Genomic DNA, 57,671 nt, shown 5'->3' with positions numbered 1-57,671 from the left:
ACGTCCTGGGCTTTGTAGTTGCCGGTCTCCCACACGCCCCCGTAGAAGGCGCCGGAGCCGCCGGTGGCGAACTCGGAGATGGCGGTACCGCCATCGTGGCTGGGATTTCCCACCTCGCCGTCGATGAGCGAGAGGATGAATTCGACCGCCTCGATGACCAGATCTTCCTGGTACTGCATCTCCCCACCGATGGGAAGTTCGATCGTGCCACCGAGCTGGTCGTAGTACGTAGAGAACATGCGCCACTGGTTGGAGCCGTCGCCGAGGTACCCGAAGGACAATCCGTACCCGCTGGGGGCATTCGCGCCGAGTTCGAGGGCGAGCTCGCGGAACTCCTCGGGGGTCTCCGTCTCCATCAGCAGCCCGTCGCTGTCGAGCACCCCGGCCGCCTCCGCGATGTCGGTGTTGAAGTAGAGGACGAAGGGATGGGAGTCCAGCGCGATCGCGGTGAGCTTGCCGTCGACCACCATCTTGTCCCAGATCAGTTCGGGGAAATCCTCCTGCACCACACCGAACTCGCCCAGCAGGTCGATGTCCCACTCGTCCAGCAGGCCGCCCGGCGCATAGCCAGGCACGCGCGCCGCATGCATCACGGCGAGGTCCGGGGCGCGGCCGCCGGACGAAGCCATGGCGAGCTTCGTGTAGTACGGCGATCCCCAGGCCAGCACGGTCTGGGTGACGTCGGCGGCCCCCTCCGTGTCCATGTAGCCGGCGAGCATCTCGCCCATGGTGACGCCGTCCGGCCCCGAGAGCAGGTGCCAGAAGGCGATGTCGTCCGACGCCCGGGCATTTGCCCCTCCACAGCCGGAGAGCGCTCCGAGACCGCCGAGCGCGCCTAATGCGCCGGCCCCCTGCAGCAGTGAGCGGCGGCCGATGGTACGGGCTCCGGACGGGCCACCACCCGGGGGCATCACCTGGCCGGACCTTGGAGGAGCGTGCGTGGAAGCAGGCCGGGGCGTCGGAGTCCCGGCGCGGGAAGAACTATGCATCATCCTGTCCACCTCTGCGTGGTTGGGTGCGGTCGCCGCGGTCGCCGTCGCAACCGGCCGACGGCCCGAGGGCCCTCGTCGATGAGGTCTCGTGCGCGTGAAGTAAACTTACATCGTTGTAAAGTGACCGTCAACACTTTCCGCGACCGTTGTGCGGTCGTGACCTGCGCGAGCGAGCCGCCTCTCGGGACGGCGAGCAGATGAGCGGAGACGGAGAGGAGGGCCGGCGGGGACGAAGAAGATGCCGACGGGGACGGGGAGAAGACCGCCGGGGCGACGAACACGGCCCGACGGGGCGCACTCCGTGCACACGCCGATTCCCCCGATACGTCTCCGGGGTGGAACGTATCGGGGGGATCGGTGCGCGTTTCAGTGCGAGCGGGCCTGCCCGAGAGGCCTTGCAGGCGGGGCCTACGCCGCGCTCAGCCCTTCAGGCCGGACCCCGTCACGCCTTCGACGATCTGGCGCTGGAAGAACATGTACAGCACCACCAGCGGGAGCGCAGCCAGGATCGCGCCCGCCTGGATGTCGGCGTAGCGCAGGCCGAAGCTGCCCTGGACCGTCGCCAGTCCGACCGGGATGGTCATCAGCGCCGGGTTGGACATCACGAACAGCGGCAGCAGCAGGTTGTTCCAGGTCCACACGAAGGTGAGGATCGCGACGGCCGCGGTGACCGGGCGCGACAGCGGCATGATCACGCCCCAGTAGATCCGCCACAGTCCGGCGCCGTCGACGCGGGCGGCCTCCTCGAGCTCCTTGGGGATGCCGTCGAAGAACTGCTTGAAGATGAACACGGCGATGACGGAGGGAACCTGCGGCAGGATCACCGCCCAGTAGGTGTTCAGCAGCTGCACGATCCTCAACTGCTCGAAGATCGGCACGATCAGCACCTGGCTGGGGATCATGAGGCCGACGATGATCAGCAGGTAGACCAGCGCGCGCCCTCGGAACCGGAGCCGTGAGAGGGCGAATGCGGCCATCGAGGCGAACAGCAGCGTCAGCACGGCCGTGACGACCGAGGTGACACCGCTGGCGAGGTACCAGTTCCAGATGTCGCCCTGCTGCATCAGCGTCACGTAGGACTCGAGCGTCGGCGTCCAGTTTGTGAGGATCTCCTGGGCGCCGAGCGCCGCGACGCCATTGGGTGACAACGACGTCTTCAGGGCGAACAGGCTGGGGATGAGCCAGAGGATCGCGAAGACGACGAGGATCACGGTGGTGACCACGGTGAACGAGCGTCCGCTGCCGCCGGGGCGGTCCCGGCGAGGGGCTGGCGCTGCGGCGGAGACGCCCGAGCTGCCGCTGCGGCGGGTGTCGGTGGCGGTCATGTCAGGAAGCCCCCTTGCGCTCGGCACCAGCACGTTCGACGACCTGCTGGATGATGGCGATCACGATGATGATGAGGAACAGCAGCACCGACGCGGCCGAGGCGGCGCCGATCCGGTTGTCGGTGAAGGCCGTCTCGGTGATGAGCCCCAGCGCGACCTGGGTCGAGATGCCGGGGCCGCCGGACGTCATCAGGTAGACCTGGTCGAAGATCTTCAGGCTGGCGATGATCTGCAGAAGGATCACCAGCGCGGTGGTCCGGCGCAGCAGCGGGATCGTGACGCTGCGGATCTGCTGCCAGGGCGAGGCCCCGTCGACGGCGGCGGCCTCGTACAGCTCTCGCGGGATCTCCTGAAGCCCGGCGAGGTAGAGCACGAAGTTGAACCCGATGGTCCACCACACCGTGGCGATCGCGATTCCGATCATCGCGGTGGCCGGATCGGCGAGCATCCCTGCCCCGGCCTCGAGGCCGAGGAGCTGACCGGGCAGTGACCACAGACCGGTGGACGGCGTGAAGATGAAGACCCAGATCAGGGAGATCGTCGCCGAGGGCAGGATGAACGGCAGGAAGAAGGCCAGGCGGAAGAACCACTGGCCGCGGGAGGCCCGGTTGGTCAGCACCGCGAGCACGAACGAGAGGATCACCAGCGGCGGCACCGTGTACAGCGTGAACTGCAGGGTGTGCCACAGCGAGGACCAGAAGTCGTCGCGGGCGAACATCTCGGCGTAGTTGGCCAGGCCCGCGAACGACCCGAGCCCGGTGTGGACGGTCGAGGTGTTGAAGAAGCTGGCGATGAACATCCAGACCGCCGGCCCGATCATGAAGGCCAGGTAGAACAGCCCGAACGGGGCGATGAAGAGCCAGGCCTGCGGGCGATTGCGCTTCGCGTCGACCTGACGGGCAGGCCGTTCGCTCACCCCGGCAGGCCGGGGAACAGCAGGAGACGTCGTCGTCATGAGTGTGCCTTCCGGATCAGAGCGGACTCGGGGTGGACGTGTAGATCTCGAGCTGTTCCTTGATCACCTGCAGGGCCCGCTCGGGTTCCAGGGATCCCTGCTGGACCAGTCCCAGCTGCGCGCCGACGGTGTCCTCGAAGGTCGACCCGGAACCGCCATACCAGGCCGCATCGTCATAGACGGCGTAGTCCGCCGACGGCGCGTAGTACCTCTGCGGCTCCAGGCTCTGGAACTCCTCGCTCTCGAAGGTGGGCACGTAGGCGGGCACGTGCCCGCCCTCGGCCCAGGTCATGCTCTGCTCGAGCATCGTCTTGATGAACTGCATCGCCTGCTGGCGCTGCTCGGGCGTGCGGTCCTTCCGGGGAAGGATGAACGTGTGGGAGTCGGCCTGGACAGCAGGCTGGTCGTAGAGCTGAGGGATCGGGGCCATTCCGAAGTCGAGACCCTCGATCGACTGCGCGGTCGCGATCTCCCATTCGCCCTGCATGTAGAAGCCCGCCTGGCCGGTGAACATCTGTGTCTGCGAGGTCGCGTAGTCGAGGCCCTGGTTCAGCCAGCCCTTCTCGACCCAGCTCTGCGTCCTGGAGGTGACCTCGAGGAAGGCATCCTCGTCCACGCTGATCGTGGCGCCGTCGTCGGAGAGGAAGGGGGTGACACCCTCGATCTGGTTGTACAACGTCCAGAAGAAGCGCCAGGGCGTCGCGATCTCGGCCACATTGGCGACGGTCAGGGCGATCCCGCCCGTGACGGCGCTGATCTCTTCGAGAGCCGCCTCGAAGGTATCCATCCCGGTGAGGTCGACGAGCAGGCCGTCACCGTCCAGCAGTCCGGCCTGTTCGCAGACATCGCGGTTGTAGAAGAGCGTGAACGGATGCGTGTCCAGAGGGATGGCGATGTTCTGGCCGTCGGTGATCTGAGCCTCCCACGGCTGGGAGGCGAAGTCGGCGCTGGAGAGACCGACGCTCGCCAGGTCCTCCTCGGTGATGGGGTCGAGGATGCCGCCGTCCCACAGCGGCTTGGCGCGGGTGAGGTGGGAGACCGCGACATCGGGCGGCTTGTTGCCCACCGTGGCCAGTGTCAGCTTGGAGTAGTACGGATTGCCCCAGGTCAGCGTGGTGGCCTCGAGCGAACCGGCACCATAGATCTCGCGGTAGCCCGCCTGCATGTCCTGCATGCGGACCCCGTCGCCGCCGCCGAAGAGGTTCCAGAACACCACGGTGCCCGGATCGAGCTCCGAGCCGAGCAGGCCGGCGGCCAGAGGTGTGGAACAGCCCGCCAGGGACAGCGAGGATGCAGCGAGCGCTCCGGCACCGAAGAGCCTTCGACGGCTGATGGCCGGTGAGCCGGGCCCGTGCGCGAGGGCGGGGCGGGGTGGACGTGTCCTCATCTCATCGCTCCATCGGGATCAGGTGTCCGTGGTGCCGAGCGGCATCACGGTGAGACGAATGCGCGGGCTCCGTGCGGAACCCGCCGGGTCGGCAGCCATGTGAGACAGGCCGACGGTGGCCTGTGCGTCGTACCGCTCGGACCGCCCACCGACGTGGATCGATGCCCGTGCACCACGAGCGCCCGCGATCAGTGCGAGTGCACTGCGTCACGTGACTACGTGTTCCCGGACTTTACATCGTTGTAGGTCGGTGCGCAACGGATCGGCGAGCGACGAGGCGCCGGCTCTCGCGCGACCCTGTGACCAGCACAGACGAAGCGCGCCTCCCGGCGATGCCGGCTCTGTCCCGGCGGCCTGGCACAAACATGTAGCTGAGCGGACCGCGACCCTCTCTGCGAGGGGTCACGGTCCGCTCAGCTACACCTTCTTGCCACTGCTCAGCTGGTCGGCTGAACCAGCTGGTCAGCTTCCCGCTGCCCAGCTGCTCAGCTGCTCAGCTGCTCAGCTGCTCAGCTACTCAGCTGCTCAGCTGCTCAGCTTCCCGCAGATGCCCGCTTCTTGTTCCACACGTCGAAGGCGACGGCGAGGACGAGCACCACGCCGCGGACGACGGACTGCGTGGACTGGTGGATGCCCATGATCTGCATGCCGTTTGACATCACGGCCATGATCAGGCCGCCGATGATCGCGCCCTGGACCTTGCCGATGCCACCGGTCACGGCCGCACCACCGATGAACGCCGCGGCGATCGCGTCGAGCTCGAACATCTCGCCGGCACCCGGCTGCGCGCTGTTCGAGCGCGCCGAGTAGACGATGCCCGCCACCGCGGAGAGCAGGCCCATGTTGATGAACAGCAGCATGTTCACGCGCCGGGTCTTGACGCCGGAGAGCTTCGCGGCCTGGAGGTTGCCGCCCATGGCGTAGACGTGGCGACCGATGATGGTGCGCTGGCTGACGAATCCGTAGATCAGGATCAGCGCGGCCAGCAGGATCAGCACCACCGGCAGGCCGCGCGCGTTGGCGAGCTGCCAGGCGAAAGCCATGACCACGGCCGCGACCAGGATGTTCTTCAGGATGAACAGCCACAGGGCCTCGACGGGCTGGCTGTACTTCAGCTTCGCCAGACGCCCGCGGTACTGCTGGATCACGAAGACCACGACCAGCGCGGCCGCGAGGAACAGCGTGAAGGCGTCGTATCCGTACCCGCCCATGAGGCCGTTGAGGAAGCCGCCGGAGATGTACTGATACTCGTTCGGGAACGGCGAGAGGGACACGTTGCCGAGAACCTGCATGGTCATGCCGCGGAAGATGAGCATGCCCGCGAGGGTGACGATGAAGGCGGGGATGCCGACGAACGCCACCCAGAAGCCCTGCCACAGGCCGACCAGCACGCCGGTGCCCAGCGCCGCCAGGACGCCCATCCACCAGGGCATCCCGTTGCCGATCACCACGACGGCCGAGACCGCGCCGGTCAGGGCGACCACCGAACCCACGGAGAGGTCGATGTGCCCGGCGACGATGATCAGCACCATCCCGATCGCGAGGATCAGGATGTAGGAGTACTGCAGCACCAGGTTGGTCAGGTTGCCGGGGCTCAGCAGCGCTCCCCCGGTGAGGATCGTGAACAGCACGACGATGAGCACGAACGCGATGTAGATACCGCTCTGACGCATGTTGCGCGTCAGCAGTTCCTTGAGGTCAGAGGTTCCCGCCATGAGGCGTGTTCACTCCCTCTCCATGGTCATGAGCTCCATGAGGCGCTCCTGCGTGGCGTCCTGGGCGGGGACCTCACCGGTGATCCGGCCCACGGACAGTGTGTAGATGCGATCGGAGAGGCCCATGACTTCGGGCAGCTCCGACGAGATGACGATGATGGCCTTGCCGGCCTCGGCGAGCTGATTGATGATCGTGTAGATCTCGTACTTCGCGCCGACGTCGACGCCGCGGGTGGGCTCGTCGAGGATCAGCAGCTCGGGCTCGGTGAACAGCCACTTGCTGAGCACCACCTTCTGCTGGTTGCCGCCGGAGAGCTTGCCGACCAGGGACAGGACCGTCGGCGTCTTGATGTTCAGCGAGGAGCGGTACTTCTCGGCGACCGCGATCTCCTGGTTGGAGTCGATCCAGCCGCCCCTGCTGACCTTGCCCAGCCCCGCCGCGGTGACGTTGGTGCGGATGTCCTGGATCAGGTTCAATCCGTACTGCTTACGGTCCTCGGAGACGTAGGCGATGCCCTGCTCGATCGCGTCGGCGACCGAGCGCATCCGCACGGGCTTGCCGTGCATGTAGGCCGTGCCCGAGATGTCCCGACCGTAGGAGTGGCCGAACACGCTCATCGCGAGCTCGGTGCGGCCGGCTCCCATGAGGCCGGCGATGCCGACCACCTCGCCCGCGCGGACGTTCAGCGACGCCCCGTCGACGACGGTGCGTCCCGGCTGAGTGGGATGGGTGACGTGCCAGTCCTCGATCCGGAAGATCTCCTCGCCGATCTCGGCATGGCGCTCGGGGAAGAGGTGATCCATGTCGCGGCCCACCATCCCCTTGATCAGGCGCGGGATCAGCGTGGTCTGCTGGTCCTCGGCGACGCGCATGTCGATCGTCTCGATGGTCGAGCCGTCACGGATGACCGTCGTGGAGTCGGCGATCGCCGCGATCTCCCCCAGCTTGTGGGAGATGATGATGCTGGTGACGCCTTCGTCCCGCAAGCCGCGGATGAGACCCAGCAGATGCTCGGAGTCGTCGTCGTTCAGTGCGGCCGTCGGCTCGTCGAGGATCAGCAGGCGGACGTTCTTCGAGAGCGCCTTGGCGATCTCGACCAGCTGCTGCTTGCCCACGCCGAGGTTGCCGACGGGCGTCACCGGGTTCTCGTCCAGGCCCACGCGCGCCAGCAGTTCGGCGGCGCGCGCGTTGGTCTCGTGCCAGCTGACGATCCCACCCCTGGCCTGCTCGTTGCCCAGGAAGATGTTCTCGGCGACGGACAGGTGGGGCACCAGGGCGAGCTCCTGATGGATGATCACGATGCCCTCGGCCTCGGAGTCGTTGACCGAGGAGAAGCTGACGGGGCGGCCCCGGAAGTGGATCTCGCCGTCGTAGGTGCCGGCCGGCTCGACACCGGAGAGCACCTTCATCAGGGTGGACTTGCCGGCGCCGTTCTCGCCGCAGATGGCGTGGATCTCGCCCTCGTGCACCGTCAGGGACACATCCTTGAGGGCGGTGACGCCGGGGAATCGCTTGGTGATGGACCGCATCTCGAGGATGTGATCGTTCAATGGGCCCTCCTTCGGGCGGGAGGGCCCGGCCTGCCGGTGGGCATGGCCGGACCCTCGCCTCAGTGCTCCAGTGGTGGCCGGCTCAGAGCTGGCCGGATTCGACCTGCTCCTCGGTGTAGTACCCGGAGTCGACCATGATCTCCTCGTAGTTCTCGGCGAGGACCATCTGCACCTCGAGCAGGTACGACGGCACGACCTTCACCCCGTTGTCGTAGGTCTCGGTGTCGTTGGCCTCGGGCTCCTCGCCCTTCAGGAACGCCTCGGCGGCGACGATGGCCTGCTCGGCGAGATCGCGGGTGTCCTTGAAGATCGTCGAGTGCTGGACGCCGTCGGCGATCAGCTTGATCGAGGCGATCTCGGCGTCCTGCCCGGTCACCACGGGCAGACCCTCCTCGATGGTGGGGCCGAGGCCGGCGTTCTGCAGCGCGTTGATGATGCCGCGGGAGAGCGGGTCGGCCGGGGCGAGCACACCGTCCAGCTCCTCGCCGCCGTTGTAGTGCGTGGTCAGCAGGTTCTCCATGCGCGTCTGGGCGGTCTCCTGCTCCCAGCGCTGGGTGGCGGCCTGCTCGATGTCCATCTGGCCCGACGGGACGACGAGCCGGCCGTCGTCGAAGTAGGGCTGGAGCGTGTCGATGGCGCCCTGCCAGAACAGGTGGGCGTTGTTGTCGTCGAGCGACCCGGCGAACAGCTCGACGTTCAGCGGTCCCTCCGGGGCCTCCGGGGCCTCGTTGAACTCCTGATCCAGGAAGCCGAGCCCGTACAGCAGGGCGTTGGCCTGGTTGACCCCCACCTCGTAGTTGTCGAAGGTGACGTAGAAGTCGACGTTCTCGCTGTCGGTCAGCAGGCGGTCGTAGGCGATGACCGGGATACCGGCCGACGCGGCGGCGTCCAGCTGGGCCGACAGGGAGGCGCCGTCGATCGAGGCGACGAGCAGAGCGGCGACGCCCGAGGTGATCATCTGGTCGATCTGCTGCTGCTGGGTGGGGATGTCGTCGTCGGCGTACTGCATGTCGACGGTGTAGCCCTTGTCCTCCAGGCCCGCCTTGATGTTGTCGCCGTCCTTGACCCAGCGCTCGTAGGTCTGGGTCGGCATCGCGACGCCGACGGTCAGGTCACTGGGGTCCGCCTCGGGGTCGGGACCGCCGGAACCGGCGCCCTCTCCGCCGCAGGCCGCCAGGGTGAGCGCGGCCGCACTGCCCGCAGCTCCCAGCATGAAGCTTCTCCGGTTGTACATGGTGTTTCCTCCTCGAAATCGCCGTCTGCAACCTGCAGCAGGTGGGTTCGCCCCGGGGCCGCTGCCATGCGACCACCCCGGCAGGCGACTTCGCCGACCGGAGACGCCGACCTGTCGTCGGCGGGGACTGTGCGGGCCCCGGACGGGCCCGTGCTCGATGCGTTCCGACCCGGTGCGGTGCGGAACGTCTCGAATGCTAACGTTCACATTCAAGCAGATGTCAAGGAAGACAGTGACCGCTGCGGTCACAACTCGGCAACGACCCGGCCGACGGTGCAGGGAATGCCCTTTCCGCTGGTCAGCGCCCGGGTCGGGGCGGATCGACAGCCGCCGTCTGCATGCGGACCTCCCCTCCGCGCCGACGCCGACCCCTCGGCGTCGCGGTTCGAGTGCGCCACCGGGGCGCCGGATGCTAACGTTCACATCACGGCGGACGTCATGGTGGACGAATCTCCGACCGGGCCCGCGATGACCGGTGACCGGCGCATGCCGGCCGTCGTCCCCCTCGGCCGTGGCCCCGTGAGCCAGAGCTCGCAGGCCGGAGCCCGCAGAGCCCCGCGGGCAGGGCCCGCACACAGAACCCGCCGGACGGAAGGAACGAGGATGACCACCCCGGCCCGCCGCCCCTCGATGGCCGACGTCGCCGCACGCGCCGGCGTCTCGTACCAGACCGTCTCCCGAGTGCTCAACGAGCCGGAGATCGTCCGACCGGAGACCAGGTCCCGGGTGGAAGAGGCGATCGCCGCGCTCGGGTACACCCGCAATCGCGCCGCGCGAGCCCTGAAGACCACGCGCTCCTCCCTCATCGGGGTTCTCACCGACGGGTCCTCCCTCTTCGGCCCGGCCGAGACCACCACGGCGATCGAGACCGCCGCCCGCGAAGCCGGCTACTCGGTGCTGCTGACGACCGTCGGTGCCGGCGATGCCGAGGACCGCTCCGTCGGCGCCGAGCTGGTGGGCTCCGGGGCCGACGGGATCCTGGTGGTGGCCGCCCATGAGGCGATGGTCCCCGCCGTGGCCGCGGTGGCCCGCCACACCCCCGTCCTGGCGGTCTCGGCGCAGGCTCCCCGAGTGCCGGACGTGCGTGTGGTCGGGGTCGATCAGCAGCTCGGCGCGATGCAGATCGTCGAGCACCTCGCCGGGACCGGTGCCCGTTCGGTGGTCCACGCCGCGGGCCCCGCGGACTGGTTCGACGCCCGTGCCCGCCGCGACGGCTTCGACCTGGCGCTCGAGCAGCATGACCTCGACGGCGAGATCGTCGGCCCCGGGGACTGGACGCCGCGCTCGGGCTACGACCTGACGACCGCTCTGATCGCGCGCGGCCTGCCGGACGCGATCTTCGCCGCCAACGACATGATGGCCATCGGCGTCCTGCATGCCCTGCACGAGCACCGGCTGCGCGTTCCCGAGGACGTCGCGGTCGTCGGGTTCGACAACACCCTCGGGGCCGAGTTCCTGATCCCGTCCCTGACCACGGTCTCCCAGCCCTTCGCCGAACTGGGACGAGTGGCCCTGGGCCGATTGCTGGATCTCCTCGACGGCGAGGACGTGCCCGCCGGCACCCCCTGCACCCTGCCGCCGCGGCTGGTGGTGCGGCGCTCCACCGGCGCCGAGCGCACCCACTGAGAGCCCCGACCGCTGCCGCGAGTCATCCCGCGGCGCCCGGAGACGCCTGAGGGACACACCGGATGTGAACGTTGACACCGCGTGCTGGGGCTGGTTGGCTGGTGTCATGACGCACGATGCCGTGTCCTCAGCACACCACACCCCCAGCTCCGCCGCGAGCCCCGCCGCCCTCGTCGCCGACGGTCGCGCCCACCTCGGCCTCGAGCTGGGATCGACCCGCATCAAGGCCGCCCTGGTCGACGATGCCGGCGCAGTGATCGGCACCGGCTCGCACGCGTGGGAGAACGAGCTCGTCGACGGCAGCTGGACGTACTCCCTCGATGCCACCTGGGACGGCATCCGCGCCTGCTACGCCGACCTCGCGCGGGACGTGCGCGAACGCCACGACGTCGAGCTCACCCGACTGGCGAGCATCGGCATCTCCGCGATGATGCACGGCTACCTCCCCTTCGACGCCGACGGCGAGCAGCTGGCCCCGTTCCGCACCTGGCGCAACACCTACACGGCCGACGCCGCAGCGCTGCTCAGCCGCACCTTCGAGCTGAACATCCCGCTGCGCTGGAGCGTCGCCCACCTGATGCACGCGGTGATGCACGGCGAGGACCACGTGCCCCGGATCGACTTCCTGACGACGTTGGCCGGATACGTGCATTGGCAGCTCACCGGCCGCAAGGCGCTCGGCGTGGGCGATGCCAGCGGCATGTTCCCGATCGCCGCCTCGGGGGACCGCTTCGACCCCGAGCAGCTGGAGCGGTTCGCAGCCCTCGACGGCGTGACGGAGCTGCCGTGGTCCCTGCCCGACATCCTCCCCGAGGTGCTCGTGGCCGGGCAGGACGCCGGCTCCCTGACCGTCGAGGGGGCCGCCCTGCTGGACCCCTCCGGCTCGCTGCAGCCCGGGGCCGTCGCCGCTCCTCCCGAGGGCGACGCCGGCACCGGCATGGTCGCCACGCACGCGATCGCACCCCGCACCGGCAATGTCAGCGCCGGCACCAGCGCCTTCGCGATGGTGGTGCTGGAGGGGCCGCTGTCCGGCCCGCGCGAGGAGATCGACCTGGTCACCACGCCGTCGGGCAATCCGGTGGCGATGATCCACACCAACAACTGCACCACCGACCTCGACGCCTGGCTGGGGCTGTTCTCGCGCTTCGCCGAGCTGACCGGCCACCCCGTCGGCCCGGAGGAGCTCTTCGGCGCACTGTTCGGCGCCGGCGGCCAGGGCGATCCCGACGCCGGCGGCGTGCTGTCCTACAACTACGTCTCCGGTGAGCACCAGACGGGCGTCCCCTCGGGACGGCCCCTGCTCGTGCGGGAGCAGGAAGCCCGCTTCACCCTGGAGAACTTCATGCGCTCCCAGCTCTACGGCGCCTTCGGGGCGCTCGCGGTGGGCATGGAGGCGCTGCTGAAGGACGAGGGCGTGCAGCTGGACGTGATGTACGCCCACGGCGGCATCTTCCGCACCCAGGGCGTGGCCCAGCAGGTCCTCGCCGACGCGATCGCCACCCCGGTGGCCGTCGGCGAGTCCGCCGGCGAGGGCGGAGCCTGGGGAATGGCGCTGCTGGCCGCCCACACCGCGCACACCGCCGCGGGGCGGGACCAGGAATCCCTCCACGACTTCCTGGCCACGCATGTCTTCGCCTCCCAGGAGCTCTCGACCCTGGACCCGGACCCCGACGGCATGGCCGGCCATGCCAAGTGGCTGGCCGGCTACCGCACCGGCCTGCAGGTCGAGCGACTGGCCGGCGAGGTCCTCGACTGAGCGCCCCGTCCCGTTCCCATCCGACCGCCTCTGACCAAGGAGTCCCCGTGCCGCTGACCCTCACCGAACTGCCGCAGCCCACCCAGGACGCGGTGGCCGCCGCCCGCGAGCGCGTCGCGGCCCTGCACGCCGAGCTGCCCCGGAACGAGCTGGTGGTCTGGACCGCCGGCAACGTCTCCGAGCGCGTCGCCGCCACCGGCCCCGACGTGCCGGGGCTGTTCGTCATCAAGCCGTCAGGGGTCTCCTACGACGAGCTGGCCCCGGAGAACATGGTCGTGTGCACGCTGGACGGCGCGAAGATCGACGACGGCACCCCGGAGACCCTGGTGCCCTCGTCGGACACCGCGGCGCACGCCTACGTGTACGAGCACATGGACGAGGTGGGCGGCGTGGTCCACACCCATTCCACCTATGCCACCGCCTGGGCCGCCCGCGGCCAGGAGATCCCCTGCGTGCTGACGATGATGGGCGACGAGTTCGGCGGCCCGATCCCCGTCGGCCCGTTCGCCGTGATCGGGGACGACTCCATCGGCCGCGGCATCGTCGAGACGCTCCGCGGCTCCCGCTCCCGCGCGGTGCTGATGCAGAACCACGGCCCCTTCACGATCGGCAAGGACGCGCGCGATGCCGTCAAGGCCGCCGTGATGTGCGAAGAGGTCGCGCGTACGGTGCACATCTCGATGCAGCTCGGCGATCCGCTGCCCATCGAGCCGGCCATCATCGACGCGCTCTACGACCGCTACCAGAACGTCTACGGCCAGCGCTGAGAGTCGACGTCACCCTGTCCCGGGTGGTTGCGTCGCCACCGGGCGCCTGTGTCCCGAGACACGCCTATCCGGGCCCGACCACCCGGACTGCGGGGGTCCGAGGTCCGCTCATCCCGTGCTGAATCCGCCCGGCGTGTGACATGCTCGACGGGCGAGCGACCCCCGCTTCGCCCTGATCTGCCGCGTGACCTGCACCGGTCGCGCACCGCTTATAGCACGCCTGCCCGTTTCAGGGTTGAAGATCGACTGGGAACTGACCAAGCTGGGCCGGTAACTGACCTCGAGAGAACGGATGGACATGAGCGCCCCCGAGAACCAAGCAGGCGGAGGCGACCCTTCGCCGGCGTCCGACCCGACCGCGTGGCCGGAGGACCTGCCGGAGACCGTGCACCTGCCCCGCAGCCTCCAGATCGCCGACGACGACAGCGATGAGGCCATCACGGAGAAGCTGCGCCGTCAGGGTGCCCGCATCGGCAAGGGCACCATCGCGCCCGCCGTGTTCTGGCCCGCGCTGATCATCATCCTGGCCGTGGCGCTGCTGGCGGTCCTGTTCCCGGCCACCACCGACACGGTGATGGCCGGCGTCCAGGGCTGGATCGTGGCCGATCTGGGCTGGTACTACATGCTCATCATCGGCCTGTTCGTCGTCTTCTCGATCATCCTGGCCATCACCCCCTACGGCGGGATCCGTCTGGGCCGCGACGACGACGAGCCCGAGTTCCCCCTCTTCTCCTGGTTCGCGATGCTGTTCGCGGCCGGCATGGGCATCGGCCTCGTCTTCTACGGCGTCGCCGAACCGCTGGGCTACACCACCAACAACGTCAAGCCCACCTGGGAGGGTGAGGGCGTCGAGCTCTCCGGTCTGGCCATGGCCCAGACCTTCATGCACTGGGGCCTGCACCCCTGGGCCGTGTACGCCATCATCGGTCTCGCCCTGGCCTACGCGATCCACCGCCGCGGCCGTCCCGTCTCCATCCGCTGGGCGCTCGAGCCCATCTTCGGCGAGCGGGTCAAGGGCTGGGTCGGCGACGTCATCGACGTCCTGGCCATCTTCGGCACCGTCTTCGGCATCGCCACGTCCCTCGGCCTCGGCGTCCAGCAGATCGCCGCCGGCCTCGACGCGATCGGCCTGGTCCAGGGCGCCGGCGACGGCTTCCTCATCGTGCTGATCGTCATCATCAGCTTCCTGGCCACGCTGTCCGTGGTCAGCGGCGTCGGCGTCGGCATCAAGTGGCTCTCGAACATCAACCTGTCGCTGGCCGGTCTGCTGATGATCGTGGCGCTCGTGTTCGGGCCCACCGTCTTCCTGGCGCAGAACTTCGTCGAGTCGCTCGGCTTCTACTTCGCCAACATCTTCCACATGACCCTCGACGTCGGCGCGTACAACCGCTCCGAGGAGGCGCAGTCCTGGTTCTCCGGCAACACACTGTTCTACTGGGGCTGGTGGATCGCCTGGGCACCCTTCGTCGGCGTCTTCATCGCCCGCATCTCCAAGGGCCGCACCGTGCGCGAGTTCGTCGCCGGCGTGCTGCTGGTCCCCTCGCTCGTCGGCATGATCTGGTTCTCCATCTGGGGCGGCAACGGCCTGTTCCGCCAGTGGTTCGGTGCCGGTGACCTCGGGGACGTCACCGCTGAGGCATCCATGTTCCGGATCTTCGAGGGCTTCCCGCTGACCGGCCTGCTCTCGATCCTGGCCATCATCCTGGTCGCGATCTTCTTCATCACCTCCTCGGACTCCGGGTCGCTGGTGGTGGACATGCTGGCCTCCGGCGGCCACCCGAACCCGCCGGTGTGGTCCCGCGTCCTGTGGGCGCTGCTCGAGGGCTTCCTGGCCATCGCCCTGCTTCTCTCGGGCGGTCTCGAAGCGCTGCAGGCCGGTTCGCTGATCACCGCGCTGCCGTTCAGCATCATCCTGATCCTGATGTGCGTGGCCCTGATCAAGGCGCTGGGCATCGACCACGCCGTGCTCACCGAGCACGCGCGCATCCGTCGCCTGGAAGTCCTGACCACGCATCTGACCGGAGAGGTGAACTCCTCCCTGGCCGAGAGCGGCGAGCTGGAGTCGATCGTCGACGACCGCATCGACTACCGCCTGGAACGCACTCGCGGAGCCTTCGCCCGCCGCAGCGGTGGCCGGCCCGAGGGCGGTCGCGGCGGCTCCGCCCCGACGTCCCGCGAGGCGGACGCCGACACGGAGTGACATGACGTCGGTGTGAGGCCCGCAGCGGCGCCCTCGCGGTTCCGCCCGTCGGGCGTGCACACCGACTCCCCCACGTCTCGCGCATGAAGGAGGCCGGCCCACTCGGGCCGGCCTCCTTCTGTGTTCAGGTGGCGGGGCCGGAGCTGCGGTCAGGTCCGGGTCCGGTGGGTCGAGTCGCGAGTTATTGGCACTTCAGGGCCGGTTAACGCATATAACTCGCGACTCGATCGGCGTACGGCGTCCCAGACCGGCAGGGCTTGCCCCGCACCGCTTGACTCCCGCGATGTGAACGTTCACCCTAGAAGTATCACCTGGCGGTGCGGCCCATCCTGCGACGCATCCGCCCCGCCCCTTCTTTCTCTCCCTGGAGGAGTCACTGTGGACAACCCCTTCGAGACCCGCGAGATCTGGTTCCTCACCGGCAGCCAGGGCCTGTACGGCCCGGAGACGCTCGACCAGGTCGCCGACCAGTCCCGCACCATCGCCGAGACGCTCGACGCCGCGGGCGACATCCCCGTCAAGATCGTCTGGAAGCCGGTGCTGACCGACCGCGACGCGATCCGCGAGGTCGCCCTGGCCGCCAACGCCGATCCCGCCTGCGTCGGCGTCATCGCCTGGATGCACACGTTCTCCCCGGCCAAGATGTGGATCCAGGGTCTGGACGCGCTGCGCACACCGCTGCTGCACCTGCACACCCAGGCCAACGTCGAACTGCCCTGGTCCAGCATCGACATGGACTTCATGAACCTCAACCAGGCCGCCCACGGCGACCGCGAGTTCGGCTACATCGCCACCCGCCTGGGCGTGAACCGCAAGACCGTCGTCGGCCACGCGAGCGATCCGTCGGTGCAGGCGAAGGTGGGCCGCTGGGCCCGCGCCGCCACCGGCTGGGCCGAGATGCACTCGCTGAAGCTCGCCCGTTTCGGGGACAACATGCGCGGCGTCGCCGTCACCGAGGGCGACAAGACCGAGGCCGAGCTGCGCCTGGGCGTCTCCGTGAACACCTGGGGCGTCAACGATCTGGTCGAGGTCGTCGACGGCATCGAGGACTCCGCGATCGACGCCCTGGTGTCCGAGTACGAGGAGCTCTACGACCTCGCCCCCGAGCTGCGGGCCGGCGGCGAGCGCCACGAGTCGCTGCGCTACGGCGCCCGCCAGGAGCTGGGGCTGCGCTCGTTCCTCGAATCCGGCGGTTTCGGCGCGTTCACCACGAACTTCGAGGACCTCGGCGGGCTGCGGCAGCTGCCGGGCCTGGCGGTCCAGCGCCTCATGGCCGACGGGTACGGCTTCGGCGCCGAGGGCGACTGGAAGACCGCGATCCTGGTGCGCGTGGCCGCTGTGATGGGCTACGGCCTGCCCGGCGGCGCCTCCCTCATGGAGGACTACACCTACGAGCTCACCCCCGGCAAGGAGAAGATCCTCGGCGCGCACATGCTCGAGGTCTCCCCCTCGCTGACCACCTCGAAGCCCTCTCTGGAGATTCATCCGCTGGGCATCGGCGACCGGGAGGACCCGGTGCGGCTGAAGTTCACGGCCGACGCCGGCCCGGCCGTCGTGGTGGCCATGAGCGACATGCGCGAGCGCTTCCGCCTGATCGCCAACGTCGTCGACGTCGTCGAGCCCGACGAGGCGCTGCCGAACCTGCCGGTCGCCTGCGCCGTGTGGGAGCCCGCGCCGGACTTCGCGACCTCCGCCGAGTGCTGGCTGACCGCCGGCGCCGCCCACCACACCGTGATGAGCAACGCCGTGGACCTGGAGACCTGGCAGGACCTCGCCCAGATCGGCGACCTCGAGCTCGCCGTCATCGACGAGGAGACGACCGTGCGCTCCTTCGCCCAGGAGCTGCGCACCAACCAGGTCTTCTACCGCCTCGGCCAGGGCTTCTGAGCCAGCCCGGCGACACGACGAGGTGGCGCGCATGACCTCTCCCGAGCCCCGGCACGAGCCGGTCTTCACGGCCCCTGGCTCGAGCTGGTCGGGGACCATCGACTACGGTCCCGGCCCGCTGCACGCCCCGAGATCGCTCGAGGAGCTCCGGGAGCTCGTGACCTCGTCCCCGCGGATCCGGGCGCTGGGCACACGGCACTCCTTCTCCGCGATCGCGGCGAGCGACGCGGACCTGGTGACCCTGGCGCAGCTGCCCGCGGACATCGACATCGACTCCGCGGCCGGCACCGCGCGCGTCGGCGCCGGCGTCCGCTACGGCGAGCTGGCCCTGGCAGCGGCCGAGGCCGGGTGGGCGCTGGCGAACATGGGCTCGCTCCCCCACATCTCGGTGGCGGGGGCCAGCGCGACCGGCACCCACGGCTCCGGCGACGGCAACCGCGCGCTGGCGGCCTCGGTGCGGTCGATCGAGATGGTCACGGCCGACGGCGACCTGCTCGAGCTCACCCGCGAGCGGGACCCGGAGATCTTCGGCGGGGTGATCCTCGCCCTCGGCTCGCTCGGCATCACCACGCACCTGACCCTCGACCTGGTGCCCGCGTTCGAGGTGCGCCAGAGCGTCCACCTGGACTTCCCCGCGGACCGGATGGGCTCGGCGGATCTGCTGGCCATGCTCGCCGGCGGGTACAGCGTGAGCCTGTTCCACCACTGGGACGGCCGCATCGCCCAGGCCTGGGTCAAGCAGTCCGCCGCCGTCGAGGATCCACTGCCCGATGCGTGGCTCGGTGGCCGGCGCGCCCTGGAGGCCGTCCACCCGCTGCCGGGCATGCCGGCGGACTTCACCACCGACCAGACCGGCGAACCCGGCCCGTCCCATGAACGCCTGCCCCATTTCCGGCTCGAGTTCACCCCGAGCAACGGGGAGGAAATCCAGTCGGAGTACCTCATCCCGCGCGAGCAGGTGGGCGAGGCACTGGCCGCCGTGACGGAGCTGGGTGAGCGGATCCGTCCTCTGCTGCACGCCTCGGAGGTGCGCACCGTCGCGGCCGACGAGCTCTGGCTCTCCCCCGCCTACCAGCGCGACAGCGCGTGCGTGCACTTCACGTGGAAGCAGCTGCCGGCAGAGGTGGACGCGCTGCTCCCGGAGATCGAGGAGCGCCTGGCCCCGTTCGCACCGCGCCCGCACTGGGGCAAGGTGTTCACCCTGGATCCTGAGACCGTGCGGGCGCAGTACCCGCGCCTGCCGGACTTCCTCGCCCTGCGCGACCGGCTCGATCCGGGCCGGAAGTTCACGAACGCTTACGTCGAGCGCCTGCTGGGGGCCTGAGGGAAGACCGACGTCGCTCCCGGCTCCACCGCTATCGATCTCGTGGTTCCAGCCCACGGCACCGCTCCGCTGCGCTACCGTGGAGCACGGTAAAACGCTTTCCGGCGAATGACACGACTCGACGAGGAGTCCTCCGTGCCGCACCGCTCCACACCTCTTCCCCGCCGCCGCGTCCTGACCGGCGCTCTGCTCGCCGCACCGCTGGCCGGCCTGGCCACCACCGCCGCCTGGGCCGAGGATCCCTCCCCGGATCCGGCGGGCTCCTTCTCCCCGGGCGAGCCGTGGCAGGACACCGATGGCGAGATCATCCAGGCTCACGGTGGCCAGGTGCTGGTCACCGCGGACGCCGAGGGACCCTTGTACTACTGGTACGGCGAGGACCGCTCGAACGGGTACCACGACAGTCCCGGCATCCACGTGTACTCCTCTCGCGACCTGTACTCCTGGGAGGACGAAGGGCTGGCGCTGCGCGCCCTCGACCACGCCGACCAGCTCGAGAGCGACCCGTACTTCACCGCGCTGTACGGGGACTACACCGACGACGAGAAGGCCGCGGTGATCCGCGACCTGGTCACGGTCAACGATCCCGACACCGAGGCGAACCCCGCGATCCTCGAGCGACCCAAGGTCCTGCGCAACGAGGTTCGGGGGACGTGGGTGATGTGGGTTCACGCCGACGGGCCGTCCGAGACGTCCAACGCGCAGTACGCCAAGGCGCGGGCGGGTGTGGCCGTGGCCGACTCCCCCACCGGGCCGTTCCGGTGGATCGACAGCTACCGTCTGCACGTCGCTCCCGAGGGCGAGGAGAACTACCAGCCGGACAACCCGGGGATGGCGCGGGACATGAACCTGTTCCTCGACGACGACGGCACGGCGTACATCATCTACTCCAGCGAGGAGAACTACTCGCTGTTCATCTCCCGGCTCGACGAGGAGTTCACGTACCTGGCCACCGGCCCGGAGGACGCGGTCAAGGGCGTGGACTTCACCCGGCCCTACATCGGCGCCCACCGCGAGGCGCCCGCCCTGTTCAAGCGCGCGGGCACGTACTACCTGATCACGTCGGGCGCGACGGGCTGGGACCCGAACCCGGCCCAGTACGCCACGGCCACGGAGATCCTCGGCGAGTGGACCGATCACGGCAGCCCCATCAGCGGTGAGGGAGCGTCGGACACGTACGGCTCGCAGAGCACCTGCGTCATCCCTGTCGACCCCGAGCGCGGCGTCTATATCTACATGGGCGACCGCTGGACGCCCTCCGACCTCGCCGGCTCCCCCTACGTGTGGCTGCCCATGCGCTTCGGCGAGGGCACCGAGACCTCGATCCTCTGGGAGGAGAGCTGGAGCTGGGAGGATCAGCCTGCCCAGCCCGTCTACACCGTCGAGGCGCGAATGCCGGCCTCCGTCCGCTTCGGCCAGACCGAGCGCCTGCCGCGCACCGCACGACTGCACATTGACGGGAGCGCTGCGGAGACGCGCCACGTGAGCTGGCAGGCCGAGCTCGACCGCCCCGGGCAGGTCGAAGTCACCGGCACCCTGGCGGGGCCCGAGGGCCTGACGCTGCGCCGGCTGGTGCTGGTTGCTCCCCACCACATCGCCTACCTGGTCAACGCCGGCGGGGCGGAGACCAGCGACTACCTCGCACTGCGCCAGGAGGCGTCGGGCCGACCGCTGCGGAACTCGGCGGCGGATCAGCCCTTCGGCACGGATCCCGGCACCGGCGCCCGGTGGGGCTATGAGGGTCGCTCGCAGTCCTCGGGCAGCGCGACGGACTCGATGGACCGCTCACTGCGCTACGGGACCGATCACGATGACCTCACCTACCGGTTCGGAAACCTCGACGAGGCGAGCTATGCGGTCCACGTCGGCTACTACGACCCCTGGCCGTGGGCGAACCGAGCCGCCGAGGTGCGCGTCAACGGCGAGGTCACCGAGACGCAGCGGTTGTTCACCGGCACCGCGGAGGCGGCGGCGTACACCGGGATCCGGCCCGACGCCTCCGGAGCGATCACGCTGACCCTGCATCCGACACGGTCACCGGACATCCAGGTCAGCTGGGTGGCTGTGATCCGGGAGTGAGAGCGAGCGGCCCCGCCGCACTCAGAGTTCGCCAAGCAGCTTCGCCATCGTGTCCATCGAGGCGAAGGCCTGCGGCAGGCCCACCTTGTTCAGATGCCCGTGGGAGACGCCGCGACAGACGACGTACTCGACGTCGACCCCGGCCTCGCGCAGCTGCTCGGCATAGCGGCGGGCGCTGAGGCGCAGGTCGTCGAACTCGTCGGCCTCGAGGTAAGTGCGGGGCAGCACGGCCAGCTGCTCGCGGCTCGCCAGTCCTGGGAACTCGTACGGGCTCGCCTCCGGCAGCGGCCCGCCGAGATAGTTCTCGGACATCTCCCGCATCCGCTCGGGCGGGAACCTGAGCATCTCCGGCGTGGCGGCGAGCGCCTCGGCCTCCTCGGGGGTCGCCTCCGGCATCAGCGGATGCGCCACCGGGTACATCAGCAGGGACGCCGCCGGTGGTGCGCCCTCCTCGGCCAGCCGAAGCGACCCGGCCGCGGCCAGGGCACCGCCCGCGCTGGCACCGCCGATCGCGATCCGGGCCGGGTCGATGCCGAGGCTCTCCGCGTTCTTCCGCACCCACGCCATGGCCGCGCACGCATCGTCCAGGGGGATCGGGGCATGGACGTGGCCGGGACCGTCGGGGAACCCTCGCGCGGGCGTGCCGTCGGGCTGATCGCACAGGCGGTAGTCGACGGAGACCACGACCGCGTCGGCCCGGCCCGCGACGCCGCGCGCCACGTGGTCGCCCTCGGGCATGTCGAGGTCACCGTGGACGAAGGCACCGCCGTGCAGCCACACCAGGCAGGGGCGTGGGCCGGTGGCCGGGGCCTGCGGGGTGTACAGCCGCACCGGCACCCGACCGTGCGGCCCGGGCAGCAGGCGGTCCTCCACGGTGAGCGGCCACTGCTCGGCGGGCCCGTACGGGGCCTCCCAGGCGCGCTGGGCGTCCTGCCCGGCCTCGTCCCAGGTGGCGTGGCCGCGCAGCGTGCTGAGTCGCGCGACCATGGCCGTCTCCGCGGTAGCGGTCTCCGCGGTGGCGGCCTCCGAGGTGGCGGCCTCCGAGGTGGCGGTCTCCGCGGCGGGAGCCGATTCCTCGGACCTCGCGCGGCGCCGTGGCGTGCTGCGCAGGGCGATCTCGCAGTCGTAGTCCTGTGAGGAGCGCATGTCGCCGCGGAACCACAGCAGACGCGTGGTCTCCGGGTCGCCGGGGGCGATGATCGGGCGCAGGTTGTCGACCTCGGAGTCCTGGGTGAGCGGGGTCCATCGCCAGCTGCGGCCCTCGTCCTCGGTGCGTCCCTCGAACAGCTCGCGCCGGGCGAGGCGGGCGTCATCGCGCGGGTCGATGGGCGTGGAGATGACGACGGTATCGACGTCGTAGGGATCGATCGCGGCCAGGCCGGTGTAGTCCTGCTCGTGAGGCAGCAGTCCGGGGCCTGCCTTGGCCAGCGGCGAGGTGCCCCAGGTCCCGTCGGCCCCGAGGCGGGCGTAGACGAACCGCAGGTCGGGGACCTCGACGTTGCGGCCGAGATCCGAGCCGTCGGGCGCTGCCACGTGGTCGGCGCGGGCCGTCATCACGGCCGCGAGCGTCCCGTCGGCCTCGCGGAGGTCTGTGGTCCACGCGTGGCCGAGGCGTGCGCCGCCGAGCTCGGTGCCGGCCTCCAGGACCGTGGTCAGCAGCGCCTGATCCGGTGCGGGCTCGCTCAGCAGCGGGGACTCCAGCGCGCGGCCCCGGCTGTCGTGGAGCCGGCCGCCGGAGAGATAGCCGTGGTAGATCGAGTTGTCGTGGTCGCGCGGGTGGTGGTCGGTGACCAGGAGGTGCAGGCCGCGCTGGCCGTCCGCGTAGCGGGCGTAGCCGTTGACGTAGCCGATCTTGGGGCGGCCGACGAGCCGGCCCGCGTACTGCCAGCTCTCTCCGTGGTCGGTGGAGACCAGGGCGCAGGGATCGTCGTTCACGGCCCGGGCGAAGCAGTACAGGCGGCCGTCGACCTCGCGCAAGTTGGAGTACGTGACGCCGCCGCCCGCGGTGTGCTCGCTCCAGTCGAAGGTCCGCTCCTCACCCCACGTGGTGGGGTCGCCCGGGGCGCTCACCCGCCAGCGGGTGAAGGGGTCGCTCTTGTGCCGGGTGTAGACGGCGAGCCAGCGACCGTCGGGCCGGTGGAACAGCGCGGGGGCGTTGTGGTCATCGGCCTCCAGGCCGGGGTGCAGAGTGACGACGTCGGCCCGCCCGGAGGCCAGGTCCACGACTGTCAGATCCACGTCTCCCTTGCGCCGGTGGCCGTGCTCGCCGCCGCCGGAGGCGACCGAGCCGACGACCAGGACCCCCTTCTCGGCATCGACCAGGGCGCGTTCGTCCTGGAACCAGCACCAGGCTCCGTTGCGGTTGATGACCTGCGTCGACGTGGTGTTCACAGTCGCTGTCTCCTCTCGGCGGGACGCTGCGCGGCCCGCGCCTCACTGGGCATTCTCATGGCTGGACCCGCGCTCCGTAGCGTTCTTCCTCGATCTGCTCGAGGCTCTTGCCGCGCGTGTCCGGCGCCCCGATCACCCCGATCAGCAGCGAGCCGACCAGCAGCACGATCATGATCGTGCCGACGAATGCCACGCCCTGCAGCGCCAGCAGCGTCGGGAAGAAGTAGCTCAGCAGTCCCACGGCGATGCGGGCGATGAAGAACAGCACGCCCTGGGCGCTGGCGCGGTAGGGCGTCGCGAACATCTCGGCCGTCCACAGGGCATAGAACGCCTGGGCGCCGATGCCGGCGGAGACGCCCCAGATCACGGCGAACATGATCAGCAAAGGCATCGTGACGTGGGTGAAGACCAGCAGAACCCAGGCGATGATCCCCAGCGCGGCGCCGATGCCGTACAGCAGGCGCCGGTCGATCCTGTCCCCCAGCAGCATGAACCCGAAGTAGGTGGCCACGACCGTCATGGTCCACAGCAGCACCTGCAGCAGGTTCTGGTTCGCGGGGTTCTCGACGCCGGCCGTCTGATACACCCGGGGCATGAAGATGCCCATCTGGCCGGCCACGGTGTTCCACAGGGTGTAGACGCCGATGAGGAACAGCAGCGCCTTGACGTTGCGGGGGTGGGAGAGGAGCTCGCGCAGCCCCCGGTGCCGCACGGTCTCGCCCCGCGAGGTGGCCGCGTCGCGATCGTCCTTCTGCGCCGTCCAGATCGTCGATTCCGCCAGGCCGCGCCGCACCCACCAGGTGACCAGGGCGATCACGAAGAGGTGGGCGAAGACGATCCGGGTTCCGAGCACACCGAGGGGGACCAGCGCGGTGGCGATCGCGAACACCACCGCAGGGCCCAGCGACCAGGCGAGCTGGGCGGTGCCCACGTGCCGTGCGCGCCGCAGCCGGGGCGCCTGCTCGGCGATGTAGGTCCAGGCGACGGGGACCCCGGCGCCGACGGCGATGCCGGTCAGGACCACGCCCACCACGAGCATCCATGCCTGGGTGGCGAACACGACCAGCAGGGTGCCGACCATGTAGAGCACCAGGTCATAGGTGTAGATGAACTTCCGGCCGTAGCGGTCACCGAGCGGACCACCGATCGCGGCACCGATCGCGGCGCCGAACGCGTTGGCCGACAGCGCGGCGACCAGGCCGACGGTCCAGTCGGAGAAGCCGAAGAACTCCTGCCACAGGGTGAGGCTGGTGGCCAGGGCGATGATGGAACCGGCTTCGATGTAGTTCGACATCGCCACGGCGATCGTCGCCTTCCAGCCGTGGACGGTTCCGGGCCGGGGCCCGGCGACGTCCGTCGCGGCTCGGTCGTCATCCGGCATGTCTCTCCTTCGAGTGCTCGGGGCGGGAGCCCGGGTCTTCGGGCCGGGATCCCAGGGGGTCGCGGGTGGTCGCCGCGGCGCCTGCGACAGGCGTCAGGGCAGGTAGAAGTACTGCGGGAGGACCTGCTTGTCGCCGCCGCCGGGGGCGAAGTACTCCCTCATCGTCTCCTCCCAGCGGGCGGCCACGTCGGTGCGGGCGATGGCGTCCTGGGCGGCGTCGACGTCGTCGGCCTCGAAGTATCCGACGACCATGCCGTCCTCCGGCCGCAGGAACAGGGAGTAGTTGCGCCACCCGGCCGCGGTGAGAGCCTCGCGCATCTCCTCCCACACCCGCTGGTGGACCTCGACGTACTCGGCCAGCCGCTCGGGGCGCACGTGGAGCAGGAAGCAGCAGCGGGAGGGGCTGCGGGCGTCCGTGGTGGTCAGCAGGGTGTCGAGGTCGGGTCGGACCGGTTCCGCAGCAGCGGGCATCAAGACTCCTTCGTCGCAGGCCCATGAATTCTGAATCGTTCCATGCGGAGTGTCAACCGCTTTCCTCTGACGTATGGTCCAGGCATGCAGCCGAGCAACCCGTCGTCCACCGGCCCTGCCCGGCCGATCGACCGTCGCGCCGTCGTCGGCCGCCACGACGTCGTGCTCACCGAGCTCGACCCCGCCGCACCGCTGACCGTCGGGAACGGCGACTTCGCCGTCACGGTCGATGTGACCGGGCTGCAGTCCCTCCCCGGGGCGTACCCCGTGGCGCCGCGCGAATCGTCGGGCCCACCGGGGACGTTGCTGGGCACGCAGTCGACCTGGGGGTGGCACAGCATGCCCGAGGCCGCGAGGTACTCGTGGCGCGATGCTCTGACCGCCTATGACGCCCCGCACGGATCCGTTCCGTACGTGGACCTGCAGGGCGGGCACCACGACGGGGAGAGCGACCGGGACCGGTTGCTGCGCGGGAATCCGCATCGGCTCGATCTGGGCAGGATCGGGTTCCTGCTGGACGGCAAGCCTCTCCACGACGCTGACGTCCGCACGGTCCGTCAGCAGCTATCCCTGCTGACCGGGAGCATCCACAGTCTGGTGGAGATCGCCGGTATCCCCGTGGAGGTGGAGACACTCTGCGATCCTCACCGCGACCTGCTGGCGCTGCGGATCCGGTCCGCGGGCCTCGGGAACCGCCTCGCCGTCGGCCTCGCCTTCAGCTACGGGAGCCAGGACTGGCACAACGCCCAGGACTGGACCGCCCCGGAGCGGCACCGCACCACCTGCACCCCGGTGGGCCAGGATGACTGGGTGCTGGCTCGTGAGCTCGACGCGACCACGTATCAGGCCAGGCTCCGGGCCGACGAGCCTCACGACGAACGCGGCCAGGACGGGCGCCCCGAGAACACCGGAGGGGAGCACGCCCGTCCCGAGTCCGGCGCCCGTCTCGACGCCGCCGATGACCACGAATTCCGCCTCACGACGCCGGGCCCGGTCGCCGAGATCGTCGTGGAGTTCACCCCCGGCGCCTCCGCGCCGACCCAGCCGCTGCCGGATGTCGAGACCGTCCGCCGCCGCAGCACCGCGCACTGGCGCACGTTCTGGGATTCGGGAGCAGCGCTCGACCTGGGAGATGTCGATGACCCTCGCGCCCACGAGCTCGAACGGCGAGTGGTGCTGTCCCAGTACCTGACCGCGGTCAACTGCTCCGGGCGGATGCCGCCGCAGGAGACCGGTCTGGTGTGCAACTCGTGGCGCGGGAAGTCGCACCTGGAGATGCACTGGTGGCACGCCGCGCACTTCCCGATGTGGGGCAGGCCGGAGCTGCTGCACCGGAGCATGGGGTGGTACCGCTCGATCCTGCCTCGAGCCCGCGAGATGGCCGCCCTGCAGGGATACGACGGGGCACGATGGCCGAAGCAGGTCGGCCCGGAGGGGGAGGAGACGCCCAGCGGGATCGGCCCCTTCCTGATCTGGCAGCAGCCCCACCCGATCTACCTGGCCGAGCTCCTGCGCCGGGCCGGCGGAGTGCCGGACGTGCTCACCGAGCTCCACGAGATCGTCACGGAGACGGCCGACTTCATGGCCTCCTATCCGGAGCGCACCGAGCGCGGCTACGAGCTCCCCTCCCCGCTCATCCCCGCGCAGGAGAGCTACGCCGATGTGCGCCGCGCCGTGCGCAACCCGGCGTTCGAGCTCGTCTACTGGCACTGGGCGCTCGACGTCGCCTGCGCCTGGAACGCCCGGCTCGGCGTGGAGGTGCCGCGGGCCTGGATCGAGGTCCGAGACGGCATCATCGCGCCGGTGGTCCGCGACGGACTGTATCCGGCGATCGAGGGCGACCCGTGGACGATCTACGAGGACCACCCCTCGATGCTCTGCGCGCTCGGCGTGCTGCCGGAGACGTCGCGAGTGGATCCGCACGTCATGCGGGCGACGCTCCAGGATGTGCTGGCGCGATGGGATCTGGGCAGCACCTGGGGCTGGGACTACCCCGTGCTCGCCATGACCGCGGCCCGCCTGGGAATGCCCGACGATGCCGTGGACTTCCTCCTCACCCGGACCACGAAGAACCAGGTGCTGGTCAACGGGCACAACCGGCAGTCGGACTCGCTGCCGCTGTACCTGCCCGGCAACGGTGGCCTGCTCGCTGCCGTCGCCCTCATGGCCGGGGGCTGGGACGACGGCCCGCAGCGCCCGCATCCCGGGTTTCCGCCGCATTGGGCGGTGCGTGCGGAGGGTTTCATCCCGGCCCCCTGAGATCCGCTCCCGCTTCCCGAACGCCCAGCGCACCCACCACCGGGGTGCGACACTGACGCCCATGGACCTCCTCAGCGCGCCGCGGCCATGCCGAATGCTCTCCGGCGCTGGAATCTCCGGCCCCCGCCATCTCGCGAGCGGTGATCGCGCATGAGCACCACACCCCGAGCCACCGTGGTCATCGCCTGCTACGAGGCGGGGTCCCAGCTGCGGCCCACGCTGGAGTCCGTCCTCGCCCAGAGCGTGGAGGAGATCGAGATCCTCCTGATCGACGACGGGTCGCGTCGGGATCCGGTGCCCGACGCCTCCGAGCTTCCCGATGACCCGCGGATCGTCGTGGATCGCCGGCCGGCCAACGGAGGCTACGCCCGGGTCACCAATCACGCTCTCGACCGTGCCCGGGGCGAGTGGATCACGTTCGTCGACGCCGACGACATCGTGGAGCCGAGCTACCTCGAGGCGCTCCTGGCCGAGGGCGAGGACGCGGAGGCCGACGTGGTGATGCTTCCGCTGATGGCGGTGCGCGGCGGCAAGGAGCTGGGGCCGCTGCCCTTCGACCCGCCGGCGGGACTTTCGACGGGGACCGAGGCGCTGGCCGCCCTCATCCACAACCGGATCGTGGGCAGTCAGCACATGCTGTGGCGCACCGCCCTCGGCCGGACCGAGCGCAACGGGACCCGGCCGGGCCACGGCGACCCGGAACCCCTCCGGGCCCCGGACGGCGAGACCTACTCGGATTTCGTGCTCGTCGCCCGGCTGTTCGCCCGCGCCCGCACCGTGGCCTACCTGTCCGAGCCGCTGTACCGGTACACGATCAGCCCGGACTCCACCTCGGGGGGACTGAGCGAGTCGGTGTGGGACCTGGTCGGAGTACCGGCCATCGTCCGCCCCACGCTGCAGCAGACCTTCCCCGCGGCGGAGGCCGAGGAGCTGTACCAGGAGCTCGAGCGCCACAACGTCACCCACATCCTGCACAAGGCGGCCCGGCAGCAACAGGATTCCGCGCTGCGGCGCGAGGTGACGGACTGGGCGCGCAGCCGCATCACGCTCGGCGGTCTTCTCGCACTCCTGCGGGGCGGCCACCGCGCCGAGGCCGGGTCCTGGGCGCTGGTGAAGCTCTCACCGGCGGCACACCGGCGCGCGCTTCACTGGCGCGATGCCCGGAAGGGCTGAGCATCGCCGTCGATCTCGCGAGGCGGGGTCGTCTCCTCGATCAGCACCGGTGGCGGCATGGGCCTCTGGGGCGGCAGCAGTTCCCGGGCGTGAGCGGCGAGGTCGACGACCGTGCGGGCCATCCGGCGGTGGCCACCGGAGCGTCCTGCCCGCAGCAGGTTCCACGGCAGGGAGAGGGACTCGCGCAGCACGGCTCCGCGCCCCAGCCGCCCAGGGAAGACCTCCGGATGCCGACGCCACACGTCGACGTCCGACCGGCCGCTGGCGTAGATCTTGCGGGTGAACTTCCACTGATCCTCGACGAGGCGGTAGTAGTTCAGCATGTCGGGGTCACGGCCGAACCGGGCACCGTGGGAGCGCAGCCGCACTCCGAACTCGTAGTCCTCGCGTCCGTAACGGCGCCAGGCCTCCTCGAACCCACCGGCCGCCAGGTAGATGTCGCGCCGGATCGCGATGTTGCTGCCCACCATCTCCCCGTCGGAGACGGAGTCGAATCCGAGCAGTTCGGAGTCCGGGTCGAAGGGTTCGGTGAGTCGTCGGATCGGCCCGCCGACCACGTCGTGCTCCTGCAGCCCGCGGTGGGCCCCGGCCAGCCAGTTGGGCCCGACCACGTCATCGGCATCGCAGAACGCGACCGCTGCGCCACGGGCGGCGAGCACGCCGGCGTTGCGCGGGTGGGCGACCCCCTTCCGCGCCCCGGCGTCGAGAACCCGCAGCGGCGCCGGGAACCTCGCGCGCCGCGCGAGCACCACTTCCCGCGTCCGGTCGCGGGACCCGTTGTCGGCGATCAGCAATTCCCAGGGCAGGTCGAAGGGCTGGGCGGCGAGCGCATCGAGCTGCGCATCTATCGTCGCCTCCCCGTTGAACACCGGGATGATCACGCTGATCACCGGCACAGCAGTGCGATCTGACATGGCCCCGCCGCCTCTCCCCGTGCACCGATCGCGAGCGTCGGGCTCACGAGCCGTCGGTGCGCTGTGAGGCCGAGAGTACACGCGGATTCGCCACCCTTCGAGGGTCCTCCGCCTCCCACCGGATCGCCGCCCTGACGGGTGAGGGGACTTCTCCCCATGGCCGAGAACTCCTCAGCACCACAGAATGACTGGATGAGCGATGACGAGCAGAATGCGCGCGAGGACACCGCTGCGGCGACATCCGAGATCGATGCCGCCACGTCGTCCCGCTCGTCGCGGCCGGTCCGCCTCGCCGGCGGCCTGACCCTCGCCGTGCTGCTCGTGGTCGCCGGCGTGTGGACCGGGGTGGCGCGCCCCTGGGACACCGCTCCGCGCAGCGAGCCGGGCGAGATCATCGTCCGCGGCCTCTCGCTGGACGAGGAACTCGGCGACCCCATCGACGTCGTCTACCCCACCGGCGGGCTCACGGTGCGGTTCGGCGAACCGACCCGCGAGACGCCGGTCCTGACCATGGACGAGGCCCCCTTCCCCAAGGCCCCGCGCGGCGGCCATTACCTGCCGGTCGAACTGGAGACCGTCGTGCCCGACGGACTCCGTGCGATGCGCCTGCCGGACTCGCAGATGCCCCCGCCGCAGGTCACCGTGGCCGTCGGTGACCAGGCCTATGATCTCGGGCCGGAGATCGCCGATCTGTTCTGGGACGACGGACGGATGCAGCTGACCAGGGTCGGATTCCTCCTGGCCGTGGACCGCGGGCCGGTGGAACCGGTGATGACCGTCAGCTTCGATGGAGAGGATCAGGTCATCACACCGGACGGTGTCACCGACGCCGGCACGTTCGCCGCCCTCCCCACCTCCGGATCCACTCCGTCCGGGGAGTGCGACGCGGAGGTCCTGCCGTCGGGGTGGGCCTCCCACGGCGATCCGACGTCGTGCACCCTCGCCGGCCCCGACGAACTGCCCTGGGTGGGTGGCCTCGGGTGGGCGCCGGAGGGACAGGTCTGGCAGGTCAGCACACTGGACCTCGAGATCCCCGCGGTCATCGAGTTCACGACGCCGGCAGAGGAGCAGCAGAGAGCGAGCGTGCAGAACTCTGCGGAGCTGACTCCCGTGGTCTCGGCGGACGACGCTGAGCCCGCCGCCATGTTTCCCACGGCGGAGGCGACCAACGCGCTGACGCTGTCACCGCCGGGGACGTGGACGGTGATCTCCGGACCGGTTCCCCCAGGGACCACGACGGAGCTGGGGATCACGGTGCAGGTGCTGGTCGAACCCGTGAGCGATGAGGAGCCCGGCCCCGAGGAGAGCGAACTGGAGCTGCAGTTCTCGGCCCACGCCGCGTGATCTCGGCAGCGTCCGCGCTCTGGCGCATTCCGAGACCCCCGTGCTACGGTTGTTGAGTCGTTTCAACCCGCGCCGGGCGACGGATACCGTGCAGTCACCCTGCTCGGCACGACGTCTCCGGACGCACAGGATCCGGCCCGTCAGCGTCGACGACCCACGAAGCCCGACCACGAAGGAGCTCCTCATGGCCCCCGCTCCCCTGCCCGCCTTACCCGAGAACGTCGCGCGCGACCTGCGCGAATTCACCATCGAGGTGCCCAGCTGGGGCTACGGCAACTCCGGAACCCGTTTCAAGGTGTTCGGCACTCCGGGCACTCCCCGGGACCCGTTCGAGAAGATCGCCGACGCCGCCCAGACCCATGCGTACACCGGTGCCGCACCGCGGGTCTCCCTGCACTACCCCTGGGACAAGGTGGAGGACTTCGCAGCGCTGCGTTCCTTCGCCGAGGAGCAGGGCGTGCGGATCGGGATGATCAACTCCAACACCTTCCAGGACGACGAGTACAAGTTCGGCTCGCTCACCCACACCGATGCCGCCGTGCGACGCCGCGCGATCGATCATCATCTCGAATGCCTCGAGGTCATGCGCGCCACCGGGTCGCACGAGCTGAAGATCTGGCTGGCCGACGGCACCAACTACGCCGGTCAGGACTCGATCCGCCGCCGCCAGGACCACCTCGCCGAGTCCCTGAGGGAGATCTACGCGGCTCTCCACGACGGCGAGCGCATGGTGCTCGAGTACAAGTTCTTCGAGCCGGCCTTCTACCACACGGACGTTCCTGACTGGGGCACCAGCCTGCTGCACTGCCTCGCCCTCGGCGAGCAGGCCATGGTGGTGCTCGATACCGGCCACCACGCCCCCGGCACCAACATCGAGTTCATCGTCGCCCAGCTGCTGCGCCAGAACCGGCTGGGCGCCTTCGACTTCAACTCGCGCAACTACGCCGACGACGACCTCATCGTCGGCTCCGCGGACCCGTTCCAGCTGTTCCGGATCCTGTTCGAGATCGTCCAGCAGGATGCCCACCGACCCGCATCGGGCGTGAACTTCATGCTGGACCAGTGCCACAACCTGGAGTCGAAGATCCAGGGCCAGATCCGCTCCGTCCTGAACGTGCAGGAGACCCTGGCCAAGGCGCTGCTGGTGGATCGCGAGACGCTCGATGACGCGCAGCAGCGCCACGACGTGCTCGAGGCGCACGGGATCCTGATGGACGCGTTCTGGACCGATGTGCGCCCGGCGCTGGCGGCGCTGCGCGAGGAGCAGGGACTGCCGACGGACCCGTTCACCGCGTTCCGCTCCAGCGGCTACGAGGAGAAGGTCGCCGCCGAGCGCGTCGGCGGGAACCAGATGGGATGGGGAGCCTGAGTATGAACGAGCACAGCACCACTGCCGGCGCCGCGGGCGGCACGGGCCGTACCGCCGGTGGCACGGCCACCGAGACCGTCGGCGCCCTGATCGCCCGCTCGAACGAGCTGGGCGCGGATCCGCGCAACACCAACTACGCCGGTGGCAACACCTCGGCCAAGGGCACCGACGTCGACCCCGTCACCGCCGAGGAGATCGAGCTGCTGTGGGTCAAGGGCTCCGGCGGCGATCTCGGCACCCTGACCGAGAAGGGCCTGGCGGTGCTGCGACTGGACCGCGTGCGGGCCCTGCAGGACGTGTACCCGGGCGTGGAGCGCGAGGACGAGATGGTCGCGGCCTTCGACTACTGCCTGCACGGCAAGGGCGGTGCCGCCCCGTCGATCGACACCGCGATGCACGCCCTGGTCGACGCGCCCCATGTCGATCATCTCCACCCCGATGCCGGGATCGCCCTGGCGACGGCGGCCGACGGGGAGAGACTGACCCGCGAGTGCTTCGGCGAGGCCGTGGTGTGGGTGCCCTGGCGCCGCCCCGGTTTCCAGCTGGGCCTGGACATCGCCGCGATCAAGAGGCAGAACCCGCAGGCGATCGGCTGCATCCTGGGAGGTCACGGCATCACCGCCTGGGGCGAGACGTCCGAGCAGGCTCAGCAGAACTCGCTGCGGATCATCCGCGAGGCCACCGAGTTCATCGAGGCCACCGGCGCCGCAGAGCCGTTCGGCGCCCACGACCCCGCCCGGGCGGCTCTGCCCGAGGCCGAGCGTCGGGCGAAGGCCTCGGCTCTGTTCCCCGTCGTCCGCGGGCTGGCCTCGACGGACGCTCCCATGGTCGGGCACTGGACGGACACCGACTCCGTCCACGAGTTCCTGGCAAGCGAGAAACTGGCGCCGCTGGCGGAGCTGGGCACCTCCTGCCCCGACCACTTCCTGCGCACCAAGGTCAAGCCCCTGGTCCTGGACCTCCCGGCCGATGCCCCGATCGAGGACGCCGTCGCCCGGCTGCGGGAACTGCACGAGGCCTACCGCGCCGACTACACCGACTACTACCAGCGCCACGCCGACGCGGACTCCCCCGCCATGCGCGGCGCGGACCCGGCGATCGTGCTGGTCCCCGGGGTGGGCATGTTCTCCTTCGGCAAGGACAAGCAGACCGCCCGCGTGGCCGGCGAGTTCTACGTCAATGCGATCAATGTGATGCGTGGGGCGGAGGCGATCTCGACCTACTCCCCCATCGACGAGTCCGAGAAGTTCCGCATCGAGTACTGGGCTCTCGAGGAGGCGAAGCTGCAGCGCCGTCCGACGCCCAAGCCCCTGGCCACCCGCGTCGCCCTGGTCACCGGCGGCGGCTCCGGCATCGGCAAGGCCACCGCCACCCGGCTGGTCGCCGAGGGCGCGTGCGTCGTGATCGCCGATCTGAACCTCGAGAACGCCGAAGCGGTCGCCGAGGAGCTCGGCGGGCCGGATGTGGCGGTGGCTCTGAAGGCCGACGTCTCCGATGAGCAGGCCGTGGTCGAGATGGTCCGCGAGGCCGTGCTGCCCTTCGGCGGGCTCGACCTGATCGTCAACAACGCCGGACTCTCGCTGTCCAAGCCGCTGCTGGAGACCACCGCGAAGGACTGGGACCTCCAGCACGACGTGATGGCCCGCGGCTCCTTCCTGGTCTCCCGCGAGACCGCGAGGGTGATGATCGACCAGGCCATGGGCGGGGACATCATCTACATCTCCTCGAAGAACTCCGTGTTCGCCGGGCCCAACAACATCGCCTACTCCGCCACCAAGGCCGATCAGGCGCACCAGGTGCGACTGCTCGCCGCGGAGCTGGGCGGGGACCAGATCCGCGTCAACGGCATCAACCCCGACGGCGTGGTGCGCGGCTCGGGCATCTTCGCCGGCGGCTGGGGCGCCTCGCGGGCGAAGGTCTACGGCGTCGAGGAGGAGAAGCTCGGCGAGTTCTATGCCCAGCGCACCCTGCTGAAGCGGGAGGTGCTGCCGGAGAACGTCGCGAACGCCGTGTACGCGTTGACGGCCGGGGATCTCTCGCACACCACGGGCCTGCACGTCCCGGTCGACGCCGGCGTCGCCGCAGCGTTCCTGCGCTGAGGGGACGGGACGGCATGGTGCACGAGGAGGTGCAGGGCTCCGCGCAGGCCGCGGCGGTGCCACCCGTGGCGATCGCCGCGGTCGATCTCGGCGCGACGTCCGCCCGGGTGATGCTCGGCGTGGTCTCCGCCGCGGGCATCGAGCTGACCGAGGCACGGCGCTTCGCCCACGAGCTGCGTGACCAGGACGGTCACCTCACCTGGGACATCGACGAGCTGTGGGCCCAGATCCAGGGCGGTCTGCGCGAGGCGGCCGCTCTCGCGCGCGAGCGCGGGCTGGAGCTGGCCTCGATCGGCATCGACTCCTGGGCGGTGGACTACGTGCTCGTCGGGCCCGACGGGTCCCGGATCGGGAACGCGATCTCCTATCGCGACTCCCGCACCGACGGGGTGGCCGACGAGGTCGCCGAACGCGTCAGCCGCGAGCGGCAGTTCGAGATCACCGGCATCGCCCAGCAGCCGTTCAACACGATCTACCAGTTCGCCGCCGACGAGCGCCTGCGGGACCTGCCCGAGGGCTCCCACGCCCTGATGCTGCCGGACTACTTCGCCTTCCTGCTGACGGGGCAGCGGCGCACGGAGGTCACCAACGCCTCCACCACGGGGCTGTTCGACGTGCGCGGGCGCACCTTCTCCCCCGAACTGTTGGCAGCGGTCGGGGTGGATCTTGCGATCTTCGCCCCGCTGATCGAGCCGGGTGAGCGCATCGGGGAGGTGCGGGAGGAAATAGCCGCCGAACTGGGTCTGGACGGGGTGGCGGTGACCGCCGTCGGCTCGCACGACACCGCCTCGGCGGTGCTTGCGGTTCCCTCCGCAACGAGCGTCGAGTCCACGACCGACGGCCCCATCGCCTACATCTCCTCGGGCACCTGGTCTCTGGTGGGGCTGGAGCTGCGCGAACCGATCCCCACCGAGGCCGCCCGACGGGCCGGCTTCACCAACGAGGGCGGCGTCGGCGGCACGACCCGCTTCCTGCAGAACGTCATGGGCCTGTGGCTGGTCTCGGAGTGCATGCGCCAGTGGTCCGAGGAGGGCCGCCAGACCGAGCTCGAGGAGCTTCTGGAGGCGGCCGCCGCCGAGCCCGGCGGACGATTCGTCATCGACGCCACCGATTCCCAGTTCCTGCCGCCCGGGGCGATGGCCGACCGGGTGGCCCGGGCCGCACGCCCGGGACCGGCAGCACACGGCGAGCACGACGTCCCGCGGACGAGTGCCGAGATCGTGCGCTGCCTTCTCGACTCCCTGGCCATCGCCTACCGCGACGCCGTGACCACGGCCTGTGAGCTGGCCGGGACGGGGACGCCGGCGAGAGTCCACGTCGTCGGTGGCGGCAGTCAGGGCGCCCTGCTGAATCAGCTGACGGCCGACGCCCTGGGCGTCGAGGTGGTGGCCGGCCCCGTGGAGGCCACCGCCCTGGGGAACATTGCCGTCCAAGCGGCGGCTCTCGGCGCGATCGAGGACAGCGCGGAGGCGATGCGCGCGCGCATTCGCGCCGGGGCCGAGCTGAGCAGATTCGCACCGTCCTGAGCGGTGTCGGTTCCGTACCGGGTGCGACGCTGACCGGACAGTTTTGCGAACCTGTACGGTGAACCGCCTCGAAACTGTACGGTGAGTGCCTGCGAATCTGTACGGTAGAGCGTTGCGAAGTTGTACGGCAGAAGTCTGCGAATCTGTACGGAAGTGCGCTGCGTTCCTCACGACGGGCCGTACGGCGTACCGGAGGGCCGACGGAATCGCGGTCGTACCCTGGCACCTTTGGGTCCGCGAGGGGGAGCCGACCTCGCGGTCCCAGCCGCTCTCGCGATGATCTGCTCAGACTGCCGTGGACTCCCGTTCGACCAACTCCGGCGTGAAGCTGACATGCCGCGGCGGAGACTCGGGGTTGGCGATCTCCTCCTCCAGCAGCGCGAGTGCGGTGCGCCCCATGAGGTCCGAGGGCTGGGAGACGGAGGTCAGCGGCACGACGGTGCTGCTTGCGAAGGCGATGTCGTCGTAGCCCACCAGCGCGATCTCCTCCGGCACCGCGACCTGATGGCGGAACGCGAAGGCCTGCAGCACGCCGACGGCGAGCAGGTCGTTCACGCAGAAGATCGCGTCGGGCCGTTCGGGCCGAGGGCGGCCGACGATTCGCTCCCCGACGTGGCGACCGGCGAGGACGGTGAGATCCTCCGCGTCAAGCACTTCGATCTCGAGCCCGGCGTCGGCGGCGGCGCGGCGGGCACCTCGGAGGCGATCCGCGACCTGGCGCAGGTCCTGACGAGCACTGACCACCGCGATCCGACGCCGGCCTCGCGAGAGGAGATGGCGTGCAGCGATCTCGCCGCCGGCGATGTCGTCGACGCTCAGTGAGGACCCTCCCCCGGCCTCGCGTTCACTCTCGACGAGCACGACGGGCGTGCCGCGACCCCGGATCCCCTCGATGACGTCCCGTGTGCCGCCGGTGGAGGCGAGCAGGATGCCTCGCACGCGCTGCTCCTCGAACAGCGAGAGATACAGCCTCTCGCGCTGCTCACGGTTGTTCGTGCTGCCGGAGATCACCGCAAGAGAGGAGCTCTCACCAGCCGCTTCGATACCGCCCACCAGCTGAGCGTAGAACGGGTTGCCGGAGTCCAGGACGATGGCGCCGACGGTATGGGAGCGGCCAAGCTTGAGCTGACGGGCGGCGTCGTTGCGGACGTATCCGAGCTCACTGATTGCCTGTTCTACGCGCTCCCGGCGGTCCGGGGAGACGATGTCCGGGCGATTGAGGACATTGGACACCGTTCCCACCGAGACGTTCGCGTGTCGGGCGACGTCCTTCATGCTGACCGGACGACTACCGACCATTCCCCCACACTCCTCACCTCACAGACCAGCGACTCCGCGACCTTACCGCGCTGCGATCACTCAAGCAGTGCCGGTGCTTCGTAGGCCACTGCCTGCACCGCGGCGGTGGGCTCGCGCCTGAACAGCACGTCTTCCATGTAACGGGAGATCAAGTCACCGACCGCGCACGCGGGACGCTCACCTCGGGCGCGACCTCGGTGTACGCCTGGATCGCCTGCTTGGCGAACTCGTCGCGCTCGGTGTTGCCCCACCAGGCGAAACGCAGGCCACCCTCGTCGGAGCCGCCTGCTCCCGCGTCCGCGGCGTTCGCACCGCAGGATGCGAGGCCGGCGAGCGAGGTCGGGTCAAGCGCAGTACGGCGGGTGGGCATGGATGCTCTCCCTCGATCATGGGGGGTACGGAAGCTCGGCCCAGGTCTCAAGACGACCTGCCTCGAGGCAAGCCGCGGAGGCTCGGAGCGTCGAGCAGTGCGGACGTCACCCCTTCACGGCCCCGGACGTCATCCCTGCAACAATCTGTCGATTGAAGAACAGAAACACGATTAACGGCGGAATCGTGATGAGCAAAATATTCATGAAGAGCAGATTCCATTGCGTAGAGTATTGGCTCATGAAGTTGTACAGGGTTAGCTGCACCGTTGCATTCTCTTCGCCCGGGAGGAAATAAAGGGGATGCACGAAATCATTGAATACCGCGACCGACTGCACGACTATCACCGTGACGACGGTCGGCTTGAGAAGAGGGAGAATGACCCTGAAGAAGAGCCTGAGAGGGCCGCAGCCATCGATGATCGCGGCCTCGTCGAGCTCCCTCGGGACCGTGGACATGAAAGCGCGGAACAGGAGCACGCAGAACGATATGCCAAAGGTGATCTCGACCAGGATAAGGCCCGGCAACGTCTTGAACAACCCGATCGACTGCAGCACCCAGATAGTAGGAACCACCGCGGGCGGCACGATGAGCCCCATCAGAACAGCGGCGTTCACCACGCCATTGAGCCGGCTCCGACGTCGCTGCAGCACGAACCCGACCATTGCTGCCACGACCACCATGCCTGCCACGCTCGTGACCGTCAGAATCGTGCTGTTCACCATGGCCGTCACAAGCATGTAGTCACGTGCCTGGAACACTTCGCGCAGATTCTCCACGAAGTGGAACGATGTCGGCATGGACAGATCCAGTCGGGAGGACTCTTGCCGGTCCTTCACGGCGTTATTTACCACCAAGGCGAATGGGACCACGAACACAAGCACGAATAGAACGAGTGTGAGCGCACTGACCACGTTGATTCGGACACGGGTTCTCATTGGTCGATCTCCGCCTTCCGCATGAAGTGGTTGAGTGGAAGCACGATCACCATGACCACGAGGAACAGGATGACGTTGCCTGCAGTCGACAGACCGTAGAAACCCGCCTGGTACTGCTTGTAGATCACCGAGGCGATCACATCGGAGGCGAACCCCGGCCCGCCGCCAGTCATCGCCCAGATGAGATCGAAGCTGCGAAGCCCGCCGATTAGAGACAGCGTGATGACGGTGAACGTTGCCGGACGAATCAACGGCAGCGTGACGTAACGGAAGGCGGTCCACGAACCCGAACCATCGACTTTAGCAGCCTCATAGTATTCCGTGGGAACAGCCACCACACCTGCCATATAGATGACAGTGGCGAGGCCGACTCCTTTCCAGATATCCACCAGCGCGACGGAGATCAATGCAAGCTGGGGGTTTGCCAGCCACTTGGGGCCTTCGACCCCGATCAGGCTCAGCGCGGAATTTATGAGCCCATCGCTGGGATGCATCATCGTGGTGAACATGACCCCGACCCCGATGGTCGAGACCAGAACCGGGAAGAACACCATGGAACGCAGCAACCCCCGTGCGCGAATCTGCGAGGTGAGAAGCAGCCCGAGAGCCATCCCGAGCACCACCTTGGCACCACTCGTCACAAAGGCGAAGACCACCGTGTTCCGCAGAGATCCGATGAGCTGGGGTTCGGACAGGAACTGCCGAAAGTTCTCGAAGCCAATGAACTCCCAGTCGAAGAGAGTCCATCTCGTCAGACTGAAAAAGAAAGACGCGAGGGTGGGGACGACGAAGAACACCAAGAATAGTAGGCCAGCCGGCAGGTAATACCACAAGGGGTACGCGGCAGCGAGGTAATTGCTTTTCCTCCTCCCGACACGCTCCTGCGAGACACCGTCCGTGGGGCTTCGAAGTGCTGCGACAGCCACGTGCTCACCACCCTTCGAGTCCGAGCTGCTGGGCCTGCTTCTCCACATCGTCGTCGTATCGCTGGGCCGCGGTCTTTGCATCGATGGAGCCGGTGCCGAGTTCGATAAGGATATTCTCCAGATTCGGGCCCTTGATCGGCGAGACGAACTCCAAGGCAGGGGTGGTCGCCCCCTCTGTATCGAAATACGTCTGGAGATCGGCGATCGCCGACGGCACGTCATCGGGCAACGGCACGTCGTCGACCATGTACGGACCCGTCGGCTGGGCTCCCTCCGCCATGGCGGCGAGGCCCTCGGCGGTGGTCGCGAACTCGATGAACGCCTTTGCGGCATCCGGATTCTCCGCGAAGGCCGGGACATAGAGACCGTTCGGCAACCACACGGTCAGACCATTCTTCTCGGCGTCATCGCCCGGAAGCGCGAAAAAGCCGACGTCCTCTATGTGGTCCGGATGATTGGCCTCGATCTCAGAGATGCCGCTCGCGAAGAATGGATAGTGCACTCCTTCGCCTGTCGCCAGGTACGCCAGAGCCTGCTCGAGGGTGGCGGAGACATAATCTTCATTCACCAAGCCCTCTTGGGTCACCTGCTCGACATGCTCGAAGGCCTTGAAAGCCGTCGGATCGTCGGCGAAGCCTACCTCGTTGGCGGTGTACTGATCAGCGAAGTCCGGATTGACCGCGGCAACATTATGATAGTCCGCCAGCACCAGGAACTGCGACGTGTACGTCTCCCCATAGCTCTGGATCACGCCGTGCTTTCCCGCCGATTTGGCCGCCTCGGCGTTCGCAATGAAGTCATCCCAGGTGAGCGGCACCTCGAGGGCCAGCTCCTCGTAGGTGGGCTTGTGGTACCAGATGCCACCGGAGTTCGACCCGCCGTGCGGAGCGCCGTACACCTTGTCCTCGGCGGTCACCGCAGCCGGATAGCTCTCCGCGAGTCGCCCTACCCAGGACTGGTCCGAGAGATCGAGGAGATTCTGTGTCGGCCGGATCGCCTGGAACAACGAGCCGGAGTTGTACGAGAACGCATCCGGCATGTCCTGCGTGCTCAACCGGGTCTTGACCAGATTGTCACCCTCCGTCCCGCCCGGACGAGTCTCCACAGTGAACTCGTAGTCCGTCTGCGAATCATTGAAGGCCGCGACGAGCGACTCCGCCGCAGCGATGTTGTTCGGGTTGTTGTCGACGAGGAACGTCACTGTTCCGCCGTCTCCTCCACCGCTTCCGCACCCCGTCACCGCGATGACGGAAGTGGCCGCTCCGGTCCCTGCGAGAAAAGTACGTCGTGTAATTGCCATGGGGGTTACACCTACCTCGTTGTATGTAACTCACCTCCACCGTGGTCAGTGGAGCACCCGTGAGCGATTGAAACGCTCCAAGTGTCGGACACGATAGAGGGGCCCACGCCGCGTGTCAATGGCCCGAGATCACGTCGTGACGTCGCGCGCCATGGGGGCTCCGTTCCGATCGCCGAAGCAAGCGCTTGCCCGTTTCTCGGGGTCTCTCGTGGAGATGTCGAGCTTTCCTGAGATGCGCTGACCAGCGAAAAGCTCTGCGCCTCTGGTCATCTCGCCCGTACGCGGTGACACTCCCGCCATTTGTCGGCGGGACGCGAGGCGCGCCCACCTGTGGCGAGCAACTGAGCCTTGTACGCCGACCCGAGGAGTGCTAGGTTGATTGAGTCGTTTCATCATGGGACGACTCGCCGCAGCCCCACTCGGCCGCTACGACGCGCAGAGTCGCCGCTCGACCGGCCGCAGCACGGGGATAGAAGCATCCCGAACTCGTGCCCCGTACACACTGTCCGCACCCGGACGAAGTATCCGCACCCGTATGAAGGGGAAACCATGACACCGCTGTCCTCCGCACCGCTGACGACCCTCGACCGGTCACAGCCCATCGCCGCGTCAGCGCCCACCGGGCGCGTCCCGCGACTGGCCACCACGGCACGGCTGACGAACGCAGCGTCGTCGGTCGCCATGGCCGAGCTGCTTGCGACGGCGCAGGGTGTCTACGAGGTCGCGATTAACGGCACCCCTGTCACAAACTCCGTGCTGAACCCCGGATGGACCGTCTACGAATCACGACTCCAGGTGCAGCGCTTCGATGTCACGGAGCTGATCCGTGGCGGTTCCGCCGATGTGCACGTCTCCACGCTGCTCGCTCGCGGCTGGTGGAACGGTGACTTCGGATTCGGGGACGCCGCAGCGAACTATGGCACCGAGAACGCGTTCCTCGGTGCCCTGGTCGTCACCTTCACTGACGGCAGCACACAGGAGATCAGAACCGACGAGACGTGGACGGCGACAGGTTCCACGATCGAATTCGCCACGATCTACGACGGGCAGTACGAGGACCGCCGTTTTCACGCAGGCGAACCGACCCCGGTACGAATCGCTGAACTCGACCGTTCCACCCTGATCGAACAGCAATCGCCGTTGATCGTCCGGCACGAGGCCCGAGCGCCGGAGAAGATCTGGACGTCCCCCTCGGGCAAGACGCTCCTCGACTTCGGCCAGAACCTGGTCGGATGGCTCCGCTTCACCGTGACCGGGCCCTCCGGCACCGAGATCACCATGCGTCACGCCGAAGTTCTGGAAAATGATGAACTCGGGGTGCGGCCGCTGCGCACTGCCGCTGCGACCGATCGCGTCATCCTCTCCGGTGACCCGGACGGGGAGTCGTTCGAGCCGACCTTCACATTCCACGGATTCCGCTACGCGGAGATCACCGGCTGGCCCGGCGACTTGCGCCCGGAGGACGTCGAAGCCGTCGTGGTCCACTCCGATATACCCCGCACCGGGTGGTTCGAGTGCTCGCACGCCGGCGTGAACCAGCTGGTGCACAACTCCGTCTGGAGCCAGCGCGGAAACTTCCTGGCCGTTCCCACCGACTGCCCACAGCGCGATGAGCGCCTGGGCTGGACCGGTGACATCGCCGCCTACGCGGCGACGGCTGCCTACCAGTTCGATGTCTCCGACTTCCTGCACAACTGGTTGCTGGACGTGCGTGCGGAGACCGACCTTCCTCCGCTGAACTTCGTCCCGTTCGTCGTCCCTGACATCCTCAAGCTCCGCAAGGGTGGCAAGGACCCCTTCGCCGAGGGTGAGCCGCGGGAAGTTCCCACGGCCATCTGGGGCGATGCCGCCGTCTGGGTCCCGCAGGCGCTGTGGAACGCCTACGGAGATCTCGACCGGCTGCGCGAGCACTACCCCGGCATGGTGCTGCATCTCGAGTCCGTCGAGCGCGCCCTCTCCCCCAGCGGCCTGTGGGACACCGGCTTCCAGTTCGGTGACTGGCTCGATCCCGATGCCCCGCCGGACGCGCCGGCCGATGCGAAGGCCGACAAGGGCGTGGTCGCCACCGCCTGCCTCGTGCGCTCGGCCCGTTTCGCGGCGGAGACCGCACGGCTGCTCGGCGAGGACGATGATGCCCGGCGCTGGCAGGACCTCGCAGAGAGCACGCTCTCCGCGTTCACCGACGCCTACGTCGAGGCCGACGGTCGCATCCGCTCCGACTGCGCGACCGTGTATTCGCTGGCCATCGTCTTCGACCTGCTCGACGAACCCACCCGAGCCGCAGCCGGTCAGCGGCTCGCCGAGCTGGTGCGCGAGGCCGGCTACAAGGTCTCCACCGGCTTCGCCGGCACCCCGTTCGTGACCTGGGCACTCTCCGAGACCGGGCATGTCGAGGACGCGTACCGGCTGCTGCTCGAGGAGGAGAACCCTTCCTGGCTGTATCCGGTCTCGATGGGCGCCACCACGATCTGGGAGCGCTGGGATTCGATGCTGCCGGACGGCTCCATCAATCCCGGCGAGATGACCAGCTTCAACCACTATGCCCTGGGCGCGGTCGCCGACTGGATCTATCAGGTCGTCCTCGGTATCCGGCCGGCCGAGCCCGGATACCGCACGATCCTGCTGAAGCCCACACCGGGGCCCGGCATCGACTGGGCGAAGGGCGCCTACGACTCCGCCGTCGGCCGGATCGAGGTCGAATGGTCCACGGCGGAGGGCGGCTTCACCTGCACGGCGACCGTGCCCGCCGGCATCGACGCGCAGGTCGAGCTGCCCGACGGCACCGCCCGGCAGATCACCGGCACCGGGGAGCCCCGCACCCTGGCGTGACGCGCGCGCGTCGCAGCAACACTCGGAAAGCGTTTGATCCGCGTGGGGCGATCAGGAAGCATCATGCGTTCTCGGCAGGACAGGCCCCGCGGGGCCCGTGGGCGAAGCTGCTCACGTCGTCTCCTGCCGGGTCACTCCGACCCATCGATGTGCAGGAGAACGACATGCTCACCCGACGCCACACCCTGGCCCTGCTGGCTGCTGCCGGCGCGGCGCCCGCCCTCGCCGCCTGCGGCCCCAACGCCGGGTCCTCCGCGAACGGGATGCGGATCTACTGGTGGGGTGGCGACCTTCGCAACGACCTCACCCGCGAGGTGCTGGACATGTACACCGCCGAGAACACGGAGGTGGAAGTCTCGCCGGAGTACAGCGAGTGGTCGAGCTACTGGGACAAACTGGCCACCCAGACCGCCGGCGGCACGATGCCCGACGTGGTGCAGATGGATGAGGCCTACATCGACTCCTACGGCACCGAGGGTTCGTTGCTCGATCTCGAGACCGTCTCGGACTCCCTGGATCTCTCCGCGATGGACGACGCCATCCTGGAGACGGGCCGCCTGGCCGATGGCACTCTGGTGGGCGCACCGAACGGCTTCAACCTCTTCGCCACCGGCATGAACCCGACCGTGCTCGAGCAGGCCGGCATCGACGCCCCGGACGACACCACGTGGACCTGGGACGACTTCCTCGAGCTGTGCCAGCAGATCTCGGAGTGGGGGAAGTCCACCGGCGAGGACGTGTTCGGCACCAGCTCCTTCGGGCTCGGCTCCGCCGACCTCGCCGCCTGGGCCCGCCAGTCCGACAACCAGCAGCTGTTCCCGCGCGAGGACGAGGAGCTGGTCACCAAGGACACGATCGTCGACCTGCTCGAGTTCAGCCGCAGTCTGGCTACCACCAGCGCCGCGCCAGGCGCCTCAGCGCAGATGGAGGACGACTCCGCAAGCCTCGAGCAGGGACGCTTCGCGACCAACCGCTGCGCCTTCATGCAGGTTCCGAGCTCGCAGATCCTCACGTTCCAGGAGTCCTCCGGCTCCCCGCTGCAGCTGCTGCGCATGCCGGCCCGCACCAGCGGAGAATCCCGCATGGTCAACAAGGCATCGATGTACTGGTCCATCGGCAAGTCCACCGGGGACACCGCGCAGGCGGCCGACCTGACCAGCTTCCTGCTCGCCGATGACGCGGCGGCCGAGGTCCTGAAGATCGAGCGCGGGATCCCGGCCTTCCCGGAGCTGCAGGAGACGGTGCGGCCCCTGCTGAGCGAGAACGAGCTGGTCTCTCTCGACTTCGCTCAGAAGATGCAGGAAGAGGTGGTCAAGCCTCCTGCGGTGACTCCCGCAACCGGTGTGGGCTTCGGCGACGAGTACGCCAATCTCGCCGAGGAATCCCTGTTCGGCAAGCGCTCGACCTCGGAGATCGCCGACGACATCCTCAGCACGCTCGAGAACATGCAGCCGCAGCACTGACCTCCGTCACGCGCCCTTCCTCGGCGCCCTGCGTCGGCGCCGCCCGTCACGCACCGACCTTCGCGCGCCGACCTCCGCGCGCCCTGCGCCGGCGCCCGCGTCATGCGCCGAGATCCGCGACCTGGTGGAAATGAGCGAGACATTTCAACCAGGTCACGGATCTTGCGCGCGCCCTACCGCTCAGGGGCGCCCGGAGCGGACCATCCACGGCGCGATCACGCTCGTTCAGTCACCCTCGCGCGATCACCTCGTGCGGTCACCCTCGTCCGGTCACTCCGCGACCGGCTCGATCGTGCCGCGGAACATCTCCAGCACCACGAAGTTGTCCGCATACGGGGCGTTGGCCAGGATCGGATCGTCCGTCGCCGGGAAGCCCTGGACGCGCACGCCCTCCAGGGCCGGGTTGTTCCCGTACCGCTCGAAGATCGGGATGATCGGCAGCAGCTCGTTGAACGCGAGCGCCACGGTGGAGACGTTCTGCTTCTGCTCCTCCACGTCCAGGCCCTCGCCCGAGGTGGTCACCAGGGCCTCCAGGTCGACGGTGCCCGCGGACGTCTCGACGTCCTGCAGCGGGAACGCGTACCCCTTGCCGCCCTGGTTCTTGGCGATCGGGATGTTGTGCAGGAACAGGTCCGTCACGTACGAGAAGTAGGGATGGGGGTGCGTGGAGGAGCCCCAGGCCTGGATGGCCATCTGGAAGTCGCCCTTGTCGATGTCGATGGGCGCCTGCTTGTCGTCCAACCCGCGAGCGGTCACCTGGATGCCGAACTCCGTGAGCTGCTCGGCGATGTTGGTTCCCGAGGCGGACCAGTCCGCGTACGTCTGGGGGAACTGGATCTCGTACTGGGCAGGGTTGCCCTCGGGCGTCATCCATGCATCGCCCTCCTTGGTCCAGCCGGCCTCCTCGAGCAGCGCGGTGGCCTTGTCCAGGTCCTGCTCGTACGTATCGAGCTTGCCCTTGACGTCCTCGGTCAGCCACTGCTCCACGAAGTTGTCGGAGAAACCGACCATGTTGACCACGGCCTTGCCGGAATCGGCCAGGGCGACCTGACCGTTGACCTCCCGGTCGATGAGATAGGCGAAGGCGCGGCGGGTGCGCACGTCGGCGAACTCCGGGAACTGATCCTGGTTGAGGTACAGGGCCGGGCCGGAATACACCGGGGGCCGCAGGATCGTGTACCCGGCGGCTTCGAAGGGCTCCTCCGAGGCAGGGGCGAACCCGTGGGTGGCGTAATCGATGTCCCCGGACTGGACCAGCGAGGTGATCTCGGTGGTCTCCCCGTTGTAGATCACGATGTTGTCGAAGGTGACCTTGTCCGCGCCGTACCCGGAGTCGTTGCGCACCAGGGTGAGCTGGGTGTTGGTGATGGTGTCGTAGTCGAAGTCGTACGGGCCCGAGACGATCACGTTCTCGGGCTTGAAGCTCTGGAACTCGGTGCCCAGGGCCTCGCCGTCGCCCTCGTCCATCGTGCCGCCGGCATCGACGATCGCCTTGGCGCGATCGGCCCACTCGCCGTACTGCGCGGTCGAGAGGATGTTGCTCTTGAGGATGTAGCGCTCGAGCACCGCCGGCGGGTTCTCGAAGTTGACCACGAACGTGGTGTCGTCCGGCGCTTCCATGCCCTTGATGAAGTCCCAGGCCGGGGAGCGCTGGATGAACTGGACGTAGAACGTGGTGAGGTAGTCCTGGGAGGTCAACGGCTCGCCGTCGCTCCAGGTCAGTCCGTCCTTGAGCGTCACGGTCAGGGTTCCGGCATCGGTGTCGAGGGTGTGGGAGTCCGCGATCAGGTATTCCCACTTCTCTTCGTCCCACAGCCACAGTGCGGGCGGCGGGACCAGCAGGTCCCGGTAGAGCCCGTCCCCGAGGATGGAGGTGGGCACGGCCGCGTACGGGATGCCGGCGAAGTTGAAGTGCCCCTCGGGAGGCTGCTTGTACGGCCACGCGCCGTGGAACGCCCCGCCGCCGCTGCCGCCCTCACCACCGCCCTCGGGCTCGGCCGGCGCGCACGCGGCGACCCCGGCTCCGGCGACCGAGGTCAGGCCGACCGCCTTCAGGACATCACGCCTGCTCCAGGTAGTGCTCATGTCTCCTCCTTGTGTGTGACGACGGAGTCGTCGGTGGGGTCGGACATCGCGTCCTCGCGATGTCGTCGTCGGGTGCTGATGCGCTGCGCCGCCACCGAGGCGATGACGATGCCGATGCCGAGCAGGAGCGCGATGATGCTGACGATCCGTTCGGCGGTCCCGGCGCTGGTACCGGGGATCATGAGGGCCGAGCCGACGGCCACGAAGCAGCCCAGGGACAGCAGGGCTCGGGCCGCGGTGTCGATCATGGCGAGGCACCTCCCCCGCCGGTGGGTGCCGGGGCGCGGGGCCCCGGCGTCGGACTAGCCGGATCAGCTGCCCCGGCCGGGTCGGTGAGCACGGTGCAGGCGACGTCCTGCGCAGGGGCCTGCGGCGAGGGCAGCAGCACCGGGCGGATCTCCCGGCAGCGGTCCTCGGCCAGCGGGCAGCGAGGGTGGAAGGTGCACCCGCTGGGCAGGTCGGACAGGCTCGGGAGGTCGGCGCTGAGCAGCCCTCCCCCGGCCTTCTTCTGCTTGCTCAGCTCCGGGTCCGGCTCGGGGACGGCCTCGAGCAGCGCCCGGGTGTAGGGATGCTGAGGATTGTTGATCACCTGCGGGGTCGGGCCGGCCTCGACGATCTTGCCGAGGTACATCACCGCGGTGCGCCCCTCCCAGGCGAAGTACTTCGCCAGGGCCAGGTCGTGGGTGATGTAGATGAAGCCGACGCCCTCCTCCTTCCGCAGGCGGGTGAGCATGTTCAGCAGGCTCACCCGGATGGAGACGTCGAGCATCGAGGTGGACTCGTCGGCGATCAGCAGTCGCGGCGAGAGGGTGAGTCCGCGAGCGACGGAGACGCGCTGGCGCTGCCCGCCGGACATCTGGTGGGGGAACTTCGCGCGGTAGCTCTCCGGTGGGGTGAGGTCGACCCGCGTGAGCAGCTCGTCCACCTGCTGGTCGACCTCGGCGGCGCTGCGGGCCAGGCCGTGGCGCCGCAGCGGGACCGCAAGGGTGCTGCGGATGGAACGGATCGGGTTCAGCGAGGCGTAGGGATCCTGGTGGATGTACTGGACCGCACGCCGGTACTCACGGCGTTCGGCGCGGGTCATCTCGGCCAGGTCCTTGCCCTCGAAGCGCACCGAGCCGGAGGTCGGAGAGGCGAGGCCCGCGGCCAGGCGGGCAGTGGTCGTCTTGCCGCTGCCGGATTCGCCCACCAGGCACAGCACCTCGCCGGAACCGACGCTGAGGGAGACGTCCGAGACGGCGGGCAGATCCTTGCCTTTGACGTGGAAGACCTGGGAGGCGTGGTCCAACTCGATCAGCGGTGTGGAGGGCGACGGCGCATCGTGGCTCGTCGCCGGGTCGTGGGCGGCCTCAAGCACGGGCGATCACCTTCCGTTCGTGGTTGACCTGGTCGTGGTGGATGCAGGCCGCCGCGTGGGTCATGTCGCGGGGGCGCTGGGTCAGGGTGATCAGCTCGGGCTCGACCGGCAGGCACTCGTCGGTGGCCAGTTCGCACCGGGGCGCGAAGGCGCAGCCGGGTGGCAGTGTGGCCAGGGACGGCGGAGCGCCGGGGATGGAGGCCAGCTCCGGCAGGTCGCCGACGACGGGCGGGACTGCGTTGATGAGCTTCGAGGTGTACGGGTGCTTGGGCGCCGAGAAGATGTCCCGGGTGGAGCCGGTCTCGATGACCTTGCCGGCGTACATCGTGATCACCCGATCCGCGAGCTCCGCGGCGAGTGCGAGATCGTGGGAGATGAAGATCATCGCGAACTTGAACTCCTCGCGCAGCTCCGCGAGCAGGTCGATCACGGTGCGCTGGGTGAGGATGTCCAGTGCCGTGGTCGGTTCGTCCAGCACCAGCAGCCGCGGGCGCAGCAGCAGACCGGTCGCGATCAGCGCACGCTGCTTCATCCCGCCCGACATCTCGTGCGGATAGCTGCCGAGGACCCGTTTCGGCTCCAGCCGCACCGAGCGCAGTGCCTCGCTGGAGCGTTCGATGATCTCGCGCCGCGAGATGCGACCGTGGGCATGGTCGATGAGGGTGTCGGCCATCTGCTGTCCGATGGTCAGCACAGGGTTGAAGGCGTTCTGCGCGCCCTGGAACACCATGGCCGCCTCCGACCACCGCCAGCGGCGCAGCTGGGAGGTCGACATGGCGGTGACGTCCTGCCGGACGCCGTCATCCCCGGTGTAGGTCACGGTGCCGCCGGTGATCTCGCCGAGGGTGGGCAGCAGGCGCAGCAGAGCCAGCCCCAGGGTGGTCTTGCCGCAGCCGGATTCGCCGACCAGCGCCAGCGAGGATTCCGGGTAGAGGTCGAAGCTCACCCCGCGCAGGGCGCGCACGGCGGTGTCCTTGCCGGTGCGGTAGGCGACCTGGAGATCGCGCGCGGACAGCACGGGAGCGTCCTCGGTGGAGGCGGGCCGGCTGGTCTCGGACGTCGTGGAGGCAGTCATCAGCGGTCCCTCAGTCGTGGGTTCAGGATCTCTTCCAAGGTGCGGGTCAGCAGGATCAGCCCGAGCTGGAGGAGGACGATCATCGTCACCGGCGCGACGATGTACGGCATCGCATCGGGGTTGAACATCGCGCCCTTGGTCCACGCGTCGTTGATCATGATTCCCCAGTTGGTCCCGCGCTGCGGGGCCAGGCCCAGCAGGTACAGGCCGACCATCGCGTAGATCGCGTTGGTCACGGCGATGATGAAGTTGATGAGGATGTAGCTGGCCATGTTGGGCACGATCTCGCCGAACACGATGCGCAGCCATCCCACGTCCAGCAGCTGCGCGGCCTCGACGAACTCGCGCTCCTTGAGGGAGAGCACCTGGGCGCGGATCGACCGCATCAGCACCGGCCAGGTCAGCACGCCGATGATGACTCCCAGCAGGAGGGGCGAGTCGAGCTTGTAGAACGCTCCGACCACCGCGAGCAGCACGATCTGGGGAATCGTCATGACGATGTCGGTCAGCTGCAGCATGGCGGCGTCGAAGCGGCCACCGAAGTAGCCGGCCAGGGAGCCGATGGCCACGGCGATCACGGTGGTGATGGCGGCGGCCAGGAAGCCGACCATCAGCACGGTGCGTCCGCCGATGATCACGAGGTGGACGGTGTCCTTGCCGTTGCCCTCCAGGCCCAGCCAGTGCTGGGCGCTGGGGCCTTCCCAGGCGCGGGCCGCGTCGCCCGGCACGGAGGTGCCCATGACGAGAGGACCGATCAGGGAGATCGCGAGGATCAGCAGCACCAGGCACAGTCCGACGAAGCCGGAGGTGCTGCGGGTGAGTTCGCTGAACAGACGGCGCAGCGGATTGGTGCCCTTCGCCGCGGTCGTGCCCTCGGTGGGGGCCGGGACGGCGGGCCCGGGAGCCGTCGGCGGTGCCTCGGCGCTCATGCCGCACCTCCTTCGCCCAGTCGGATCCGCGGGTCGAGGGCGGCGTTGATCAGGTCGGCCGCCAGGTTCGCGAGCACGACGGTGATGGTCACCACCAGCAGAACTCCTTGGATGGTCGGGTAGTCGCGGGTGTTGATCGACTCGAACAGCAGCAGGCCGACGCCCTCGTAGGAGAACGTCTGCTCCACGAAGATGGCGCCGCCGACGACGAAGCCGGCCTGGGTGGCGATCTGGGCGATCAGCGGCAGCAGGGCGTTGCGGCCGACGTAGTTGCCTTGGATGCGGGACTCCCGCAGACCGCGCGCCTTGGCGACGGTCACGTAGTCCTCGCCCAGGACCTGGGTGGTCGAGGACTTCATGATCAGCGCCCAGGTGCCCACCGTGGTGAGGATGTAGGTGATCATCGGGAGCGTGGCGTGGTATCCGATGTCCGAGAGGAACCGCAGCGAGAACTCGGGGTCGACGCCGGGCGAGACGTTCCCGCGCATCCGGGTGTAGTCGATGACGCCGAGCTGGACGGCGCCAACCACCACGATGAGGATCGCCAGCAGGTAGTTGGGGATGGCGTGCAGGCCGCTGCCGATGACGGAGACGGCGTGGTCGATGACGCCCCCGCGGCGGTAGGCCATGATCATGCCGAGCAGGAGCCCGATGGTGATCGAGATGAGCAGGGCCATTCCCACGCTGTACAGGGTCCACGGGAGGTAGGTCGCGATCTTCTCGGTGACCGTGACGCCGGGGGTCGCGATCGACGTGCCGAGGTCGCCGCGGAGCACGCCCGCCATGTAGTCGATGTACTGGCGCCACAGCGGCGTGGACGGATCGAACCGGAAGAAGGTGGCGGCCTCGGAGGCAGCCTGGTCGTACGACTTCCCGTACAGCGCGATCTGCTGATTGATGTAGACGTCCACCGGGTTGCCCGGCAGCAGGCGGACCATCAGGAACACCCCGGAGGCCACCACCCAGATCACGAACAGCGACCGCAGCAGGCGGCGCAGGATGAATGAGTGGTAGATGCGGTGCCCGAGAGACGGTCGGGGCGCGGCATCCTGCGGTGGGGCTACCGATGTCGATACGTCGGTGCTCATGCTCCTCCTCGGGCAAGCGACAGTGCTCGTAGCGAACACTAGCCACGAAGCCACCGTGTGAACGTCATACATTGCGTAACAGTTTGAGCACTTTTGCTCATTTGATCCCTCGAGCGGTCACGCTCACCCATCAAGGCCCGTCACGACGATGATCACGCGCAGCGCCGAGGCGGTCGCTACCGAAGGGGCGTCGTTGCGCATTCGTGACCCTCGGGCACGCTCCTCGGCCCGGCACGCCCAGGTGGCTGGTCACGGGCCTCACCGCCCGGCGCACTCAGCACCCGTTGCCGGAACCTCCCACCTCACGCCCCGGTCCGCTCAACGCCTCACCCGGCCCCACAGTCACCTCGTCGTCGCCGGGTCCCACGGCTCGCGCACTCGGCCTCGTCGTCGCCGGGTCCCACGGCTCGCACTCGCCGNCGGCACCCGCTGAGCCGCCAGTAGTCGACGGGATCGTGTGCCCGGCCGGGTCGTCCAGCGATCCCGGCCTGGGCTGCCCCGGCGAGCAGGCGCCCCGGGCTCAGCCCGACGGGGTCCGGCGCACCCGCAGCAGTACCGGGACGGCCTGCAGTCCCGAGGAGACCTGGTCCATCGCCAGGTCGAGGTCCTGCTGCTGGAAGCGGGCACCGTAGGCCCGGTGGCTCTCGTCGACGATCAGCGCGGCGTGCTCGTCCGCGGCGACGGCTCCGGCGGCGGTGTTGTACACGGCCAGCTCCAGGGTGTTCGCGCCGGCGCGCAGAAGCTCGGTGACGTCGATCCGGTGCGGGGCGTCCCAGAGCACCCCGGCCTCGACACCGTTGACGGAGACCACGGCGACCTCCCGCACCGGCGGCGCGACGAGCGCGCGGTAGCTCTTCACCTCGCGGCTGGTGTTCTCGATGACCCGACTCGGGCCGAGGTCGAGCACCAGGCGGCTGTCCGGCTCGAGCCATGAGGGGTCGATTTCGAGCGTGGCCCGATAGGTACCGGAGCCCGCGAACCGCGGATTCTCCTCGTCCCAGCGGTGCGGTAGGGACACCTCTCTGAGCGTCCCCGCCTCGGAGAGTGACTCCGGGCCGCCGCTGACGGTGGGAGCACCGAGGGCGAAGTGCCACGGCCCCTCGAGCCGCAGGGACTCCGTGCTGCCCGCGGTATCCGCGGTGCCCGCGGGGCCTTCCCCGGGCGCGTCGCCAGGTCCGCGGAGCTCTCCGGTGGCGACGAGAACGGTGGCCTCGTACGGATGCAGAGTCACCACCACGGCCTCACCGCTGCGCTCGGCCGCCGTCACCGGTGCGCCGCGCGGGTCCCACACCTCGTAGCAGGTCCGCCGGGTGCGCGGCGTGAGGTACACGGTGCGCACTTCGGGCCCGGTGTTGGCCACGAAGTACAGGTCGCCGTCGGCCAGCCGCCGGTGGACGACGCCGACCTCCCCGCCGTCCCCCTCCAGCGCGACGTCGGGAGCCAGGGCGGCGCGCAAGGCGTCGGGGAAGCTCTCGGCGCTGGTCGCCATGGCCTCGGGGTAGGCCGGGGACTCGACCGCGATGACCATGCCGCCGGCCTCGCGGACGGTGTCGAGCCAGGCCCGGGTGCGCACCGGCAGGGTCGTCACACGCGGCAGCACCACCACGGGCGCCGCGTCGGTAGCCAGCACGTCCAGGGCGTCGTCGTCGATCAGATCGAGGTCGTAGCCGGCGCGTCGGATCGTCGCCGGGATCTCCGGGCCGATGTGGTCGCGGCAGGCCTTCCACAGATCGAAGCCCTCGCCGTGGCCGGAGTAGACATCGGCGGAGGGCAGGTAGAGCTTCACGTCGGCGACCGGTTCCCCCTGGCGCAGCACGCTGCACAGCCGGGTCAGGTATGCGGTCAGCTCGGGCATGGCCGGCCACCACGGATTGCGGTCATCCAGCGCGCCGGCGGCGTAGAAGTACCAGCCCACCCCGGGGATCTCTGGCGGCGAGTACGGCCAGCCGTGCCCGACGAAGTGGGTGATGCCCAGCAGCAGGTGCTCGTGCGCCTCGCCCTTGAGATCCAGCGGGGTGGCCCGGAACGACGGGGAGTGCACCCAGGTCCAGGTCTCGCTGGAGATCACCTCCCGGCCGTACAGGTGCCCGGCGGAGGTCGCCCACTTCGACTGCGGCAGCCCGTCCCAGCCCCAGCCCTCGCCCTCGATGTGGTCGGTGAAACGGTTCGAGCTGACCGTGACCGGAGGCTCGCCGTAGGCCTGGATCCGCAGCGGGACGTCGTGCTCGCGCGCCCAGTCCCGGCAGGTGGCCACGAAGTTCTCCTCGACCAGCTCGGTCAGGGTGCGGCCGACGTCGATGCGCAGCTCGGCCGAGCCCGGCTCATCGACGACCAGGCGGTGCAGCACGGGCAGCGGGTCGTAGCCGCGGCGCCTGGCGAACTCCTCGGGGAAACGCGGGGTCCAGTTCGCGCCGTACACCTCGAGGCTGTCGCAGAACACGGACCCGAGCAGCTCGCCGGGGACGGCCTCGAGCAGCGCCTCGCCGACCACGTCCAGATGGTGCCGGGTCGCCTCGGCCGAGAGGTGATCGAGGACCGGGCCCTTGGCGCCGGCGGAGGAGCGCTTGACGTGCTGACCGGTCACCCGCGACCAGGCCAGCAGCACGGTGCGCGGGCCGTTGCCGGCCGGGATGCGGAGGGACTCGCCGTCCAGGGTCAGCGGCTGCCAGTCCGTGGCCGGGATGCCGTGGCCGACGAAGGCGGCGACGAGCTGGTCGCCGGGCCAGGGGGTGGTCACGGGCACCTCGAGCGGGGCGACGGAGATCTCGCGTCGCTCCCAGTGCAGGCGGCGGGAGGCGTGCTCGGGGCCGATGTGCCCGCCGCCGTAGGACCAGCCGCTGGAGAGGGTCACGTCCAGCCGCAGCCCGAGCTCGCGGGCGGTCTCGGCGGCATGGCGCAGATGGGTGAGCATGGTGGTGGAGAGGAACTCGTCGGAGCCAGCGCGCAGGGGGTAGACGAAGGCGACCTCGGCGCCGCCGAGACCGGCCTCGGCCATGGCGCGGAGCTCGCGGTCGAGCTCGGCGTCCTCGACGTCGGGCCCGAACCACCACCAGCGCATCATGGGTCGCGCGGCGGGGTCGGGCCGCTCGAAGCTCTCACGGGCCTGGGTGACCGTCGCCGGGCCGCTCAGCGACCGGGTGACCGTCGCGGGGCCGCTCCCCGTCCGGGTGCTCGTGGTCGCTCCGCTCGTGGCCTGATCGATCGTGGCCTGATCGATCGTGGCTCGGTCGTTCGTCGCCGGGGTGATGGTCGTGCCGGTCATATCGCTCCTCGTCCGGGGTGCCGGGCGCGTCCCTGCGGGCCGCGCCGCGACCGGGGTCAGCCTCGACGGATCCCGGGGGCGGGAGGCGTCCAGGTGCGGACCGCGTCGGGCCGGGCCCAGGGGACGCCGAGCTCGCTGAAGGCCTGCCCGGCGTCGAGGGCGGCGAGCAGAGTCTGCTCGATGTCGCGCACGACCGGGACAGCGGCCTCGCCCTCGCCCTGGATGTCCACGGCGTCGCCGTCGATGGGCAGCGGGTCGGGCGCGCTCTGGATCGCTTCGAGCACGGTGCTGAAGGCGCCGGTGGTCTCGAGCGGGGAGATCAGGGGGACGCTGCGGTCCCGAACGTGAGCGGCGAGGTTCTCCATGAGATCCGTGCGCTCGTGCCGGAGCTGCTGTGTGCCGCCGTCGGGCCCGGTGCGCACAGAGACGTCGTCGGTGTAGTAGAGCCGATGGCTCCCCCGGGGGCCGACGGCTTCGACCCAGGCGGTTCTCTGCTCCGGTGCGGTGGTGGTCAGGGCACAGACGACGGCGGGGCCGTCCCCGGCCGGGTCGATCCGCAGGAAGGTCGTGTCGTCGGCCTCGATGTCGTGGGCGCGGCGCAGCTCGGTGGTCACCGAGGCGATGTCGCGGGCCTCGTCGATGCCGGCGATGACGAGGCCGGCGTGGACGGCGTGGGCGAGGGGGTTGGTGGCGACCCCGTCCGCCACCCTCCGCCCGTCCAGCTGCCGTTTCCCGGCCCAGGCAGAGCGACGGTAGTAGGCGCGGTCCCGGCGCCACGCCCCATGGACCCGCACCGTGTCGACCGGGCCGAGCGCACCGGTGGCGACCTCGTCGCGCAGCACGTCCACGCCCGCGCCGCCGCGGGCCTGGAACCCCACCTGGACGGAGCGCCCGGCGGCCTCGGCCGCGGCCAGCAGCTCCCAGTGGTCCTCGAGGGCGGGCACGGGCGGCTTCTCGAGGTAGACGTCGATGCCGGCGTCCAGAGCCTGCCTCGCCAGCGGCAGATGCGTGCCGATCGGGGTGGCAATCGCGACGATCTCGGGACGGTCCGCGGCGGGCACAGCCGCCAGCAGGTCGGGCAGCGAGCGATGGTGGATCCCGGCCACCTCCTCCGGCGGCTCGGCCACGTCGACGACTCCGACCAGTCGGGAGATCCCGGCGGATCCGAGGCGGGCGAGGTTCTTCAGGTGGATCCGGCCGAAGCCGTGGGTGCCGATCAGGGCGACGCGGACGGGACCGGCCGGCCGACTGCCGGAGGCCGAGGCCGGCCCCGAGGCCACCGCCGGCCCGGGGGACGTGGCCGCGCCAGGGGCGGCGGCCGGCCCCGCGCCGGCGATGGCCGTCGTCCCCGGGCCGGAAGCGCCCGCCATCTCCGGCCCCGTCATCGGACCGCCCCGGCTGCCGCGGCGGCGAGGGGCCCGGCTGGCGCGGGACGGGTGAGGTCCACGCCCATGTGCTCGGCGACGTCGACGGCCTGCCCCGTCTCCAGCGAGGCGTTGCCGCAGACGCCGACGGCGATGGCGCGCAGGCCGTCCCGGTGATCGGAGGCCCGTCCCAGCGGGTCGTCGGAGACGCCCTGGAAGATGTCGCGCAGCATGACGGCGTCGCCGCCGCCGTGGCTGCCCTCGCCGGTGGGGATCTCGATCTCGCGGGCGGGTTCGAAGTGCTTCTGGACCACGAGCCGGTCACCGCGGGTCCGCGCCCCGTCGTCGGCCGCCGTGACCGCGCTCGCGCTGGGATCGACCACGGTCTCGTCTCCCTTGGCGACGACCTCCGCGCGCTCGACCACCTCGAGCTCGACGCGGCCGGCGGTGCCGTTGACAGCGACCCGGTAGCCCTCCCACGGGCAGTGCGCGTTCAGCGCGTAGGTCAGCACGACGTCTCCGCTGTAGTCGACGATGGCGGTGAGGTTGTCCTCGGTGGTGATGCCGGGGCCGAACACGGACTGGTCACGGTGGTACCCGTCGTGCTGCTCCGTCTCGAGGTAGAGGCTCCTGAGTCGCTCGTCCTCGCGCAGGTCCAGTTCGAAGGGGTCGTGGTCGCCGTCGTGGGTGCCGCGCTCCGGCAGTGGGTCACGGCCCTGGCGGGCGGCGTTGTCCTGCCCGTAGAAGCGCAGCCCGCCGCGGGCGTAGACCCGCTGGGGCACTGCCGCGGTCCACCAGTTGACCAGGTCGAAGTGGTGGGAGGCCTTGTGCACGAACAGCCCGCCGCTGTTGACCTTGTCGCGATGCCAGCGGCGGAAGTAGTCGGCGCCGTGGGAGGTGTCCAGCACCCACTCGAAGTTCACCGAGACCACGTCACCGATCTCCCCGGAGGCGATGATCTCCTTCAGTGCGGTGTTGCGGGGGCTGTAGCGGTAGTTGAAGGTCACCAGCACCTTGTGGCCGGTGCGGGAGATGGCGTCCTCGATGCGGCGGGCGCTGGGCGCATCGATCGTCAGGGGCTTCTCGACGATGACGTCGGCCCCGGCCTCCAGCGCACGCACTACGTAGTCGGCGTGGTAGCGGTCCGGGGTGGTGACGATGACTCGGTCGACCCCGTTGCCGATGACCTGCTCGAGCTCGTCCGGTCCCGCGAGGGTGACGTCGGCGAATACCTCGTACCGGTCGCGGTGGAACTGGCGGCGGCCCGGATTGGAGTCGAGCAGCGCCACCAGCTCGGCGTCGGCGGCGTGGTCTCCGGCGATCGCGTCGAGATACATCTGGGCGCGGTGGCCGGTGCCGATCAGTGCATAGCGGGTGGGCATGTCTCTCCTGGGTCGGATCGTACGTGGGGTCAGGTGCGGGAAGCGGGAGGGGGAGCAGCGAGCGGGTGGACACGTGCCGCGAGGGCCGGCGGGACCGTGGCCCCGCCGGCCGCCGCGGTCGCGTTACTTGATGCCGGTGGTGGCGAATCCCTTGACCAGGAATCTCTGGCCGAACAGGAACACCAGGAACAGCGGGACGAGGGACAGGATGGACATCGCGAACATGGCGCCCCAGTTCGAGGTGCCCTGCGTATCGAGGAAGGACTGCAGGGCCAGCGGC

Annotated in this window: 40 protein-coding genes and 1 pseudogene (1 of these 41 running past the window's edge); 15 read left to right on the top strand and 26 right to left on the bottom strand. The window is 69.3% G+C overall.

The genetic code is table 11. From position 1 onward, the window contains the following. From ACFQRJ_RS08050 to chvE, 7 genes are all read right to left on the bottom strand, one after another. On the bottom strand, window positions 1-911 hold the 5' portion of the coding sequence (locus ACFQRJ_RS08050; protein WP_377018474.1) for an extracellular solute-binding protein. Its footprint begins 427 nt before the window's first position; 911 of the gene's 1,338 nt are visible here — the first part of the coding sequence; the start codon lies at window positions 909-911; its stop codon lies beyond the left edge, outside the window. A gap of 500 nt (window positions 912-1,411) precedes the next feature. After that, complete coding sequence (locus tag ACFQRJ_RS08045) at window positions 1,412-2,317, bottom strand: carbohydrate ABC transporter permease (protein ID WP_377018473.1); 906 nt, start codon at window positions 2,315-2,317, stop codon at window positions 1,412-1,414. A gap of 1 nt (window position 2,318) precedes the next feature. Continuing rightward, complete coding sequence (locus ACFQRJ_RS08040) at window positions 2,319-3,272, bottom strand: carbohydrate ABC transporter permease (RefSeq protein WP_377018472.1); 954 nt, start codon at window positions 3,270-3,272, stop codon at window positions 2,319-2,321. A 16-nt stretch (window positions 3,273-3,288) separates the two neighbouring features. Continuing rightward, window positions 3,289-4,659, bottom strand: coding sequence for an extracellular solute-binding protein (locus ACFQRJ_RS08035; RefSeq protein ID WP_377018471.1), 1,371 nt, complete (start codon window positions 4,657-4,659; stop codon window positions 3,289-3,291). A gap of 533 nt (window positions 4,660-5,192) precedes the next feature. Continuing rightward, window positions 5,193-6,374: a multiple monosaccharide ABC transporter permease gene (gene mmsB, locus ACFQRJ_RS08030; RefSeq protein ID WP_377018470.1), complete on the bottom strand. Its 1,182-nt coding sequence runs from the start codon at window positions 6,372-6,374 to the stop codon at window positions 5,193-5,195. A 9-nt stretch (window positions 6,375-6,383) separates the two neighbouring features. Continuing rightward, window positions 6,384-7,925, bottom strand: coding sequence for a multiple monosaccharide ABC transporter ATP-binding protein (mmsA, locus tag ACFQRJ_RS08025; protein ID WP_377018469.1), 1,542 nt, complete (start codon window positions 7,923-7,925; stop codon window positions 6,384-6,386). An 82-nt stretch (window positions 7,926-8,007) separates the two neighbouring features. Continuing rightward, window positions 8,008-9,159, bottom strand: a complete 1,152-nt coding sequence (chvE, locus tag ACFQRJ_RS08020; RefSeq protein ID WP_377018468.1) for a multiple monosaccharide ABC transporter substrate-binding protein — start codon at window positions 9,157-9,159, stop codon at window positions 8,008-8,010. Window positions 9,160-9,762: 603 nt separating this feature from the next. Between chvE and ACFQRJ_RS08015 the strand changes: the two genes are divergently transcribed. From ACFQRJ_RS08015 to ACFQRJ_RS07985, 7 genes are all read left to right on the top strand, one after another. After that, entirely contained in the window at window positions 9,763-10,785 is a 1,023-nt protein-coding gene (locus ACFQRJ_RS08015) for a LacI family DNA-binding transcriptional regulator (protein ID WP_377018467.1), read from the top strand. Between the two features lie 106 nt (window positions 10,786-10,891). Next, a complete protein-coding gene (locus tag ACFQRJ_RS08010; protein WP_377018466.1) occupies window positions 10,892-12,541 on the top strand; it encodes a xylulokinase in 1,650 nt (549 codons plus the stop codon). 47 nt (window positions 12,542-12,588) lie between these two features. Further along, window positions 12,589-13,308 carry an L-ribulose-5-phosphate 4-epimerase gene (locus ACFQRJ_RS08005; protein WP_377018465.1) on the top strand — a complete coding sequence of 240 codons (720 nt, stop codon included), beginning with the start codon at window positions 12,589-12,591 and terminating at the stop codon, window positions 13,306-13,308. 298 nt (window positions 13,309-13,606) lie between these two features. Further along, the gene (locus ACFQRJ_RS08000; RefSeq protein ID WP_377018464.1) at window positions 13,607-15,508 is read left to right on the top strand and encodes a BCCT family transporter; all 1,902 of its coding nucleotides are present in this window, start codon (window positions 13,607-13,609) and stop codon (window positions 15,506-15,508) included. A gap of 378 nt (window positions 15,509-15,886) precedes the next feature. Continuing rightward, complete coding sequence (gene araA / locus ACFQRJ_RS07995; RefSeq protein ID WP_377018463.1) at window positions 15,887-17,395, top strand: L-arabinose isomerase; 1,509 nt, start codon at window positions 15,887-15,889, stop codon at window positions 17,393-17,395. A 31-nt stretch (window positions 17,396-17,426) separates the two neighbouring features. After that, window positions 17,427-18,719, top strand: a complete 1,293-nt coding sequence (locus ACFQRJ_RS07990) for a D-arabinono-1,4-lactone oxidase (RefSeq protein ID WP_377018461.1) — start codon at window positions 17,427-17,429, stop codon at window positions 18,717-18,719. A 108-nt stretch (window positions 18,720-18,827) separates the two neighbouring features. Beyond that, on the top strand, window positions 18,828-20,798 hold the full coding sequence (locus tag ACFQRJ_RS07985; protein WP_377018460.1) for a glycoside hydrolase family 43 protein: 1,971 nt from the start codon (window positions 18,828-18,830) through the stop codon (window positions 20,796-20,798). 21 nt (window positions 20,799-20,819) lie between these two features. Here the strand turns inward: ACFQRJ_RS07985 and ACFQRJ_RS07980 are convergent, their stop codons facing one another. The 3 genes from ACFQRJ_RS07980 to ACFQRJ_RS07970 form a co-directional block, all read right to left on the bottom strand. Next, complete coding sequence (locus tag ACFQRJ_RS07980) at window positions 20,820-23,189, bottom strand: alpha/beta hydrolase fold domain-containing protein (protein ID WP_377018459.1); 2,370 nt, start codon at window positions 23,187-23,189, stop codon at window positions 20,820-20,822. Between the two features lie 55 nt (window positions 23,190-23,244). Further along, window positions 23,245-24,570 (bottom strand): MFS transporter, encoded by a 1,326-nt coding sequence (locus ACFQRJ_RS07975; RefSeq protein WP_377018458.1) that lies wholly within the window; start codon window positions 24,568-24,570, stop codon window positions 23,245-23,247. 93 nt (window positions 24,571-24,663) lie between these two features. Continuing rightward, window positions 24,664-25,041, bottom strand: coding sequence for an L-rhamnose mutarotase (locus tag ACFQRJ_RS07970; protein WP_377018457.1), 378 nt, complete (start codon window positions 25,039-25,041; stop codon window positions 24,664-24,666). Window positions 25,042-25,125: 84 nt separating this feature from the next. On the opposite strand from ACFQRJ_RS07970, the gene ACFQRJ_RS07965 reads away from it, so the two are divergent. Further along, a complete protein-coding gene (locus ACFQRJ_RS07965; RefSeq protein WP_377018456.1) occupies window positions 25,126-27,300 on the top strand; it encodes a hypothetical protein in 2,175 nt (724 codons plus the stop codon). 150 nt (window positions 27,301-27,450) lie between these two features. After that, window positions 27,451-28,473, top strand: coding sequence for a glycosyltransferase family 2 protein (locus ACFQRJ_RS07960; RefSeq protein WP_377018455.1), 1,023 nt, complete (start codon window positions 27,451-27,453; stop codon window positions 28,471-28,473). Here ACFQRJ_RS07960 and ACFQRJ_RS07955 read toward each other — a convergent pair. Continuing rightward, entirely contained in the window at window positions 28,446-29,387 is a 942-nt protein-coding gene (locus tag ACFQRJ_RS07955; RefSeq protein WP_377018454.1) for a glycosyltransferase, read from the bottom strand. The two genes, ACFQRJ_RS07960 and ACFQRJ_RS07955, sit on opposite strands and share 28 nt — an antisense overlap. Before the next feature lie 192 nt (window positions 29,388-29,579). Between ACFQRJ_RS07955 and ACFQRJ_RS07950 the strand changes: the two genes are divergently transcribed. The 4 genes from ACFQRJ_RS07950 (at window position 29,580) to ACFQRJ_RS07935 (ending at window position 35,725) form a co-directional block, all read left to right on the top strand. After that, window positions 29,580-30,731, top strand: coding sequence for a hypothetical protein (locus ACFQRJ_RS07950; protein ID WP_377018453.1), 1,152 nt, complete (start codon window positions 29,580-29,582; stop codon window positions 30,729-30,731). Window positions 30,732-30,915: 184 nt separating this feature from the next. Beyond that, on the top strand, window positions 30,916-32,100 hold the full coding sequence (gene rhaI / locus ACFQRJ_RS07945; protein ID WP_377018452.1) for an L-rhamnose isomerase: 1,185 nt from the start codon (window positions 30,916-30,918) through the stop codon (window positions 32,098-32,100). Window positions 32,101-32,102: 2 nt separating this feature from the next. Then, window positions 32,103-34,199, top strand: coding sequence for a bifunctional aldolase/short-chain dehydrogenase (locus ACFQRJ_RS07940; protein WP_377018451.1), 2,097 nt, complete (start codon window positions 32,103-32,105; stop codon window positions 34,197-34,199). Between the two features lie 14 nt (window positions 34,200-34,213). After that, a complete protein-coding gene (locus ACFQRJ_RS07935; RefSeq protein WP_377018450.1) occupies window positions 34,214-35,725 on the top strand; it encodes a rhamnulokinase family protein in 1,512 nt (503 codons plus the stop codon). A 285-nt stretch (window positions 35,726-36,010) separates the two neighbouring features. Here the strand turns inward: ACFQRJ_RS07935 and ACFQRJ_RS07930 are convergent, their stop codons facing one another. The 5 genes from ACFQRJ_RS07930 to ACFQRJ_RS07910 all read right to left on the bottom strand — a co-directional run bounded on the left by ACFQRJ_RS07930 (window position 36,011) and on the right by ACFQRJ_RS07910 (window position 40,458). Further along, window positions 36,011-37,024 carry a LacI family DNA-binding transcriptional regulator gene (locus tag ACFQRJ_RS07930; protein WP_377018449.1) on the bottom strand — a complete coding sequence of 338 codons (1,014 nt, stop codon included), beginning with the start codon at window positions 37,022-37,024 and terminating at the stop codon, window positions 36,011-36,013. 148 nt (window positions 37,025-37,172) lie between these two features. Further along, window positions 37,173-37,394 (bottom strand): hypothetical protein, encoded by a 222-nt coding sequence (locus ACFQRJ_RS07925; protein ID WP_377018448.1) that lies wholly within the window; start codon window positions 37,392-37,394, stop codon window positions 37,173-37,175. A 106-nt stretch (window positions 37,395-37,500) separates the two neighbouring features. Continuing rightward, window positions 37,501-38,331: a carbohydrate ABC transporter permease gene (locus tag ACFQRJ_RS07920; RefSeq protein WP_377018447.1), complete on the bottom strand. Its 831-nt coding sequence runs from the start codon at window positions 38,329-38,331 to the stop codon at window positions 37,501-37,503. Beyond that, window positions 38,328-39,128: a carbohydrate ABC transporter permease gene (locus ACFQRJ_RS07915; protein ID WP_377018446.1), complete on the bottom strand. Its 801-nt coding sequence runs from the start codon at window positions 39,126-39,128 to the stop codon at window positions 38,328-38,330. The genes ACFQRJ_RS07920 and ACFQRJ_RS07915 overlap by 4 nt, the downstream gene beginning before the upstream one ends. A 133-nt stretch (window positions 39,129-39,261) precedes the next feature. After that, window positions 39,262-40,458 carry an ABC transporter substrate-binding protein gene (locus tag ACFQRJ_RS07910; protein WP_377018445.1) on the bottom strand — a complete coding sequence of 399 codons (1,197 nt, stop codon included), beginning with the start codon at window positions 40,456-40,458 and terminating at the stop codon, window positions 39,262-39,264. A 648-nt stretch (window positions 40,459-41,106) separates the two neighbouring features. Here ACFQRJ_RS07910 and ACFQRJ_RS07905 point away from each other — a divergent pair. Both ACFQRJ_RS07905 and ACFQRJ_RS07900 read left to right on the top strand, forming a co-directional pair. After that, entirely contained in the window at window positions 41,107-43,386 is a 2,280-nt protein-coding gene (locus ACFQRJ_RS07905) for a family 78 glycoside hydrolase catalytic domain (protein WP_377018444.1), read from the top strand. A 164-nt stretch (window positions 43,387-43,550) separates the two neighbouring features. After that, window positions 43,551-44,849, top strand: a complete 1,299-nt coding sequence (locus ACFQRJ_RS07900) for an ABC transporter substrate-binding protein (protein WP_377018443.1) — start codon at window positions 43,551-43,553, stop codon at window positions 44,847-44,849. A 270-nt stretch (window positions 44,850-45,119) separates the two neighbouring features. Here ACFQRJ_RS07900 and ACFQRJ_RS07895 read toward each other — a convergent pair whose 3' ends face one another. The 10 genes and pseudogenes from ACFQRJ_RS07895 to ACFQRJ_RS07850 all read right to left on the bottom strand — a co-directional run. After that, complete coding sequence (locus ACFQRJ_RS07895) at window positions 45,120-46,934, bottom strand: ABC transporter substrate-binding protein (protein ID WP_377018442.1); 1,815 nt, start codon at window positions 46,932-46,934, stop codon at window positions 45,120-45,122. Next, window positions 46,931-47,182 (bottom strand): hypothetical protein, encoded by a 252-nt coding sequence (locus ACFQRJ_RS07890; protein ID WP_377018441.1) that lies wholly within the window; start codon window positions 47,180-47,182, stop codon window positions 46,931-46,933. The genes ACFQRJ_RS07895 and ACFQRJ_RS07890 overlap by 4 nt, the downstream gene beginning before the upstream one ends. Next, window positions 47,179-48,291: an ABC transporter ATP-binding protein gene (locus ACFQRJ_RS07885; protein WP_377018440.1), complete on the bottom strand. Its 1,113-nt coding sequence runs from the start codon at window positions 48,289-48,291 to the stop codon at window positions 47,179-47,181. The genes ACFQRJ_RS07890 and ACFQRJ_RS07885 overlap by 4 nt, the downstream gene beginning before the upstream one ends. Further along, a complete protein-coding gene (locus ACFQRJ_RS07880; RefSeq protein ID WP_377018439.1) occupies window positions 48,284-49,366 on the bottom strand; it encodes an ABC transporter ATP-binding protein in 1,083 nt (360 codons plus the stop codon). The genes ACFQRJ_RS07885 and ACFQRJ_RS07880 overlap by 8 nt, the downstream gene beginning before the upstream one ends. After that, window positions 49,366-50,295, bottom strand: coding sequence for an ABC transporter permease (locus ACFQRJ_RS07875; protein WP_377018438.1), 930 nt, complete (start codon window positions 50,293-50,295; stop codon window positions 49,366-49,368). The genes ACFQRJ_RS07880 and ACFQRJ_RS07875 overlap by 1 nt, the downstream gene beginning before the upstream one ends. Beyond that, window positions 50,292-51,383 carry an ABC transporter permease gene (locus ACFQRJ_RS07870; RefSeq protein ID WP_377018437.1) on the bottom strand — a complete coding sequence of 364 codons (1,092 nt, stop codon included), beginning with the start codon at window positions 51,381-51,383 and terminating at the stop codon, window positions 50,292-50,294. Before ACFQRJ_RS07870 ends, ACFQRJ_RS07875 begins: the two co-directional genes overlap by 4 nt. A gap of 520 nt (window positions 51,384-51,903) precedes the next feature. Then, entirely contained in the window at window positions 51,904-54,645 is a 2,742-nt protein-coding gene (locus tag ACFQRJ_RS07865) for a glycosyl hydrolase (protein ID WP_377018436.1), read from the bottom strand. Window positions 54,646-54,701: 56 nt separating this feature from the next. Further along, the gene (locus ACFQRJ_RS07860; protein WP_377018435.1) at window positions 54,702-56,015 is read right to left on the bottom strand and encodes a Gfo/Idh/MocA family protein; all 1,314 of its coding nucleotides are present in this window, start codon (window positions 56,013-56,015) and stop codon (window positions 54,702-54,704) included. 11 nt (window positions 56,016-56,026) lie between these two features. After that, window positions 56,027-57,391, bottom strand: coding sequence for a Gfo/Idh/MocA family protein (locus ACFQRJ_RS07855; RefSeq protein ID WP_377018434.1), 1,365 nt, complete (start codon window positions 57,389-57,391; stop codon window positions 56,027-56,029). Window positions 57,392-57,514: 123 nt separating this feature from the next. Further along, window positions 57,515-57,671: pseudogene (locus ACFQRJ_RS07850) on the bottom strand (carbohydrate ABC transporter permease); the annotation flags it as partial.

Source organism: Brachybacterium sp. GCM10030252 (assembly GCF_042666535.1).
Lineage (GTDB): Bacteria > Actinomycetota > Actinomycetes > Actinomycetales > Dermabacteraceae > Brachybacterium.
The sequence above is the reverse complement of the archived record's forward strand: the minus strand, read 5'-3'. Positions and strand labels throughout refer to the sequence as shown.

What these genes read in the sequence shown, in the direction of transcription:
- ACFQRJ_RS08040 (WP_377018472.1), bottom strand. Translation starts at nt 3,272, where the DNA reads ATGACGACGACGTCTCCTGCTGTTCCCCGGCCTGCCGGGGTGAGCGAA.
- ACFQRJ_RS07875 (WP_377018438.1), bottom strand. Translation starts at nt 50,295, where the DNA reads ATGAGCGCCGAGGCACCGCCGACGGCTCCCGGGCCCGCCGTCCCGGCC.
- chvE (WP_377018468.1), bottom strand. Translation starts at nt 9,159, where the DNA reads ATGTACAACCGGAGAAGCTTCATGCTGGGAGCTGCGGGCAGTGCGGCC.
- ACFQRJ_RS07905 (WP_377018444.1), top strand. Translation starts at nt 41,107, where the DNA reads ATGACACCGCTGTCCTCCGCACCGCTGACGACCCTCGACCGGTCACAG.
- ACFQRJ_RS07985 (WP_377018460.1), top strand. Translation starts at nt 18,828, where the DNA reads ATGACACGACTCGACGAGGAGTCCTCCGTGCCGCACCGCTCCACACCT.
- ACFQRJ_RS08000 (WP_377018464.1), top strand. Translation starts at nt 13,607, where the DNA reads ATGAGCGCCCCCGAGAACCAAGCAGGCGGAGGCGACCCTTCGCCGGCG.
- ACFQRJ_RS07880 (WP_377018439.1), bottom strand. Translation starts at nt 49,366, where the DNA reads ATGACTGCCTCCACGACGTCCGAGACCAGCCGGCCCGCCTCCACCGAG.
- ACFQRJ_RS07900 (WP_377018443.1), top strand. Translation starts at nt 43,551, where the DNA reads ATGCTCACCCGACGCCACACCCTGGCCCTGCTGGCTGCTGCCGGCGCG.
- ACFQRJ_RS07990 (WP_377018461.1), top strand. Translation starts at nt 17,427, where the DNA reads ATGACCTCTCCCGAGCCCCGGCACGAGCCGGTCTTCACGGCCCCTGGC.
- ACFQRJ_RS07920 (WP_377018447.1), bottom strand. Translation starts at nt 38,331, where the DNA reads ATGAGAACCCGTGTCCGAATCAACGTGGTCAGTGCGCTCACACTCGTT.
- ACFQRJ_RS08015 (WP_377018467.1), top strand. Translation starts at nt 9,763, where the DNA reads ATGACCACCCCGGCCCGCCGCCCCTCGATGGCCGACGTCGCCGCACGC.
- ACFQRJ_RS07955 (WP_377018454.1), bottom strand. Translation starts at nt 29,387, where the DNA reads ATGTCAGATCGCACTGCTGTGCCGGTGATCAGCGTGATCATCCCGGTG.
- ACFQRJ_RS07950 (WP_377018453.1), top strand. Translation starts at nt 29,580, where the DNA reads ATGAGCGATGACGAGCAGAATGCGCGCGAGGACACCGCTGCGGCGACA.
- ACFQRJ_RS07890 (WP_377018441.1), bottom strand. Translation starts at nt 47,182, where the DNA reads ATGATCGACACCGCGGCCCGAGCCCTGCTGTCCCTGGGCTGCTTCGTG.
- rhaI (WP_377018452.1), top strand. Translation starts at nt 30,916, where the DNA reads ATGGCCCCCGCTCCCCTGCCCGCCTTACCCGAGAACGTCGCGCGCGAC.
- ACFQRJ_RS07870 (WP_377018437.1), bottom strand. Translation starts at nt 51,383, where the DNA reads ATGAGCACCGACGTATCGACATCGGTAGCCCCACCGCAGGATGCCGCG.
- ACFQRJ_RS07930 (WP_377018449.1), bottom strand. Translation starts at nt 37,024, where the DNA reads ATGGTCGGTAGTCGTCCGGTCAGCATGAAGGACGTCGCCCGACACGCG.
- ACFQRJ_RS07940 (WP_377018451.1), top strand. Translation starts at nt 32,103, where the DNA reads ATGAACGAGCACAGCACCACTGCCGGCGCCGCGGGCGGCACGGGCCGT.
- ACFQRJ_RS07935 (WP_377018450.1), top strand. Translation starts at nt 34,214, where the DNA reads ATGGTGCACGAGGAGGTGCAGGGCTCCGCGCAGGCCGCGGCGGTGCCA.
- ACFQRJ_RS07925 (WP_377018448.1), bottom strand. Translation starts at nt 37,394, where the DNA reads ATGCCCACCCGCCGTACTGCGCTTGACCCGACCTCGCTCGCCGGCCTC.
- ACFQRJ_RS07865 (WP_377018436.1), bottom strand. Translation starts at nt 54,645, where the DNA reads ATGACCGGCACGACCATCACCCCGGCGACGAACGACCGAGCCACGATC.
- ACFQRJ_RS08045 (WP_377018473.1), bottom strand. Translation starts at nt 2,317, where the DNA reads ATGACCGCCACCGACACCCGCCGCAGCGGCAGCTCGGGCGTCTCCGCC.
- ACFQRJ_RS08010 (WP_377018466.1), top strand. Translation starts at nt 10,892, where the DNA reads ATGACGCACGATGCCGTGTCCTCAGCACACCACACCCCCAGCTCCGCC.
- ACFQRJ_RS07975 (WP_377018458.1), bottom strand. Translation starts at nt 24,570, where the DNA reads ATGCCGGATGACGACCGAGCCGCGACGGACGTCGCCGGGCCCCGGCCC.
- mmsB (WP_377018470.1), bottom strand. Translation starts at nt 6,374, where the DNA reads ATGGCGGGAACCTCTGACCTCAAGGAACTGCTGACGCGCAACATGCGT.
- ACFQRJ_RS07970 (WP_377018457.1), bottom strand. Translation starts at nt 25,041, where the DNA reads ATGCCCGCTGCTGCGGAACCGGTCCGACCCGACCTCGACACCCTGCTG.
- ACFQRJ_RS07965 (WP_377018456.1), top strand. Translation starts at nt 25,126, where the DNA reads ATGCAGCCGAGCAACCCGTCGTCCACCGGCCCTGCCCGGCCGATCGAC.
- ACFQRJ_RS08035 (WP_377018471.1), bottom strand. Translation starts at nt 4,659, where the DNA reads ATGAGGACACGTCCACCCCGCCCCGCCCTCGCGCACGGGCCCGGCTCA.
- ACFQRJ_RS07895 (WP_377018442.1), bottom strand. Translation starts at nt 46,934, where the DNA reads ATGAGCACTACCTGGAGCAGGCGTGATGTCCTGAAGGCGGTCGGCCTG.
- ACFQRJ_RS07855 (WP_377018434.1), bottom strand. Translation starts at nt 57,391, where the DNA reads ATGCCCACCCGCTATGCACTGATCGGCACCGGCCACCGCGCCCAGATG.
- ACFQRJ_RS07860 (WP_377018435.1), bottom strand. Translation starts at nt 56,015, where the DNA reads ATGGCGGGCGCTTCCGGCCCGGGGACGACGGCCATCGCCGGCGCGGGG.
- ACFQRJ_RS07960 (WP_377018455.1), top strand. Translation starts at nt 27,451, where the DNA reads ATGAGCACCACACCCCGAGCCACCGTGGTCATCGCCTGCTACGAGGCG.